Annotated in this window: 54 protein-coding genes (2 of these 54 cut by a window edge); 22 read left to right on the top strand and 32 right to left on the bottom strand. The window is 68.1% G+C overall.

All coding sequences use genetic code 11. From position 1 onward, the window contains the following. On the bottom strand, positions 1 to 116 hold the start of the coding sequence (locus KU887_RS18990) for a universal stress protein (RefSeq protein ID WP_205672041.1). 355 nt of this gene lie to the left of the window's left edge; the window shows 116 of its 471 coding nt (coding positions 1-116); the start codon lies at positions 114 to 116; its stop codon lies beyond the left edge, outside the window. A gap of 319 nt (positions 117 to 435) precedes the next feature. Between KU887_RS18990 and KU887_RS18985 the strand changes: the two genes are divergently transcribed. Then, on the top strand, positions 436 to 2,538 hold the full coding sequence (locus tag KU887_RS18985; protein WP_012493327.1) for a PAS domain-containing sensor histidine kinase: 2,103 nt from the start codon (positions 436 to 438) through the stop codon (positions 2,536 to 2,538). Then, entirely contained in the window at positions 2,535 to 3,182 is a 648-nt protein-coding gene (locus KU887_RS18980) for a response regulator transcription factor (RefSeq protein ID WP_006483707.1), read from the top strand. Before KU887_RS18985 ends, KU887_RS18980 begins: the two co-directional genes overlap by 4 nt. A 40-nt stretch (positions 3,183 to 3,222) precedes the next feature. On the opposite strand, the gene KU887_RS18975 is transcribed toward KU887_RS18980, so the two are convergent. From KU887_RS18975 to KU887_RS18945, 7 genes are all read right to left on the bottom strand, one after another. Then, positions 3,223 to 3,627: a lysozyme inhibitor LprI family protein gene (locus tag KU887_RS18975; RefSeq protein ID WP_006483706.1), complete on the bottom strand. Its 405-nt coding sequence runs from the start codon at positions 3,625 to 3,627 to the stop codon at positions 3,223 to 3,225. Between the two features lie 370 nt (positions 3,628 to 3,997). Beyond that, a complete protein-coding gene (locus KU887_RS18970; protein WP_006483709.1) occupies positions 3,998 to 4,327 on the bottom strand; it encodes a DUF4148 domain-containing protein in 330 nt (109 codons plus the stop codon). Between the two features lie 225 nt (positions 4,328 to 4,552). Next, positions 4,553 to 5,431, bottom strand: coding sequence for a PilZ domain-containing protein (locus KU887_RS18965; RefSeq protein WP_205672042.1), 879 nt, complete (start codon positions 5,429 to 5,431; stop codon positions 4,553 to 4,555). A gap of 79 nt (positions 5,432 to 5,510) precedes the next feature. Beyond that, positions 5,511 to 8,087: a penicillin-binding protein 1A gene (locus KU887_RS18960; RefSeq protein ID WP_258257173.1), complete on the bottom strand. Its 2,577-nt coding sequence runs from the start codon at positions 8,085 to 8,087 to the stop codon at positions 5,511 to 5,513. Between the two features lie 185 nt (positions 8,088 to 8,272). Then, on the bottom strand, positions 8,273 to 9,280 hold the full coding sequence (gene lhpH, locus KU887_RS18955) for a trans-3-hydroxy-L-proline dehydratase (RefSeq protein WP_006494886.1): 1,008 nt from the start codon (positions 9,278 to 9,280) through the stop codon (positions 8,273 to 8,275). Between the two features lie 68 nt (positions 9,281 to 9,348). After that, entirely contained in the window at positions 9,349 to 10,470 is a 1,122-nt protein-coding gene (locus tag KU887_RS18950) for a branched-chain amino acid ABC transporter substrate-binding protein (RefSeq protein WP_205672044.1), read from the bottom strand. 127 nt (positions 10,471 to 10,597) lie between these two features. Beyond that, on the bottom strand, positions 10,598 to 11,335 hold the full coding sequence (locus KU887_RS18945) for a FadR/GntR family transcriptional regulator (protein ID WP_124632841.1): 738 nt from the start codon (positions 11,333 to 11,335) through the stop codon (positions 10,598 to 10,600). 263 nt (positions 11,336 to 11,598) lie between these two features. On the opposite strand from KU887_RS18945, the gene lhpI reads away from it, so the two are divergent. The 3 genes from lhpI to KU887_RS18930 all read left to right on the top strand — a co-directional run bounded on the left by lhpI (position 11,599) and on the right by KU887_RS18930 (position 13,904). Then, on the top strand, positions 11,599 to 12,534 hold the full coding sequence (gene lhpI, locus KU887_RS18940) for a bifunctional Delta(1)-pyrroline-2-carboxylate/Delta(1)-piperideine-2-carboxylate reductase (protein WP_258257161.1): 936 nt from the start codon (positions 11,599 to 11,601) through the stop codon (positions 12,532 to 12,534). 169 nt (positions 12,535 to 12,703) lie between these two features. Further along, positions 12,704 to 13,108, top strand: coding sequence for a response regulator transcription factor (locus tag KU887_RS18935; protein ID WP_006481701.1), 405 nt, complete (start codon positions 12,704 to 12,706; stop codon positions 13,106 to 13,108). Between the two features lie 16 nt (positions 13,109 to 13,124). Beyond that, positions 13,125 to 13,904 carry a helix-turn-helix domain-containing protein gene (locus KU887_RS18930; protein ID WP_006481707.1) on the top strand — a complete coding sequence of 260 codons (780 nt, stop codon included), beginning with the start codon at positions 13,125 to 13,127 and terminating at the stop codon, positions 13,902 to 13,904. Between the two features lie 22 nt (positions 13,905 to 13,926). Here the strand turns inward: KU887_RS18930 and KU887_RS18925 are convergent, their stop codons facing one another. From KU887_RS18925 to KU887_RS18900, 6 genes are all read right to left on the bottom strand, one after another. Beyond that, a complete protein-coding gene (locus KU887_RS18925) occupies positions 13,927 to 14,271 on the bottom strand; it encodes a metal ABC transporter ATPase (RefSeq protein ID WP_258257160.1) in 345 nt (114 codons plus the stop codon). Positions 14,272 to 14,425: 154 nt separating this feature from the next. After that, positions 14,426 to 14,665 (bottom strand): hypothetical protein, encoded by a 240-nt coding sequence (locus tag KU887_RS18920; RefSeq protein ID WP_006479066.1) that lies wholly within the window; start codon positions 14,663 to 14,665, stop codon positions 14,426 to 14,428. 16 nt (positions 14,666 to 14,681) lie between these two features. After that, entirely contained in the window at positions 14,682 to 14,972 is a 291-nt protein-coding gene (locus tag KU887_RS18915; RefSeq protein ID WP_006481711.1) for a DUF1488 domain-containing protein, read from the bottom strand. A 111-nt stretch (positions 14,973 to 15,083) separates the two neighbouring features. Continuing rightward, the gene (locus KU887_RS18910) at positions 15,084 to 15,482 is read right to left on the bottom strand and encodes a DUF488 domain-containing protein (RefSeq protein WP_006494891.1); all 399 of its coding nucleotides are present in this window, start codon (positions 15,480 to 15,482) and stop codon (positions 15,084 to 15,086) included. Between the two features lie 157 nt (positions 15,483 to 15,639). Beyond that, positions 15,640 to 16,842 (bottom strand): amino acid aminotransferase, encoded by a 1,203-nt coding sequence (locus KU887_RS18905; RefSeq protein ID WP_060212406.1) that lies wholly within the window; start codon positions 16,840 to 16,842, stop codon positions 15,640 to 15,642. Between the two features lie 46 nt (positions 16,843 to 16,888). Further along, positions 16,889 to 18,274: an amino acid permease gene (locus KU887_RS18900; protein WP_006481698.1), complete on the bottom strand. Its 1,386-nt coding sequence runs from the start codon at positions 18,272 to 18,274 to the stop codon at positions 16,889 to 16,891. Between the two features lie 319 nt (positions 18,275 to 18,593). Between KU887_RS18900 and KU887_RS18895 the strand changes: the two genes are divergently transcribed. Next, positions 18,594 to 19,067, top strand: coding sequence for an Lrp/AsnC family transcriptional regulator (locus KU887_RS18895; protein WP_006479071.1), 474 nt, complete (start codon positions 18,594 to 18,596; stop codon positions 19,065 to 19,067). A gap of 26 nt (positions 19,068 to 19,093) precedes the next feature. Here KU887_RS18895 and KU887_RS18890 read toward each other — a convergent pair whose 3' ends face one another. Further along, a complete protein-coding gene (locus KU887_RS18890; protein ID WP_258257150.1) occupies positions 19,094 to 19,951 on the bottom strand; it encodes a DMT family transporter in 858 nt (285 codons plus the stop codon). Between the two features lie 399 nt (positions 19,952 to 20,350). Here KU887_RS18890 and KU887_RS18885 point away from each other — a divergent pair, with 399 nt between their 5' ends. Both KU887_RS18885 and KU887_RS18880 read left to right on the top strand, forming a co-directional pair. Continuing rightward, a complete protein-coding gene (locus KU887_RS18885; RefSeq protein ID WP_006481710.1) occupies positions 20,351 to 22,024 on the top strand; it encodes a phospholipase C in 1,674 nt (557 codons plus the stop codon). Between the two features lie 95 nt (positions 22,025 to 22,119). Continuing rightward, entirely contained in the window at positions 22,120 to 23,538 is a 1,419-nt protein-coding gene (locus KU887_RS18880; protein WP_258257149.1) for a cytochrome-c peroxidase, read from the top strand. 53 nt (positions 23,539 to 23,591) lie between these two features. Here the strand turns inward: KU887_RS18880 and KU887_RS18875 are convergent, their stop codons facing one another. The 5 genes from KU887_RS18875 to KU887_RS18855 form a co-directional block, all read right to left on the bottom strand. Beyond that, positions 23,592 to 24,860, bottom strand: coding sequence for a glycosyltransferase (locus KU887_RS18875; protein WP_077021075.1), 1,269 nt, complete (start codon positions 24,858 to 24,860; stop codon positions 23,592 to 23,594). 219 nt (positions 24,861 to 25,079) lie between these two features. Further along, positions 25,080 to 26,390 carry an FAD-binding oxidoreductase gene (locus KU887_RS18870; protein ID WP_012493322.1) on the bottom strand — a complete coding sequence of 437 codons (1,311 nt, stop codon included), beginning with the start codon at positions 26,388 to 26,390 and terminating at the stop codon, positions 25,080 to 25,082. Beyond that, a complete protein-coding gene (locus KU887_RS18865) occupies positions 26,387 to 27,142 on the bottom strand; it encodes an amino acid ABC transporter ATP-binding protein (RefSeq protein WP_006482849.1) in 756 nt (251 codons plus the stop codon). The genes KU887_RS18870 and KU887_RS18865 overlap by 4 nt, the downstream gene beginning before the upstream one ends. Next, positions 27,139 to 27,795: an amino acid ABC transporter permease gene (locus KU887_RS18860; protein WP_006482843.1), complete on the bottom strand. Its 657-nt coding sequence runs from the start codon at positions 27,793 to 27,795 to the stop codon at positions 27,139 to 27,141. Before KU887_RS18860 ends, KU887_RS18865 begins: the two co-directional genes overlap by 4 nt. An 88-nt stretch (positions 27,796 to 27,883) precedes the next feature. Continuing rightward, on the bottom strand, positions 27,884 to 28,660 hold the full coding sequence (locus tag KU887_RS18855; protein WP_006482855.1) for an ABC transporter substrate-binding protein: 777 nt from the start codon (positions 28,658 to 28,660) through the stop codon (positions 27,884 to 27,886). Positions 28,661 to 28,819: 159 nt separating this feature from the next. On the opposite strand from KU887_RS18855, the gene KU887_RS18850 reads away from it, so the two are divergent. Further along, the gene (locus tag KU887_RS18850) at positions 28,820 to 29,611 is read left to right on the top strand and encodes an IclR family transcriptional regulator (RefSeq protein WP_006482854.1); all 792 of its coding nucleotides are present in this window, start codon (positions 28,820 to 28,822) and stop codon (positions 29,609 to 29,611) included. 54 nt (positions 29,612 to 29,665) lie between these two features. Here KU887_RS18850 and KU887_RS18845 read toward each other — a convergent pair whose 3' ends face one another. Continuing rightward, positions 29,666 to 30,118 (bottom strand): type VI secretion system amidase immunity protein Tai4, encoded by a 453-nt coding sequence (locus tag KU887_RS18845; RefSeq protein ID WP_112751147.1) that lies wholly within the window; start codon positions 30,116 to 30,118, stop codon positions 29,666 to 29,668. Then, positions 30,115 to 30,708, bottom strand: a complete 594-nt coding sequence (locus KU887_RS18840) for a type VI secretion system amidase effector protein Tae4 (RefSeq protein WP_226245064.1) — start codon at positions 30,706 to 30,708, stop codon at positions 30,115 to 30,117. The genes KU887_RS18845 and KU887_RS18840 overlap by 4 nt, the downstream gene beginning before the upstream one ends. Positions 30,709 to 30,900: 192 nt before the next feature. On the opposite strand from KU887_RS18840, the gene KU887_RS18835 reads away from it, so the two are divergent. From KU887_RS18835 to KU887_RS18820, 4 genes are all read left to right on the top strand, one after another. Continuing rightward, positions 30,901 to 31,611, top strand: a complete 711-nt coding sequence (locus KU887_RS18835) for a GntR family transcriptional regulator (protein ID WP_258257144.1) — start codon at positions 30,901 to 30,903, stop codon at positions 31,609 to 31,611. 73 nt (positions 31,612 to 31,684) lie between these two features. Beyond that, positions 31,685 to 32,491: an SDR family oxidoreductase gene (locus KU887_RS18830; protein ID WP_006494903.1), complete on the top strand. Its 807-nt coding sequence runs from the start codon at positions 31,685 to 31,687 to the stop codon at positions 32,489 to 32,491. Between the two features lie 35 nt (positions 32,492 to 32,526). After that, positions 32,527 to 33,459 (top strand): 3-keto-5-aminohexanoate cleavage protein, encoded by a 933-nt coding sequence (locus KU887_RS18825; RefSeq protein WP_006482842.1) that lies wholly within the window; start codon positions 32,527 to 32,529, stop codon positions 33,457 to 33,459. A gap of 223 nt (positions 33,460 to 33,682) precedes the next feature. Next, entirely contained in the window at positions 33,683 to 35,011 is a 1,329-nt protein-coding gene (locus KU887_RS18820) for an MFS transporter (RefSeq protein ID WP_048985506.1), read from the top strand. Between the two features lie 64 nt (positions 35,012 to 35,075). On the opposite strand, the gene KU887_RS18815 is transcribed toward KU887_RS18820, so the two are convergent. The 4 genes from KU887_RS18815 to KU887_RS18800 form a co-directional block, all read right to left on the bottom strand. After that, positions 35,076 to 36,398 carry a TIGR00366 family protein gene (locus KU887_RS18815; RefSeq protein WP_012493319.1) on the bottom strand — a complete coding sequence of 441 codons (1,323 nt, stop codon included), beginning with the start codon at positions 36,396 to 36,398 and terminating at the stop codon, positions 35,076 to 35,078. A 218-nt stretch (positions 36,399 to 36,616) separates the two neighbouring features. Further along, complete coding sequence (locus KU887_RS18810; protein ID WP_258257143.1) at positions 36,617 to 37,942, bottom strand: chloride channel protein; 1,326 nt, start codon at positions 37,940 to 37,942, stop codon at positions 36,617 to 36,619. Between the two features lie 165 nt (positions 37,943 to 38,107). Next, positions 38,108 to 39,349 (bottom strand): cytosine deaminase, encoded by a 1,242-nt coding sequence (gene codA / locus KU887_RS18805; protein ID WP_060212400.1) that lies wholly within the window; start codon positions 39,347 to 39,349, stop codon positions 38,108 to 38,110. Further along, the gene (locus KU887_RS18800) at positions 39,346 to 39,675 is read right to left on the bottom strand and encodes a hypothetical protein (protein WP_226245063.1); all 330 of its coding nucleotides are present in this window, start codon (positions 39,673 to 39,675) and stop codon (positions 39,346 to 39,348) included. The genes codA and KU887_RS18800 overlap by 4 nt, the downstream gene beginning before the upstream one ends. A 14-nt stretch (positions 39,676 to 39,689) precedes the next feature. Between KU887_RS18800 and KU887_RS18795 the strand changes: the two genes are divergently transcribed. Both KU887_RS18795 and KU887_RS18790 read left to right on the top strand, forming a co-directional pair. Next, positions 39,690 to 40,832 (top strand): porin, encoded by a 1,143-nt coding sequence (locus KU887_RS18795; RefSeq protein ID WP_060266012.1) that lies wholly within the window; start codon positions 39,690 to 39,692, stop codon positions 40,830 to 40,832. Positions 40,833 to 41,077: 245 nt separating this feature from the next. Then, positions 41,078 to 41,380 carry a DUF4148 domain-containing protein gene (locus tag KU887_RS18790; protein ID WP_006482838.1) on the top strand — a complete coding sequence of 101 codons (303 nt, stop codon included), beginning with the start codon at positions 41,078 to 41,080 and terminating at the stop codon, positions 41,378 to 41,380. A 110-nt stretch (positions 41,381 to 41,490) separates the two neighbouring features. On the opposite strand, the gene KU887_RS18785 is transcribed toward KU887_RS18790, so the two are convergent. After that, positions 41,491 to 42,438: a LysR family transcriptional regulator gene (locus KU887_RS18785; protein WP_012493318.1), complete on the bottom strand. Its 948-nt coding sequence runs from the start codon at positions 42,436 to 42,438 to the stop codon at positions 41,491 to 41,493. A gap of 188 nt (positions 42,439 to 42,626) precedes the next feature. Here KU887_RS18785 and KU887_RS18780 point away from each other — a divergent pair, with 188 nt between their 5' ends. Both KU887_RS18780 and KU887_RS18775 read left to right on the top strand, forming a co-directional pair. Beyond that, positions 42,627 to 44,810, top strand: a complete 2,184-nt coding sequence (locus KU887_RS18780) for an FUSC family protein (protein ID WP_006494911.1) — start codon at positions 42,627 to 42,629, stop codon at positions 44,808 to 44,810. 136 nt (positions 44,811 to 44,946) lie between these two features. After that, positions 44,947 to 45,159 carry a hypothetical protein gene (locus KU887_RS18775; protein ID WP_006482828.1) on the top strand — a complete coding sequence of 71 codons (213 nt, stop codon included), beginning with the start codon at positions 44,947 to 44,949 and terminating at the stop codon, positions 45,157 to 45,159. Positions 45,160 to 45,297: 138 nt separating this feature from the next. On the opposite strand, the gene KU887_RS18770 is transcribed toward KU887_RS18775, so the two are convergent. Continuing rightward, complete coding sequence (locus KU887_RS18770; protein ID WP_006482834.1) at positions 45,298 to 46,407, bottom strand: P1 family peptidase; 1,110 nt, start codon at positions 46,405 to 46,407, stop codon at positions 45,298 to 45,300. A gap of 64 nt (positions 46,408 to 46,471) precedes the next feature. Further along, positions 46,472 to 47,878, bottom strand: a complete 1,407-nt coding sequence (locus tag KU887_RS18765; RefSeq protein ID WP_006482833.1) for an APC family permease — start codon at positions 47,876 to 47,878, stop codon at positions 46,472 to 46,474. Positions 47,879 to 48,008: 130 nt separating this feature from the next. On the opposite strand from KU887_RS18765, the gene KU887_RS18760 reads away from it, so the two are divergent. Further along, positions 48,009 to 48,809 (top strand): helix-turn-helix transcriptional regulator, encoded by an 801-nt coding sequence (locus KU887_RS18760; RefSeq protein ID WP_006482848.1) that lies wholly within the window; start codon positions 48,009 to 48,011, stop codon positions 48,807 to 48,809. Positions 48,810 to 48,833: 24 nt separating this feature from the next. On the opposite strand, the gene KU887_RS18755 is transcribed toward KU887_RS18760, so the two are convergent. Continuing rightward, complete coding sequence (locus KU887_RS18755; protein ID WP_006482852.1) at positions 48,834 to 49,211, bottom strand: nuclear transport factor 2 family protein; 378 nt, start codon at positions 49,209 to 49,211, stop codon at positions 48,834 to 48,836. A gap of 376 nt (positions 49,212 to 49,587) precedes the next feature. Between KU887_RS18755 and KU887_RS18750 the strand changes: the two genes are divergently transcribed. The 4 genes from KU887_RS18750 to KU887_RS18735 all read left to right on the top strand — a co-directional run bounded on the left by KU887_RS18750 (position 49,588) and on the right by KU887_RS18735 (position 53,296). Further along, positions 49,588 to 50,472, top strand: coding sequence for a LysR family transcriptional regulator (locus KU887_RS18750; protein WP_058903089.1), 885 nt, complete (start codon positions 49,588 to 49,590; stop codon positions 50,470 to 50,472). 173 nt (positions 50,473 to 50,645) lie between these two features. Then, positions 50,646 to 51,578, top strand: a complete 933-nt coding sequence (locus KU887_RS18745; protein ID WP_196222401.1) for an AEC family transporter — start codon at positions 50,646 to 50,648, stop codon at positions 51,576 to 51,578. A gap of 127 nt (positions 51,579 to 51,705) precedes the next feature. After that, entirely contained in the window at positions 51,706 to 52,638 is a 933-nt protein-coding gene (locus KU887_RS18740; RefSeq protein ID WP_012493316.1) for a DMT family transporter, read from the top strand. Between the two features lie 283 nt (positions 52,639 to 52,921). Continuing rightward, positions 52,922 to 53,296: a hypothetical protein gene (locus tag KU887_RS18735; protein WP_006479101.1), complete on the top strand. Its 375-nt coding sequence runs from the start codon at positions 52,922 to 52,924 to the stop codon at positions 53,294 to 53,296. Positions 53,297 to 53,424: 128 nt separating this feature from the next. Here the strand turns inward: KU887_RS18735 and KU887_RS18730 are convergent, their stop codons facing one another. Together KU887_RS18730 and KU887_RS18725 are read right to left on the bottom strand one after the other, a co-directional pair. Further along, a complete protein-coding gene (locus KU887_RS18730; RefSeq protein ID WP_006482837.1) occupies positions 53,425 to 54,942 on the bottom strand; it encodes a CoA-acylating methylmalonate-semialdehyde dehydrogenase in 1,518 nt (505 codons plus the stop codon). Between the two features lie 49 nt (positions 54,943 to 54,991). Further along, positions 54,992 to 55,637: the 3' portion of an aspartate aminotransferase family protein gene (locus KU887_RS18725; protein WP_012493315.1), read on the bottom strand. Its footprint extends 710 nt past the window's final position; only the last 646 of its 1,356 coding nucleotides appear in the window; its start codon lies off the right edge, out of view; the stop codon is at positions 54,992 to 54,994.

The raw sequence follows: 55,637 nt of genomic DNA, 5'->3' as shown, positions 1-55,637 counted from the left end.
ACGACGTACGCACAGGTCACTTCGCCGCCGGACGCCGTCGCGATCCGGATCGCCTCGTTCAGCGCGAGACGCGCGCTCGGGCCGCCGTCGAGCCCGACGAAAATCCGCTTGTACATGGTCCGTCCCTCCGACCGGGCGCGCGTCGCGCACTGCGCCGCCACGACCCGTTACCGCAAGCCGGCCCGGCGCCGGCTTGCCTGCCGAACAGTCTGCCCCACGTGCCGACGCGCGCGTTGACGCGCGTCAAGCGCGCCCCGCGCGCCCGCTGCCCCACGCCGTTTGCCGCAATTTCAACCGACCCCATTACAAAAAATGTGTAAAACGCGCACAATTTCATCTTGAAAATAGTCGTTGCACGCAGCCGGTGCGAGTTTTCCCGGTTTTGCCGCGCTGCCCGAGTGCCCCGGGTAGCCCGAATAACAGAATGGCCATCGAATGACCGCCAGTGGAACCCCGACGCGTGACGCCCGAGGGCCCACGCGCCTCCAGACCATGTTACGCCAGCCGTTCGCGGCCGGCGTCGTCGCCCTGTGCGCGGGCGCCGTGCTGTCGCTCGGCGTCGCGCTGCTGGTGCGCGAGCAGTGGCAAGGCGCCGTTCACACGCGTTTCGAACGCCGCACGTCGCACGTGACCGCGATGCTGCGCCACGAACTGCAGGCCGGTGTCGCCGTGCTCGAAGGCGCGCGCGGCGCGTTCGGCCTCGTCCCGGACATGACGCCCGGCCAATGGCGCCGGTATGCGGAGACGCTCGATCTCGACAGCGGCCGCTCGCCGGTCCGGCAGATCGGCTATGCGCCGCTGACGCCCGCGGCGCGCGCCGCGCTGGCCGGCGCGAAGCCGCTGCCGGCCGATCCGCTCGCGGCTGCGACGCTCAGCGCGCCCGTCTCGAACTCGCCGGTCGTGCGCTTCGGTGCGTCCGACGCGGCGCCGCTCACGCGCGCGCTGCGCACCGGCGATATCGCGCTCGGCGTTCACCCTGCCGACGACGACACTTCCCGCGACGCCCGTACCCTGACGCTGTTCCTGCCCGTGGCGTCTTCGCCGCTGGCGGCCGCCAAGCCCTCCGGCACGCGGGAAGGCGGCGCCGACGGGATGCTGTTCGCGGCGCTGAGCCCGCGGCGCCTGATCGAGCGCGCGCTCGATGCGGAGCGCGGAATCGACCTGTGGATGACCGCCGGCGGCGATGCGCGCGCGATCGCCAGCGTCGAGACGACGACCGACGAAGCATCGGCGTCACCCGACCTGATGCGGCGCACCGATGTGCTGAATTTCGGCGGCACCGCGCTGACGCTCGCCTATTCCGCGGACGGCCGGCCGAGCGCGACCGGCGCGCAGCGTGCGGCCGGCACCGTGCTCGCCGCCGGGCTGATCGCGTCGTTCGCGTTCGCGGCGCTCGTCCATGCGTTGCTGCGCGGGCGCGCCGACGCCGGTGCAAGCAGCCGCGGCATCCTCAACGAGGCGCGGATGATGGGCATCATCCGTTCGTCGATGGAAGCGATCATCACGATCGACGAGAAGCAGACGGTGGTGATCTTCAACCCGATGGCCGAACAGGTGTTCGGCGTGTCCGCGATGGAAGCGATCGGCGCGCCGCTGTCGCGCTTCATTCCCGAACGGTTCCGCGCCGCGCACGCGAAGCACGTCGACCAGTTCGGCGTGACGGGCGTGTCCGAGCGGCAGATGGGCCGCCAGCGCGTGCTGTTCGGGCTGCGGGCCAACGGCGAGGAATTCCCGATCGAAGCGTCGATCTCGCAGATCCGCGACGCGTCGGGCAAGCTGTATACGGTGATGCTGCGCGACATCACCGAGCGGCAACGGGCCGAGAATGCGTTGAAGCAATCGCGCGAGGAATTGCGCGAATTGTCCGCGAACCTGCAGAACGTGCGTGAGGAGGAAAAGACCCGTATCGCGCGCGAACTGCACGACGACCTCGGGCAACAGCTCACCGCATTGAAGATGGACCTGTCGGTCGTCGAGCAGCAATTGCGGATGCCCGGCCGCGCGCAACCCGATGAAGGCGTGCAGACACATCTGCAAGGCATGCGGCGGCTGATCGACGCGACGGTCGCGTCGGTGCGGCGCATCGCGGCCGACCTGCGACCGGTGATGCTCGACGATCTCGGCCTCGTGCCCGCGATCGAATGGCTCGCGAACGATTTCACGAACCGCTACGGGATCGATGTCGAGCGCCACATCGAAACCGGCGGCCTCACGTTCACCAGCGCGGGCGCGACCACGCTGTTCCGCATCGTCCAGGAAGCGCTGACGAACGTCGCGCGCCATGCGGATGCGACGCGCGTGGCGTTGCGGCTCGACATCGAGGAAGGCTTTTGCGTGCTGCGCGTCGCGGACAACGGCCGCGGCGCGGCGCCCGGCGGCCCGGCCCACGAGGACAAGTCGTTCGGCCTGATCGGCATTCGCGAACGCGCCCACATGCTGGGCGGCACCGTGACGATCGACACCGCGCTCGCGCGCGGCTTCTCGATTACCGTCGCCTTTCCGCTCGCCACCGTTCAACAGGACACGCTCATCACATGATCAAGGTGCTCATCGCCGACGACCATACGCTCGTACGCGACGGTCTGCGGCACATCCTCCAGAACGCCACCGGATTCGAGGTGGCCGGCGAAGCCTGCGACGGCCCGTCGACGATCGCGCTGGTGCGTGCGACGCCCGCGCAGGTGCTCGTGCTCGACCTGTCGATGCCCGGCCGCAACGGCGTCGAGCTGATCAAGCAGATCAAGGACGAAAAGCCCGCGCTGCGCGTGCTGGTGCTCACCATGCACGCGGAGCAGCAATACGCGGTGCGGGCGTTCCGCGCGGGCGCGTCGGGGTATCTGACGAAGGAAAGCGCGAGCGCGGAGCTGGTCGGCGCGGTCACGAAAGTGGCGTCGGGCGGTGTCTACGTGAGCCTCGCGATGGCCGAGCAGTTCGCGCAGAGCCTGAACGAGCCGGCCGAAACGCTGCCGCACCAGCGGCTGTCCGACCGCGAATTCGACGTGTTCCGGCGGATCGCCGCCGGCCAGACGCTGACCGAGATCGCGAATGCGCTGTGCGTGAGCGCGAAGACGGTCAGCACCTACAAGACCCGGATCCTGGAAAAGATGCAGATGCCGCACGAAGCGGCGCTCGTGCGCTACGCGATGCGGCACAAGCTGCTCGACGAGACGGACGACGTCTGAGCCGGCGTCGTGCAGGCCCGGTCGGGCCCGCGCGTGATCGTTACTTCGCGGGCACCGGGCACGCGAGGTCGCCTTCCTCGCAGGACAGATAGCCCTTCAGGGTGTCGGTGCGCGCTTTCGTCAGATCGTCGAGACAGGTCGATACGACCATCGGGTATGCACTGCCGTCCTCGGCATTCGCGCTCGAGAAACGGCATTCGGCGTCGCGGTACGCGATCCACGCGCGCTGCGCATTCACGAGCTTGTCGGCAAGCGGCCGCGCGTCGCGCAGGCGCGCGGTGACGGCCTGGTAAGTCCGGTTCAGTTCCCCGTCGGATTTCTTGTACGCGCGATCGGCACACGCCGTCATCGTCGCCTGATCCGTCGCGTCCGCACAATTCGCCTGCGCATGGGCGACGCTCGCCACCAGCGCCAGCGAGCCCAGCAGACCGGTCAAGACACGCATGGATGCTCCTTGTCGTTCGTTGAAGTGTGGAACCCGGCGCCCTGTTGCGCCCCGTGTGAGTGGGCCGCGCCACGCGCCGCGGCGACATCGACCGCGATGCTAGCGCACGCGCGGCGGATTGTCAGCGGGGTGCGGCGCGGCGAGTGACGTGATCATGCACGCCAAGGTATCGCGCGGATCCCGCGCCGATCGGCATCCGGCGTTTCGCTCATGCGCGCCGCAGGCTATCAGCGACCGATTCGGCCGACCGACCTCGTGCATCGGGCCGCCCGATGAAGAAGACGCAAAAAAGCCCGCACGCGATACGCGTGCAGGCTTTCTCGATACGGCTTCAATCGCGGCCGTCGAGGGCCGCGCGGCAACGGCCGGCTCAGTGGCCGAAGTACACCGACGAGCGGTCGCTCACGGCCGGCACGGCCGCACGCTGGCCCGACTGCGACGTCGCGACCGGGTTCGCACCGTAGCCGGTGGCGTCGGCTTGCGCGCCGGCATTCTGCGCGGCGGCGATCTTGGCCTGGGCGGCCTGGATGTTTTCCGGGTAGTTGATCCAGTCGTTCGGGTTGTAGCCGGCCTTTTCGAGCTGGACCAGTTCGGCGCGCACTTGCGCGCGGGTCAGCGGCTGCTGGTTCGATTGGGCGAACGAGACGACCGGTGCGGCCACCAGGGCGGCCAGTGCAACTGCCTTGATCAGCGATTTCATGATGCGTTACCTCCAGGATTGTTTTGTCAGGCGCTTCGGACTCGAGGTCGTTGCGCATGAGTAGAAGTCTAGGAGGCGCGGCTATCAGGGTAAATACTTAAATCGCAAATTCACTGTTGACCGAAACCGTACAATCGAGCGGGAATAAGTCGTTTCGTCAGACGATTATCGGCGTTCGTGCACCGAATGCCGCGATACGGCAGCCGGCACGCGCGGGTCGCGCGTTCAACGCAGGCGATCGGTATCCGCCGACGCCATCTGCCTGTCGAACAGCAGCGCCTTGAGGCGAATCAGGTCGTCGGCATCGATGTCGCCGAACGCCGCATGATGGAGCGTCAGCGCGGGCGGCGCCGGGTCGGCATGCACGGCCCGCACGGTGCCATCGAGCGCCAGCCGCTCGACGCGACCGGCGGTTTCGTACGGAAGCAGCACGCGCAACGGCTCGCCGGTCGCCGCGATCGGCCGGTCGACGGCGATCGACAGCCCGCTCAGGCTGATGTCGTGCACCACCCCGATGCCTTCCGTCCCTTCCGCTCCTCCGCTGCAGCAGGCCGCGATGCGCACCGGCACGCGCGGCTCCGCGCGCGTGCGCAGCCGGTCGACGAACCCTGGCGGCGACAGGACCATGAACGGCGCGGCGCCCGACGCCTGCACCGATTCCACCGTCGCGCCGAAACGCGATACCGCGGCCCGGCCGATCGCCACTGCTTCGACGTCGTCGCCGCGGGCGAAATCGAGCACGGTGGCGGGCTGCGGCTCGACGAACAGCGCACCCGCCGCGCCGACGCCGATCAGCCGGCAGCGCTGCAGCGCGCGCGTCGTGCCGACCCGGCGGCGGATGCCGATCGCGGCGCCCGCCGACAAGCCCATGCGCGTGGCGGGCGCGGCCGCCGTCGCGGACCCGCGCGGACCGGTGTCGGCGTCCTCGCGCCGGCGCACGGGGCGGAAATGGTCGAACAGGAAAGCGTGCTGCGCCGGGTCGCGCAGCGTCGTGCCGGCCGGCAGCAGCGCGGCGCCGTCGGCGTCGTAGAGGTCGAAGCCGAGCGGGACCTCGGCGGAAAGATCGTCGCGAGCGAGGGCGACGTAATCGCTGGAAAGCAGCATCGGAGAAGCGCGGAGCGACCGCGCGAGCTGTCGTGACAACTTGATTACGGCAGCATCGCGCGGAATCTGAACGGCTTCGTTACTGCGACGCGCCGGTCGCATCGGGCGCAGCCGGCACCGGCATCGGCGGCGGCGGCACGGCGGAAGGCGCGGCGCCGCTACCGGCGCTGCTCCCGCTCGTCGTACTGGCGCCTGCCGGCGGCTGCGCAGGCGGTTGCGACGCGCCGGACGACAGCGCCGCGGCCGATGCGGCCACTTCGGACGCCGGCACCCATTCCTCGACGATGCCGCCGGAAGCGACATCCGGCGCCGACGCAGCGGAGGCTGCCGACGCCGCGCCCTCGTCGACCTCGGCCGGGCGCTCGATACGCGGCGTCCTGACCGGCGTGGGCGCCTTCTTCGGCTCGGGCGGGAACCACGTATCGAACAGGTCGGTCGCGCGCTCGCGCAGCGACGCGAACCAGCCCGGCGACGGTTCGGTATCGAATTTCGCCTTGGTATCGACGATCCGGGCGCGCTGCGCGCGCTGGAAGAAATCGCCGACGATCGGCAGCGCGCTGTGCGCGCCCTGCCCCCAGTAATCGCTGCGCAGCGTCACGCGGCCGTCGTCGAATCCGACCCACGCGCCGGCGACGAGGCCCGGCTGCATCAGGATGAACCAGCCGTCCGCGTTGTCCTGCGTGGTGCCGGTCTTGCCGGCCACGTCGCCGCGGATGCCGAACCGCGTGCGGATGCTGCCGCCCGTGCCGCGCGTCACGACGTCGCGCATCACGTCGAGCAGCGTCTTGTCGGTTTCGGCGTCGAGCGCGCGCTCGGGCGGCGCCGGTGCATATTCGGCAAGCACCTCGCCCTGGCGATTCTCGATGCGCGTCACCATCTGCGGCTCGACGTACAGCCCGCCGTTCGCGATCGTCGCGTACGACGCGACCATTTCCTTCAGCGTGACCGGGCTCGTGCCGAGCGCGAGCGACGGCACGCGTTCGAGCGGGCTTTCGCGCACGCCCATGTCGCGCGCCAGCCGCGCGACGGCGCCCGGCCCGACCTTCTCCATCACCTGCGCGGTGATCCGGTTGCGCGACAGCGCGACCGCGTCGCGCAGCGTCATCGGCTTGCCGGTCGGCGGCACGTCGTCGTTCGGCCGCCAGATCTCGCCGCCCTTCAGCGGGATCTCGACCGGCTGGTCGACGAACGTATCTTCCGGCTTCATCCCGTTCGCGAACGCGACGCCATAGACGAACGGCTTGAACGTCGAGCCCGGCTGGCGCCGCGCCTGCGCGACGTGATCGAACGGCTCGCGGGTGAAGTCGCGACTGCCGACCCACGCGCGGATCTGCCCGTCACGCGGATCGATCGCGAGGAAGCCGGCCTGCACGTCGGTCTTGGCCTTGCACAAGGCATGCAGGAAACCGCGATCGGCCGCGAGCATCTTCATCGCGGCCGCGTCGTCCTTGCCGGCCTCCTGCGCGGCCTTGTACTCGGGCGACTCACGCATGAAGGTGCGAAACACCTCGTTGTCGGTGCCGCAGCCGTCGCGGCCGCTCCACGCGTTGTTCGCGATGCCCTGCAGCTGATTGCCCTGCAACGTGAGCGCCTGCGTCGCCATCTGCTGGAGCCGCGAGTCGATCGTCGTGCGCACGATCAGCCCGTCCGAGTAGATGTTGTAGTCGTTGCGGTCGGCCCACGCGATCAGCCATTTGCGCAACTGCTGCGCGAAATGCGGCGCCGGCCCGGGCGGCTCCTTCTGGCGCTCGAAGTCGATGCGCAGCGGCCGGCGCTGCAACTGCGCGAACTGCGCCGGCGACAGCTTGCCGTACTTGACCATCTGGCCGAGCACCGTGTTGCGCCGCTGCAGCGCGCGCTCGGGGTTCAGCACCGGGTTGTAGTAGCTGTTGCCCTTCAGCATCCCGACGAGCGTCGCGCTGTCGAGCACGTCGAGTTCGTCGGCCGACTTGTCGAAATAGGTGCGCGCGGCCATCTCGACGCCGTACGCGTTGTACAGGAACGGCACCGTGTTCAGGTAGGTCTCGAGGATCTGGTCCTTGCTGTAGACGGCCTCGATCTTCAGCGCGGTGATCGCCTCCTTCACCTTGCGCGTGAGCGTCGGCGCGCGGCCGATCTCGTCCGGATACAGATTGCGCGCGAGCTGCTGCGTGATCGTCGAGCCGCCCTGGCGGCTGCCCGAGAACGTATGCAGCGCGGCCGACGCCGTGCGCTTCCAGTCCAGCCCGTGGTGTTCGTAGAAGCGGTGATCCTCGGTCGCGATCAGCGCGTCGATCATGCGCGGCGAGATCTGCTTGAGCGGCACCCATTCGCGGTTCGACGGCTTGAATTCGGCCAGCAGCTTGCCGTCGGCGGACAGTACCTGCGCGGGCTGGTCGACGCGCGCCTTGCGGATGTCGCCGATCCCCGGCGTGAACGGAATGAGGACGATCACGTACCCCGCGAACAGCGCCGGCACGGCGGCGGCCGTGAGCAGCACGCCACGGCGCGTCGGGTGGCGGACATGGTGCCACGCGGTGGCGGCGAGAGGCTTGGCCCGCGCGACGGCGGCCGCCGCGACGGGTTGGGCGCGCGCGACCCATCTGGCACACAAGGCACGCACTGACGACACGTTTCGGCGATTCACGCGGGTGGAGCTCGGCTGAAAAGGCTGCATCGTACCAAACTCGCGCGGCCGGCCGGCCCGCGGCGGCCTTGCGCCGGCACACGCGGTGCGGTTTCGCCGCAACGCTCACGCAAAAAAGGCGCGTGCCCCGCAACCGGAGCGACGCGCCAAACCTGGTACGACAACCTGAACGCCGCGCGACGGGGACGCGGCAGCGGCGCGACCGACGCTGCGGGTCAGCGCACGAGAAACCCGTACGTGAGCGGATCGCGTTCGTCGACGATCCAGTTCGCGAACCCGCAGACATGCGCGCTGCCTTCCACTTCCGGGATCACGGCCGGGATGTCGCCGACCGTCGTTTCGCGCAGCACGCGCCCCTTGAAGACCGTGCCGACGATCGATTCGTTGACGAGCGTGTCGCCCGCCGCGAGCAGCCCCCGCAGGTACAGCTGCGCGACGCGCCCGCCGGTGCCGGAGCCGGTCGGCGAGCGGTCGACCTCGCGATCCGCGAACACGCAGCAGTTCGCCTGCGTCGAACCCGCGTGGCGCGGCGCGTTCGCGATGATCGTGCCGTAGATATGGTTGATTTCCGGGATCTCCGGATGGACGACCGGATACTTCGCGTTCGCGGCCGCCTTCACTTCCGCGCCGAAGCGAATCAGTTTCTCGACCGCCGATTCGCGCACCGGCAAGTCGAACGGCGCGCCGTCGACATAAAAATAAAACGCGCCGCCATAAGCAATGTCGCCGGTCACGGTGCCGAACGACGGCGTGTCGACCGACACGTCGCGCTGCCAGATGAACGACGGCACGTTGACGAAGCGCACCGGCCCCGCGTGCTCGCCGTCCCACTGGACGAACGCCTCGATGAACCCGCACGGCGCATCGATGCCGACCCGCGTCTCGGGCACGGTGCGCTGCACCCAGCCGAGCTCGACGGCCGCCGTCGACAGCGCGATCACGCCGTGACCGCAATGGTCGCTGTAGCCTTCGTTGTGCACGAAGATCACGCCGAAATCGGCGTTCGGCGACACCGGCTCGGTCAGATAGCCGCCGTACATGTCGGCATGGCCGCGCGGTTCGAACATCAGCGCGCGGCGGATCTCGTCGGCGTGCTCCTTGAGCCACGCGCGGCGCTGGACGATCGTGTCGCCGGGCAGGCGCGGCAGCCCGCTCGTGACGATGCGGAACGCCTCGCCGCCGGTGTGCACTTCGACGGTGGACAGGGATCGGGAAATTTTCATGGCGGATCGAATGCGTTGAAACGAAGGACGGCGGCCGGGCCGCCGTCCGGTGACGGGCGATGCGGCAATTACTTCGCGTACGGTTCCGGCAGGCCGTTGCGGATCACGTAGACGGTGGTCGGCGCGCCTTTCAGGTCGCCGTTCGCGTCGAACGAATAGGTGCCCGCGACGCCCGCGTAGTTCGACTTCGCGAGCTGCGCGCTCAGCTTCGCCTTGTCGGTGGTCGTGCCGGCCTTGACCATCGCGTCGGCGAGCAGCTTCATCCCGTCGTAGTAGTTGACGCCATAGACCTGCGTATCGGTGTGATAGGCGTCGTGGTACTTCTTCAGGAATTCGCGGCCGGCCGCCGTCTTCTCGAGCGCGACCCCGCCCTGCGCGCAGTAGACGATCGACGCGGCCTCGCCCGCGACCTTGCCCATGTCGGCCGAGCAGATGCCGTCGCCGCCGAGCAGCTTCGCGCGCAAGCCCCGTTGCTTCATCTGCTTGGCCATCGGCGCGCCCTGCGCCGCATAGCCGCCGAGGAAGATCACGTCGGGGTTGGCGGCCTTGATCTTGGTGAGAATGCCGAGGAAATCGGTGGCCGACGAGTTCGTGTATTCCTGGTCGACGATCTTGATCCCGTTCGCCTTCGCGACGTTCATGAACTGCTCGGCGACGCCCTGCCCGTACGCGGTGCGATCGTCGATCACGGCGGCGGTTTTCGCGTTCAGCGTCTTCGCGGCGAACGTGGCCATCGTGCCGCCGAGCTGCTCGTCGCTCGCGCCGATCCGGAAGATGTTCTTGAAGCCCTGCTTCGTCAGCGCCGGGTTCGACGCGACCGGCAGGATCGGCACGCCGGCAGTCGAATACACGCGCGAGGCCGGAATCGCGACGCCCGAGTTGTACGGCCCGAGCACCGCGACGACGCCCTTGTCGACGAGATTCTGCGCGACCTGCACGCCGGCCTTCGGGTCGGCCTGGTCGTCTTCGGAAACCAGTTTGAACGTGACGGCCTTGCCGGCGACCTTGATGCCGGCCTTGTTGAGCTCGTCCACCGCGAGCCGCGCGCCGTTTTCGTTGTCCTTGCCGTTGGCGGCCTGCGGGCCGGTGAGCGGCGCCGAATGGCCGATCATCACGACTTCCTGCGCGTGCGCGGAAGTCAGCGCGCCGGCGGCAACAGCCACCGAGAGCGCGGTCAAGAAGTGTCGCATGATGTCTCCTGATTGGTTTTGTGTGAAACCAATGTAGGACACACGTGGTCACATCGCAAGCAATTTCAAAATAATTGTCGGGATTTTGGTCATATTGAAGACCAGAATGGCTTCGCGCGCAGGCCGGTCACTTCGGCGCGATGTCGCGCCGCACGCGGCGGATGTGCTGTTCGACATAGAACGCAGCCGCATCGGCATCGCCGGACACGATCGCCTCGTAGATCAGCCGGTGCTCGGACACGTAGAGCCGGATCCGGCCCGCGTCGTAGATGCCGTCGTCCTTCAGCCGCTTCCACAGCGGCTGGTCCATCGTCTTCGCGACTTCGTCCGCGATCTTCACGATCAGCGCATCGCCGGTCATCAGCGCGAGCTGCCGGTGGAACAGCCGGTCGCTCTCGTTCCACAGCGCGCGCTGGTGCGGATCGTCGACGTCGGTGATGGTTTCCATCTGCGCGAGATAACGTTCGGCGCCAAGGTCGGCGCGGCCATGGGCGGCCGCGAGGCGCGCGATCGCGGGCTCCAGGATCAATCGCACGTCGAGCGTCGACGTCGGGCTGAAGTCGGCCTCGGACGCCGTGTGCGGATCGCCGCGCTGCGCGAGCACGTCGAGCGGCGCCGCGACGACGTAGGTGCCCGAATTGCGTTTCGTGCACACGAGCCCTTCGTTCTGCAGCGCGCCGAGCGCCTCGCGCACCGCCGGCCGGCCGACCTGGAACAGCGCCGCCAGCTCGCGCTCGGACGGCAGCCGCGACTCGGCCGCGTAGCGCCCCGCGCGGATCTCGTCGCGGATCTTTTCGGCTACCTGCTCGTAGATCTGCAGCGGGCGGAAACCGCCTTCGAGTGAGTCGGGACGCGCGGACATCATCGGATGGCTCCTGCCCGTTCGCGGGCGTGGATCTGGAATGGGTTCGCACTATACCGGAGCCGCGCGGGCGGCACGGCAGCGGCGCGCTTCTGGCCAGATATTAGAACCAAAATCCCCACAGCGCTTTATTTTCTGGGTTGCAGGCGCGCCAGCAAGTGGTATAGATTCGATCCACACTGCCCTGTGTCACGGTATCCGGCAGACCTGTGGCGGGCGCGGCATGCGTCCGCCGTTCACGCTCACCGACGCCCACGACGTACACGATGACCGCCTCTTCCCCGATTCCCGTTTTCGACGCGGCCGACACGGCCGCGCTGCTCGACTACCCGGCGCTGCTCGCCACGCTCAGGCAAGCGGTCGCCGAGTACGCGGCGGGCGACATCGTCAGCCCCGAACGCCTGGTCGTGCCGCTGCAAGGCGGCGGCGTGATGCTGTCGATGCCGTCGAGCGCCCACGACCTGGCGAGCCACAAGCTCGTCAACGTGTGCCCCGGCAACGGCGCGCGCGGGCTGCCGACGATCCTCGGCCAGGTCGCCGCGTACGACGCGACGACCGGAGAAATGCGCTTCGCGCTCGACGGCCCGACCGTCACCGGTCGCCGCACGGCGGCGATCACCGCGCTCGCCATCCAGGCGCTGCACGGCGCCGCGCCGCGCGACATCCTGCTGATCGGCACCGGCAAGCAGGCGGCCAATCACGCGGAAGCGCTCGCGGCCATCTTTCCGGATGCGCGGCTGCACGTGCGCGGCACGACCGCGGAGCGCGCGGCCGCCTTCTGCGCCGCTCATCGCGCCCATGCGCCGCGGCTCGCGCCGCTCGACGGCGACGCGATTCCCGAGGCGATCGACGTGGTCGTCACGCTGACCACCAGTCGCACGCCCGTCTACCGCGAAGCCGCGCGCGAAGGCCGTCTCGTGGTCGGCGTCGGCGCGTTCACCGCGGATGCCGCCGAGATCGATGCGAACACGGTGCATGGCAGCCGGCTCGTCGTCGACGATCCGGCCGGCGCGCGCCACGAAGCCGGCGACCTGATCGTCGCACGGGTCGACTGGCAGCACGTCGCATCGCTCGCCGACGTGCTGAACGGCGTCTTCGCCCGCGGCGGCCCGCTGCTGTTCAAGAGCGTCGGCTGCGCCGCGTGGGATCTGGCCGCGTGCCGCACCGCGCGCGACGCGCTGGCCGCGCGCCGCGCCGGCTGATCCGGCCGCGAAACCATTCCAGCTGCTCGCGCGGCATCGCCGCAGCCGGATCGTCCCGGCGATTTCCCGTACGCGGTGTAGGAAATGCCCTACACCGCGTCGAAGCGGCCTACACGAAGTTCCAATTCGGCCGATTTCAATTTCGGCGGCGCAACACGATACTGCCGGCATGAATGCCAGCCTGTCACCCGCCGCGCTCAGGGTGTTCCTCGTCGATCACGCCGTCGCCGTTCGCCAGCGGATCGCGCTGCTCGTCGGCGCGATCCGCGGCGTTGCCGTCGTGGGCGAAGCGGAAGACGGCCAGGACGCGTGGTCGCATATCCGCAGCAGTCGCGCGGACGTGGTGATCGTCGACGTGCGGCTCGCGGACGGCAGTGGTCTCGACCTGATCGGGATGCTGTCGAAGGCCGCACCGCGCATCGTCACGATCGTGCTGACGAACCACTCGGCGCCGGCATTCAGAGAGGCATGCGCGACGGCGGGAGCCGACTACTTCTTCGACAAGACCGTCGAATTCGACGCCGCATGCCGTGTCATCGAATCCCTGGTGCACGCTCGCGTGCGCCGCCCCTGACGAGCCGGAGCGACTCATGTCCACCGCCACCGCCTTCGCCGCCGACGTGTCCGTCGTACCCCGGCCAACGATTGCCCTGCGCCCGGTCGCGCGCGCCGACGCCGCCAAGCATCCGGCCGCACGCTGTTCGGCCTGCGCGATGCGCTCGATGTGCCTGCCGCCGCATCTGACGGCCGCCGAATACGGCCGCCTCGACGCGATCATCTGCACGACGCGACAGGTGCGCCAGGGCGACGCGCTGTTTCGCACCGACGATCCGTTCCAGAGCATCTATGCGGTGCGCGCGGGTTCGTTCAAGACGGTGATGATGCATCGCGACGGCCGCGAGCACGTGACGGGCTTCCAGATCGCCGGCGAAACGCTCGGGATGGACGGCATCGGCGGCGGCCAGCACTGCTGCGACGCGATCGCGCTGGAGGACAGCGTGGTGTGCATCATCCCGTTCGGCGCGCTCGAAGCCGCGTGCCGCGAGATGAAGCCGATGCAGCACTTCCTCTACCAGATGCTGAGCAGCGAGATCGTCCGCGAATCGAGCCAGATGCTGCTGCTCGGCACGATGTCGGCCGAGCAGCGCGTCGCGCATTTCCTGCTGAACCTGTCGTCGCGGTTCGAGGCGCGCGGCTATTCGGCGACCGAATTCAATCTGCGGATGACGCGCGAGGAAATCGGCTGCTATCTCGGGATGAAGCTCGAAACCGTCAGCCGGATGTTCTCGCGGTTCCATCGCGAAGCGCTCGTCGAGACGCGCGGCAAGCGCGTGCGCATCATCGACGCGCAAGCGCTCGCACGGGTCTGACACACGGCGCCGGCGCGCGGCATTACCGGATCGCGTCGCCGGTCGCCGCGTCGCGCAGCGCCACCGTCGCGGCGCCCGCCTGCCACGCGATCAGCGCCTGTTCGGCCTGCGCGAACGCGCGGCGCAGCGCATCGTCCACGTCGACGCACGGCGGCAGCGACCTGAGCGTCGCGTCGTGCATCACCAGGTCGAGCCGCACGTCGTACAGGCACGCGCCATCGGCCACCGTGCGCGCGTCGATCGCGAGATGGCAGCCGTCGATCAACGCGCGAAACCGTTCGAGCCGCACCAGTTGCGCGCCGGCTTCGGCCTCGACCGCTGCCGAAACCGTGAATCCGAGGCAGGCGATCTGCATGCCCACGCCCATGTCGTGTCTCCTGACGGGGCCGCCCGCTCGTCGACCGCCTTGCATGTGCCGGCCGCCTCGCGATGGAGGCGGCACGTGTTTCCCGTCGCGCGGCGCGCAGGATTCGATCGCGGCCGGCCGACGGTCTGCCCGCGCCTGGCTGGCGCGGGGCCATTCATACGTTGAAGGTCTGCGACGCCTTCATCTCGATCCACGTCATGCCGGCCCGCAGCCCTTCGATCATCGCCTCGCGCTCCGTCGGATACGCGTGGCTGTGCTCGAACGTATGATGAAACCGCGCGGCGCCGGCGCCGTGCTCGACCGACACGCGGCAGCGGAACTCGCCCGATTCGCACGGGCGCGTCTCCACCTCGACCGACCAGTCGCGTTCGTGAATGTTGCCCTGCAGTGTCATGCGCCCTCCTGCGGTATCAGTCTTCGAGCCGGAAGTGCCCGCTGTGCAGCAGCACCGGCCGGCCGCCGATTTCCTCGAGCATTCGCCGTGCCATCGCCTCGATCGCCGACCGGTGCGCGTCGAATGCGTGCAGCAGATCGCGTTCGAGCAGCGACCGCGCGCCGAAATGGTCTTCCAGCGCCTCGGCCGTGACCGCGCACTGGACGCAACGCCCGTCGACCAGCGCCGAAAACGCGACGACCAGATCGCGCGCGCAGTATTCCGGCGGCTCGGGCGGGAAAGTAATGTGCATCTGTCGGCCTGTCATCGTCGTGATGGCTCCATGACGAGAGCATAGTGGCGCGCGCGGCCGCGCGCTTGACCCACGTCAACCGGTTCGCTGCACCGCACGATCGCGGCGCGGCCGCGCGACGCCGCGTCAGCCCGCGTCGGGCTCGATCACCGCGCCGCGTTCCGCGAGCAGCTCGCGCAGCACGCTGCGGTGGCAATGGCGCTCGTCTTCGCAGTAGCAGCCGATCGACAGCGCGGTGGTCGCCGACAGCGCGGCCAGCAGGTCCAGCACCTTCGCCGGATCGCCGTGCGTCATCTCCGCGCGGAAGTGACGCTTGAACGCTTTCCATTCGGCGTCGGTTTCGGCGGCCTGCGCCTGTGCGACGAGTTCGGGGCTCGGCGACAGCGTCGGCAGCCATACATCATAGTAGTTGCGCGACGCGAATTCCGCCTTCGGCACACCGCGCGGCGGCCGCCGCACCGTGCCGATCCGCAGCCCTTCGCCGGCCGCGCGCGGCGTGCCGAGCTGGATGATCCGGATGCCCATGTCGCTCCTCTGTCGTGCATGCGATCCCGTGATCGTACCGCCGTGCCTGCCCGTGCGTCAGCCGGGCACCGCACATGATCGACGCCCAACAAAAAACCGGCTGCTCCCGTGACGGGACACAGCCGGTTGTGCATCCTGGCGCGCCGCGGCGCCGCGGTCAGACGCCGCTCTTCAGCACCTTGCCGATCGCGTCCGCGACGATGCCGACGTTCGAGTCGTTCAGCCCCGCCACGCACATCCGGCCCGAGCGCAGGATGTACACGCCGTGCACCTCGCGCAGCGCGTCGACCTGCGATTCGGTCAGGCCCGTGTACGTGAACATCCCGCGCTGCTTCACGTAGCGCGTGAGCGCTTCGCCGCTCACGTGGTCGCGCAGGCCGTCGTGGATCGACTGGCGCATCCGCGCGATGCGGCGGCACATCGCCGACAGTTCCTCTTCCCACTGCTTGCGCAGCGCCGGCGTGCCGAGCACGGCCGCGACGACCTTCGCGCCGTAGGTCTGCGGATTGCTGTAGTTCGAGCGCACGGCGCCGGCCAGCTGGCCGAGCACGCGCTCGGCCGCGGCCGCGTCTTCGCAGACGACGCTCAACCCGCCCACGCGCTCGCCATACAGCGAGAAGTTCTTCGAGAACGAGTTCGCGACGAGCGTCGGCACGCCGCGGCGGGCCAGTTCGCGCACCGCGAACGCATCCGCGTCGAGGCCCGCGCCGAAGCCCTGGTACGCCATGTCGACGAACGGCAGCAGCCCGCGCGCCTCGATCACGTCGATCAGCTTCTCCCACTGGCCTTCGTCGAGGTCGACGCCGGTCGGGTTGTGGCAGCACGCGTGCAGCAGCACGATGCTGCGCGCCGGCAGCGCGTCGATCGCCGCGAGCATCGCGTCGAACTTCAGGCCGCCCGTCGCCTCGTCGTAGTACGGATACGTGTTCACCGTGAAGCCGGCGCGCTCGAAGATGAAGCGATGGTTTTCCCAGCTCGGGTCGCTCAGCCACACTTGCGAATCCGGAAAATAGCGCTTCAGGAAATCGGCGCCGACCTTCAGCGCGCCCGAGCCGCCGAGCGTCTGCAGCGTCGCGATGCGGCCGGCCGCGCGGGCCGGGTGATCGGCACCGAACACCAGCGACTGCACGGCATCGCGATACGCGGCCAGGCCGACCATCGGCAGGTACGGCTTCGGGCCGCTGTCGCGCTGCAGCGCGGTCTCGGCTTCGCGCACCGCGCCCATCACCGGAATCCGGCCTTCGGCGTCGAAATAGATCCCGATGCTCAGGTTGACCTTCTGGTCGCGCGGATCTTTCTGGAAGTTCTCGTTGAGCGTCAGGATCGGGTCACCCGGGTACGCGTCGATGTGTTCGAACATGGCTTGAGTCGGTCTCGTTTGGAAGAATGGTCGGTCGTGGCCTGCGTCAGCGTGCGGAGACGCCATCATGCACCGCAAAGCCGGCATTCTTCTGACGGAAGCGATACCCGACCGCGAGCACCGCGAGCCATACCGGGATCAGGTACACCGACAGGCGGAGATCCGGCGTCAGGTACATCACGACGAGAATGCCGGCCATGAACGCCAGGCACAGGTAATTCGTGAAAGGATAGCCCAGACTGCGGAAGGAAGTCTCCTCCCCGGCAGCGCGCTTGGCCTGGCGGAACTTCAGGTGGATCAGGCTGATCATCGCCCAGTTGATGATCAGCGCCGACACGACGAGGCCCATCAGCACCTCGAACGCCTTGCCCGGCATGAAATAGTTGACCAGCACGCACACGCCGGTCGCGAGCGCCGATGCGCCGAGCGCCGCGAGCGGGATGCCGCGCTTGTTCACCGAGCACAGCACCTTCGGCGCGTTGCCCTGCTGCGCGAGGCCGAACAGCATCCGGCTGTTGCAGTACACGCCGCTGTTGTAGACCGACAGCGCGGCCGTCAGCACGACGACGTTCAGCACGTTCGCGACCAGGTTGCTGCTGAGCGCGTGGAAGATCAGCACGAACGGGCTGCCGCCGCTGACGACCTTCTCCCACGGATACAGCGACAGCAGCACGGCCAGCGCGCCGATGTAGAAAATCAGGATGCGGTAGATGACCTGGTTGGTCGCGCGCGGGATGCTGCGCTTCGGATCGTCGGCCTCGGCCGCGGTGATGCCGACCAGCTCGAGCCCGCCGAACGAGAACATGATCGCGGCCATCGACATCACGAGGCCCGACACGCCGTTCGGGAAGAAGCCGCCGTGCTGCCACAGGTTCCGGACGGTGGCTTCCGGCCCGGCGTGGCCGCTCGCGAGCAGCCAGCCGCCGAAGCCGATCATCCCGACGATCGCGGCGACCTTGATGATCGAGAACCAGAATTCCGTCTCGCCGTACGACTTCACGCTGGTCAGGTTGATCAGGTTGATCGCGACGAAGAACACGAGCGCCGACACCCAGGTCGGCACGCCCGGCCACCAGTACTGCACGTAGATCCCGACGGCCGACAGTTCGGCCATGCTGACGAGGATGTACAGCACCCAGTAGTTCCAGCCGGACAGGAAGCCCGTGAAGTGGCCGAAATACTTGTTCGCGAAATAGCTGAACGACCCCGCGACGGGCTCGTCGACGACCATCTCGCCGAGCTGGCGCATGATGAAGAACGCCACGACGCCGGCTACCGCGTAGCCGAGCAGCACGGACGGGCCGGCCATCTTGATCGTCTGCGCGATGCCGAGAAACAGCCCCGTGCCGAGCGCGCCGCCGAGCGCAATCAGCTGGATGTGCCGGTTCTTCAGCCCGCGCTTCAGGCCGTCGCTGTCGTTTCCAGAAACCATGTCTTCTCCACTCTGTCCGCTTCCGCCTGGAGCGGTGCGGCGCGCCTCGGTGTGCCGGGCGCTGTTTTGCTGTGCCGGCGGCCGTTCGTGGAGCCGCCGGGTTGGGGACTGCAATCTTCGCGTGCCGGCATTCGATCCGCGTCGGCGTGCCGGCCAGCCCCGCCGCCGACTCGTCGCCCGCGCCGCATTGCTGCGGCCGCACACGAAAATCCGGCGTCAGTTTAGCGTCGCGACGGCGAAATCGGGTTGCGTAACCCGCTCATGCAAACCCTACATTATGAGATAAGATTGCATCCAGGAGACAGATGAGGAAACAAAAATGCCTGAACCGGTTCTCGATCGCATCGATCGCCACTTGCTGTCGGTGTTGCAGGAGAACGGCCGCGCGTCGAACCTCGACCTGGCGAAGGCCGTCGGCCTGTCGCCCGCGCAGACCTTGCGACGCCACCGCCGGCTGGAGGAGATCGGCGCGATCCGCCGTTACGAAACCCGGCTCTGCCCCGATACGCTCGGCTTCGGCGTCACCGCGTTCGTGCACGTGACGATGGAGCGCGGACATATCCGCGATCTGTCGAAGTTCCAGAAACTCGTGTCGGATCTCGCGCAGATCCAGGAGTGTTTCTCGGTGACGGGCGACATCGACTATGTGCTGAAAGTCGTCGCGCACGATCTGAAGGGACTGTCGACGTTCCTGCTCGAAACGCTGATGCGCATTCCCGGCGTGAGCGGCGTGCATTCGAGCGTGTGCCTCGACGAGATCAAGTGTACGAGTGCGATGCCGGTGGAAAGCTGACACGCCCGGCGCACCGGGGTGATCCTTTACCCCACCGCCTCGAACACACTGATCAACAACGCCCCCGCCGCGATCACCACGCAACCGGCCGCCCGGCGCGGCGTCAGCCGCTCGCCGAGATACACGCGAGCGATCAGCGCCGCGAACACCACGCTCGTCTCCCGCAGCGCCGACACCGGCCCCATCGGCGCGCGATCCATCGCCCAGATCACGATGCCGTACGCGAGGGCCGCGAATACGCCGCCGCAGGCGGCCTTCGCGGTTTCGCCGACATCCTGCGTCAACCGCAACGGTCCCGCCCGCAGCCGGTAGTACCCGGTCATCAGCGCGCCCGTCAGCACGAACATCCACGCGGTATAGCCGACCGTGCTGCCGCTCTCGCGCACACCGATCCCGTCGACCACGCTGTACGCGGCGATCGACACGCCGGTCGCGAACGCCGTCGGCAGCACCTGCGTCATCCGGTGTCGGGCGCCGCGTCCGCGCTCCAGCCCGATCGCCATGATCCCCGCGCAGATCAGCACGAGCCCGCCTTGCGCACCGAAGTTCAGGCGCTCGCCGGCGAACGCCGCCGCGCCGAGCGTGACGAGCAGCGGCGCCGTGCCGCGCGCGACCGGGTATGCGACGGTCAGATCGCCGTGTTCGTACGCGCGGACGAGCAGCAGCGTATAGACGACGTGGATCACGGCCGACGCGACGACGCACAGCCAGCTCGTCGGCGTGATCGGCGCGGCGGCCGGCAGGAACAGCAGCGCGAACAGCCCGATCGCGATCTGCAGCACCGTGGCCGAGCGCAGCCGGTCGCCGCTGCTGCGCACCAGCGCATTCCATGACGCGTGCAGGAACGCCGCGCACAGAACGGCAAACAGAACGGGGATCGGCACGCTGAACACTCCCTGACGGTCGGAGGCCGCGCGGTGCGCGGCAGCCGTTCATCGTATGAATGCGTCACCGGATTGTCAAAAAAGCGACGCACGAGACTCCGGACGTGAGCCGGCCGCCACGCGCCCTGCCGCTCCCGCGCCGGATGCCGCCACCGCAGCGCGCCCGTGCCGGCATGTGACGTGGAGATTGCACACGGTCCGCCCCTTTCCGTTCTCTTTCGCATCGCCCTGCGTCGTAATGAAACCGATACCGGAGCGCAACCATCGCGAAATCACTCCGTCCCCATATCTTCATACGCGGCTGGTCCAATGCGCGTGCTCCCTCACGAGCTTCGCGCCGAACCGACACGGCGACGGGGCCGTTCTCCACCATCGAAGACCTTACCCTGGAGTTTCCCGATGTTCCGTCAAGCCTTGCTCGTCACTGCCTGCGCAGCCGCAGCGCTGGCGCTGTTCGCCTGCGGCGGCAGCGACGATTCCACGCCGACGCCCGCCGTGTCGTCGCAGGATGCGCTGCAGACCGCCACGCCGATCAAGCACGTCGTCGTGATCTACGGCGAAAACATCTCGTTCGACCACTACTTCGGCACCTACCCGAACGCGACGAACCCGTCGGGCGAACCGGCGTTCACCGCGAAATCCGGCACGCCGACGCCGAACGGCCTGACGGGCACGCTGCTGACCGCGAACCCGAACTTCACGAACACGGCCAACGGCACCGACGCCGCGAACCCGTTCCGCCTCGACCGCACGCAGGCCGCGACCGCCGACCAGAACCACGCGTACACGGCCGAAGAGCAGGCCGAGGACAACGGTCTGGCGGACCTGTTCCCGAAGTACACGGGCAAGGGCTCGTCCGGCGGCGCCGGCGCGTTCGGCACGAAGGGCCAGGTGATGGGCTACTTCGACGGCAACACGGTGACCGCGCTGTGGAACTACGCGCAGCGCTTCGCGATGAGCGACAACACGTTCACGACGTCGTACGGCCCGTCGACGCCGGGCGCGCTGAACGTCGTGTCGGGGCAGACCAACGGGATGCAGATCGTCAAGACGTCGAAGCAGCCGTCGACGCTCGCCGCCAGCTCGTACTACATCAATGACGGCCAGGGCGGCTTCACGATGATCAACGACGTCGACCCGGGCTTCGACGTGTGTTCCAGCCCGACCGACCAGGCCATGATGACCGGCAAGAACATCGGCGACCTGCTGAACGGCGCGAACATCACGTGGGGCGGCTTCATGGGCGGCTTCAACCTGTCGACGACCAACGGCAACGGCACGACGGGCTGCGCGCGCAGCACGGTCGCCACCGCCGTGAACGCCGCGACGGCCGACTACATCCCGCACCACAACTGGTTCCAGTACTACGCGTCGACCGCGAACCCGCAGCACACGCGCCCGAGCTCGATCGCGGCGATCGGTTCGAGCGTCGAGACCGACGGCAAGACTCCCGAACCGGCGAACCACCAGTACGACACGGACGACTTCTTCGCCGCCGTGAAGGCCGGCAACTTCCCGTCGGTCAGCTACCTGAAGGCGCCGGCCGCGCAGGACGGCCACGCGGGCTATTCGGATCCGCTCGACGAGCAGGCGTTCGTGACCAAGGTCGTCAACTTCCTGCAGCAGCAGCCGGACTGGCAGAACACCGCGGTGATCGTCACCTATGACGACTCGGACGGCTGGTACGACCACGTGTACACGGCGCCGACGCGCGCATCGTCGGACCCGGTCGATCAGCTCAACGGCGCCGGCAAGTGCGGCACGGGCGGCACCACCGGCGTGAACGGCGCGACCGTGAACGGCCGCTGCGGCCCGGGCGTGCGCATCCCGCTGGTCGTGATCTCGCCGTATGCGAAGCAGAACTACGTCGATCACACGATGCTCGACCAGTCGTCCGTCGTGCGCTTCATCGAGGACAACTGGCTCGGCGGCCAGCGTATCGGCGGCGGTTCGTTCGATGCGACGGCGGGCGACCTGCGCAACCTGTTCGACTTCACGTCGAAGCCGAACACGACGCCGCTGTATCTCGACCCGACGCTCGGCACCGTATTGAGCGCCGCACCGTCGATCTGACCGTGCCGGCATGGCCGCAAGGCCGGCGCGTCACGCGCCGGCCGTTTCCGTTTCAACGCGCCGCTTCGCGCGACGCCCGATTTTCGACCGACAGCATGACAGCTCGCCCCGCATTTCCGTCTCCCGATGCCACCGGCACGCCCGCGCCGCGCCCCCCTTCCCGCCTGCTGCGCCGCGCGGCGTTCGTGCTCGGCGCGGCCGTGATCGGCTATGGCGCGTTCGCGATCGCGTTTCCCGCGCAGGTGCCGGCGGCGATCGGCACCGTGGTCGCCGACTGGACCGGCGCGAACCCGCATCCGGTCGTGCTGCAGCGGCCCGCCGCGCAGCCGCTGTCGGCGGTCGCGCAGCTCGGGCGCGCGCTGTTCCACGATCCGTCGCTGTCGGCGTCGGGCAAGCAGTCGTGCGCGTCGTGTCACAGCCCCGATCACGCGTACGGCCCGCCGAATGCGCTCGACGTGCAGCCGGGCGGCCTCGCGATGACGCAGCAGGGCTATCGTCCACCGCCGTCGCTGATGTACCTGTACCGCCAGCCGAATTTCAGCATCGGCCCCGACGCCGGCGAAAACGACGCCGCGCCGAGCGTCGCGCAGCAGGCCGCGGCGGCGGCCGGCGTCGTCAAGGCGCAGAAGGTGGCCGGCACGTCGGCCGCGCCGCAGCTCGTGCCGCAGGGCGGGATGTTCTGGGACGGCCGCGCCGATACGCTGCAGCAACAGGCGTTCGGCCCGCTGCTGAATCCGGTCGAAATGGCGAACGCGAGCGTCGACGACGTCGCGCACAAGCTCGCGCAATCGTCGCATCGTGCGCAACTGGAGCAGTTATTCGGCGCGCGCGTGTTCGACCGCCCGCAGCTCGCGGTATCGGAAGCGATGTTCGCGATCGCGCGCTATCAGGTCGAGGATCCGTCGTTCCATCCGTACGACAGCAAGTACGATCGCTGGCTCGAGGGCCGCGCCCGCCTGACGCAGGCCGAACTGCGCGGGCTGCGCCTGTTCAACGATCCGGACAAGGCGAATTGCGCGGGCTGCCATTTGTCGAAACCCGGCAAGGACGGGCTGCCGCCGATGTTTACCGATTACCAGTACGAGGCGCTGGGCGCGCCGCGCAATCGGGCGCTCGCGCAGAACCGCAATCCGGCGTTCTACGATCTCGGCGTGTGCGGGCCGTTCCGCGACGACCTGAAGGACCAGACGCAGTATTGCGGAATGTTTCTGACGCCGACGCTGCGCAACGCGGCGACGCGCCACGTGTTCTTCCACAACGGCGTGTTCCACACGCTCGATCAGGTGATGGCGTTCTACAACGAACGCAGCATCTCGCCGCAGAAGTTCTACTCGCGCGGCGCGGACGGCAAGGTCGACGAATACGACGACATTCCGCCGAAATATCGCGCGAACGTGGACGTGACCGACGCGCCGTTCGATCGCAAGCCCGGCGACAAGCCCGCGATGACCGCGCAGGACATCAAGGACATCGAGGCGTTCCTGAATACGCTTACCGACCCGCCTGCGCGGTAAACGACACGCGCCCCGCCGAAGCGGGGCGCGTCACGCCGCCAGGACATCGGCCGTCAGCCGGCGCGCTGCATGCCCTCGCCCGATGGCGCCCGACACCGGCTTGCGCGTTTCACGCGAATCGCCTCGATGCACGCATCGAGCCGCCGGTTGCTTTCCGCAATGCCGAAGCGTGCCGCCCGCTCGAACGCCCGGGCGGCCAGGTCGGCACGCAGTCGGTCGTCGGTCAGCAATTGCGCCATCGCGCGGGCCAACGCATCGACATTCCCGACTTCCACCAGCAATCCCGCGCGGCCGTGGTCGAGAATCTCGCGCGGCCCGGTCGGGCAATCCGTCGATACGATTGCCTTGCCGAGGGCGAGTGCCTCGATCAGCACCATCGGCATCCCTTCGTTCTTCGAACTCAGCACCATGATCGACGCGCCCGCCATCAGCGGATGCGGGTTGTCCATCTGCCCCATGAAATGCACTCGCGCGCCGATGCCGAGCTCGTGGGCGAGACGCATGAGCTCGTCGCGATGGGCGCCGTCGCCGGCAAGCACGAGATGCTCCGCCAAATCGCGCTGCGCGACGAGTTGCGCATACGCGCGCAGCAACGTGCGGTGATCTTTCTGGAGTTCATCGAGCCGGGCGACGGAGACGATGTAAGGCACATCGCTTGGCAACGGGGGACGCGCGGCAGTCGCGTTCTCGCGAATGGCGTCGATGTCGATCGCGTTGGGCAGGACGGTGACTTGCTGCAGCCGGTCGCCGAACATCCGGTCGGCTTCGTCGCCCATCTGCGGGTTCAATGCGGCAATACTGTCGTAGCGGCTGTACTGCTCGAGCAGGCGGCGCATGCGCCGGCCGCGGCCGCCGAGCCGGGCGACGAAGCTGAAGTGGTTGACGCCGATCCAGGCCACCCCGAAGCGGCCGGCAAGGCGCCGCAGCGACAAGTCGTAGTCGACGATGACGTCTACGTCGCGCGCCAGTTCGGCGACACGCCGCCCGATGTACGGACGCACCGCGAGCGCGCCGTGAAGGTCACGAGCAATCCGGCCCACTTTGTCGAGCTTGCGTGCGTGGCGGCGGTCCTGGAAATAGCGAAGCCACTGCGGACGCACCAGGATTTCAATGGGAATGTCATCCGGAATCAGGGCGCGAAAGCGCTGCGTCAGCATCGGCGACGCGTACGTGACCGACAATGTGGCCCTGAAACGCTTGCGATCGAGGATGCGCAGCCACTGGATCAGAGACGATTCGATCCCGCCGTTCCCGAAATCGGTTACGTGAAACAACACGCGAACACGCGTGTCCGCACTTTCGGTATACCCCGCGTCGGCCATGATTTCTATTATGTTGTCTATTGTTGGACTATGCACCTGATTTGGGCGCGGCCTTTTATAACATAGGGTATTCCAATAGCCAAGCAAGGACGGGGCGCGGTCGATTTTTCCCTATTGCCGGAATCAGGTAGGGGCGACAGTCGCCGATTGCGAAGCCATCCGCCGGCATCTCGCGCAAACGTCGGAGCACGCGATGCGCGGTTCAACCGCCCACCTGCGTCAGGACAGGCTGTCGAGCAACCGATACCAGGCGACCCCGGCCGCGATATAGAAGCGCTGCAGCCCGTGCAACGGAATCGGCCGGATCGGCGACACGCGGAACGGCAGCGGCAATTGCGCATCGCCCGACAGATGCGCGGCCAGATGCTTGCCGAGCGTCGTCGCCATCGCGATGCCGCGGCCGTTGTAGCCGAGCGCGATCGTCACGCCCGGTGCGGGCTCGTGCACGTGCGGCAGAAAATCCGCGGTGATCGCGACGCGCCCGGCCCAGCGGTATTCGAACCGGACGCCCTTCAGTTGCGGATACAACAGCGTCGTCGCGCGTTCCAGATGGCGCCAGTCGCCCGGCGCGCGCGGTTCGGCGAACGGGCCGCGGCCGCCCATCAGCAGTCGCCCGGCCGCATCGCGGCGAAAGTACAGCAGCAGGCGCCGCGCATCGGATGCGACCTCGCCGCCGGCGAGGATGTCGCGACCGAGTTCCGGCGCGAGCGGTTGCGTCGCGACGATGAAACTGTTCGCGGCGATCACCGACTGGCGCAAGCCGGGCCATAGCCCATCCGTGTAGCCGTTGGTCGCGATCACGACGCGCGCGGCCGACAGCGTCGCGCCGCCGGACGTCGCGACCTGCCAGCGGCCGTCGGCACGCGTCAGTCCGACGGCGCGGGTCAAGCCGTGCACGACCGCACCGCTCGCCTGTGCGGCGCGCACGAGGCCGCGCGTATAGCTGAGCGGCTGCACGCTGCCCGCGCGGCGATCGATCCAGCCACCCGCATACGCGGGCGTGCCGAGCCGTCGCGCGACGTCGTCGCGGCCGAGCACCTCGACCGGCGCGCCGCGCGCGGCCCACTGCTGCGCGCGGCGGGCGACCGTGTCGAGCATCGCGGCGGTCGGCGCGGGCTGGATCCAGCCCTGGCGACGCGCATCGCAGTCGATCGCGTGCCGCGCGATCAGGTCGAACACGGTATCGGCCGCGCCGCCGACGATACCGGCAAGCTGCTCGCCGGCCGCGTCGCCGAACCGGCGAACGAGTTCGTCGGGGTCGTATTTCAGCCCGGGAATGACCTGCCCGCCGTTACGGCCGGACGCGCCCCAGCCCGGCTGCGCGCCGTCGATCACGCGGACGTTCACGCCGCGTTCGGCCAGGTGAAGTGCGGTCGACAGGCCCGTGAAGCCGGCGCCGACGATCGCCACGTCGCACGATACGGACGCGTCGAGCGCAGGCGTATCGGGTGCCGGCGCGGCGGTCGCCGCCCACAGCGAATCCGGCCACGGCGAGTCGGGCCATCCGGGTGCCGCGTTCGTTGCGCTCATGTTCGATCCGGGTTGTCGGCGCCGTCCGACGCCAGCAGGCGACGCAGGAATTCCTGCGTGCGGGGATGAGTCGGCTGCGTGAGCACGTCGCGCGCCGGTCCGCTTTCGCAGATCGTGCCGTCGTGCAGGAAGCACACGCGATCGGCCACCTCGCGCGCGAACGCCATTTCGTGCGTGACGACCACCATGGTCATCCCGTCGCGGGCGAGCCCGCGCATCACGCCGAGCACTTCGCCGACGAGTTCGGGGTCGAGCGCCGACGTCGGCTCGTCGAACAGGATCGCCTGCGGCTCCATCGCGAGCGCGCGGGCGATCGCGACGCGCTGCTGCTGCCCGCCCGACAGCTCGGACGGATACGCATTCATCCGGTGCGCGAGGCCGACCTTGTCGAGCAGCGCGCGGGCCTGCTCGCGCGCCTGCGCGACCGGCACGCGCCGCACGTGCACCGGCCCTTCCATCACGTTCTCGAGCGCCGTGCGGTGGGCAAACAGGTTGAAGCGCTGGAACACCATGCCGACCCGCATCCGCAGCTCGTGAATCCGCTTCGAATGCGCGTCGACCTTCACGCCGTCGATCGTGATCGACCCTTCGTCGTAGGTCTCGAAGCCGTTGATACAGCGCAGCACGGTCGACTTGCCGGAACCGGACGGCCCGATCAGGCACACGACTTCACCCGGCTGCACGTCGAGGCTCACGCCCTTCAGCACCGCGTGCTGCTGAAACCGTTTATGGATGGAATCGATCCGGATCATGCGCCCCTCCTCAGTGCGAGCCGCTTGCCGAGCCGGTTCACGCCGAACATCAGCGGCAGGCCGAGCGCGAGATACAGCAGCGCGACGAGCGTATACACGCTCATGTTCTGGAACGTCGACGACGCGATCAGCTGGCCGGCGCGCGTGATTTCCGCGACCGTGATCGTCGACGCGACCGACGAATCCTTCAGCAGCATCACGAGCGTGTTGCCGTACGGCGGCAGCGCGATGCGAAACGCCTGCGGCAGCACCACGCGCCGCATGATCATCGGGCCGCGCATGCCGATGGCGTGCGCGGCTTCGATCTGGCCGCGGTCGATCGCCTCGATGCCGGCGCGGAAGTTCTCGGCCTGGTACGCCGAATACGCGATGCCGAGCCCGAGCACGCCGGCCTGGAACGCCGACAGTTGGACGCCGAGATCGGGCAGCACGAAGTACATGTAGAACAGCTGCACGATGATCGGCAGCCCGCGGATCACGTTGACGATCGTGCTGCCGGCGGTCGATACCGCCCGATTGCGCGACACCTTCAGCAGCGCGAGGATCAGCCCGAGCACCGAGCTGAGCACGAACGCGCATGCGGTGATCTCGATCGTGACCACCGCGCCCTTCAGCAGGATCGGCAGAAAATCGATCGCATTCTGGAAAAACATGAGGTCTCCTATGCGACGTCGGGACGGCGCGCCGCGGTGGATGCCCGCGACGCGCGGGCGATGCCGGTCGGGAATCGCGCGCCGGCGCTCAGCTCATGTGCCACTTCTGCAGGATCTGCTGCAGCGTGCCGTCGCCCTTCATCTTGCGGATCGCGCCGTTGAGCTGTTCGAGCGTCGCGGTGTCGCCCTTGCGCACGATGAAGCAGACCTGCCCCTTCACCACGCTCTGGTATTCGGGCACGAGCCGCACCTGGCGATTGACGCCGTGCTCGATCTGGTACGCGACGATCGGCTGGTCGGCGAAGCCGGCCTTGATGCGCCCGAGCGCGACGTCGCGCATGATGTCGGCGATCGAATCGTAGGTCCGCACTTCCTTGAAGATGCCCTTCTTGTTGAGCGCGTCGACGAACGCCGTGCCGACCTGCGCGCCGACCACCTGCCCCTTGAAATCGTCCATCGACGTATAGCGGCCGGGGTCGTCGGCCTTCACGATCAGGCCTTCGCCGAACGTGTAGACGGTGTCGGAGAAATCGACGACCTGCTGGCGCGCCGGCGTCTTCAGCATCGCGGCCGAGATGATGTCGATCTTCTGCGTGGTGAGCGACGGGATCAGCGCGGAGAACACGGTCTGCTGCACGTCGACGCGAAACCCGGCCGACTTCCCGGCCGCGGTGATCGCATCGACCATCATCCCCTGGATCGAATTGCTCTTGACGTCGAGAAACGTGAACGGCACGCCGGTTGCGGTCGCGCCGACCTTCAGCGTCGGCTCGGCCGCAACGACGCCCGCCGAGGCCGTGGAGAGTGCGATACAGGTGGCGAAACCGGCGGCCAGTGCGCCGAACCGCTTGATGAACGGAACCATGGTGTCTCCTTCTCGAATAATCCGGGCGCCGGCCGGTCACTGATCGACACTGCGACGATGGCTCGATCTTAAAACGAATCAAAAATATCGTAAAAAGATTTTTCAGTATCGATATGCGATACGCTATGATGCGATATCGAATCGATCCCGCCTCATGCCATGGAAACGTCGCCCGATCAGTCAAACGACCTGCTGTTCAACCAGTCGCTCGAAAAAGGGCTCAACGTGCTGCGCGCGTTCAGCGCGAAGCGGCGCACGATGACGCTGGCGGAAGTGGCCGACGCGGCCGGGATGACGAAAAGCTCGGCGCAGCGGATGGTCTATACGCTCGAGAAGCTCGGCTACATCCGCAAGCATCCGGTCACGCGGCGCTACCAGTTGACGCCGCACGTGATGCGGATCGGCTTCAACTATCTCGCGGCCGATACGCTGATCGACGTCGCGAATCCGTTCCTGTCCGAGCTCACGAACCTGACCGGCGAAACCACCAACCTCACCGAGCCGGACGAGGACGAAATGGTGTACGTCGCGCGTTTCGTGTCGACCAAGTTCGTGCCGATCCACATGCCGATCGGCAGCCGTATCCCGATGTACTGCACCGGCAGCGGGCGCGCGTTCCTGAGCGCGTTGCCGCCGGCCGACGCGCGTGCACGGCTCGACGACATGGTGCGCACGCCGCATACGCCGCGCACGGTCACGGCGCTCGACGAACTCGTCGCGTTGCTCGACAGTGCGCGGCGCGAAGGCTACGCGACCAACCAGGAAGAACTGTTCATCGGCGACATGTCGATCGCCGCGCCCGTGCTCGGCAGCCAGGGGCAGCCGGTCGCGGCCGTGCACGTGGTCGCGCCGACGAGCCGCTGGACGTTCGACGATGCGCGCCGCAAGCTCGCGCCGGCGGTGATCGACTGCGCGCGCGGGATCAGCAATTCGATTCGGACGCTCGAATAGCGTCGACGAAATGGCATGCGGCGCACCGTTGCATTGCGTAGCGGCGCTTGATCGCTACCGCGGCTTCGGCGAATGCTCGGTTCGATAGGTACGGTTCGGACGCGATACGAGCTGCTTCGCTGCAGCGTCCAGTTCCTTGCCGTGATACAGATCGACGCACTTCAGGAAGTCGAACTTCACATCCGCGACTTCCGATTCGACAACCGGACTCCGATAGTCGCGAGCCAGATACTTCGCGACCAGCGCGTGAATGACGTCCGGCGCACGTTCCATGTCGTAGTAGGTCCAGTCGCGCAAAGCGCTGATGCTGCTGCCGATGTCCTTGCTCGCGCCGGGCGCCTGCTTGTATGCGGTAGCCAGGCACTCCGCGAGCACCATGTCCTTGAAGTTCTGGAGGTAAGTTCGTGAGCCGGCCTCGGGCGAAGTTTGTGCGACGTCCTTCGCCACGGCCATCGTCGGTTGAAACGCGATGCACGCCAACGCGGCAGCGATCCGGACTCCCCTCATGACAGGCTCCAAAAATTTGCGCGATCGGTACGATACCGCGCGCCCGGTTCGTTGAAGTAACAATGGTCGTAACACGTCCGCCCATTGAACAGCGTGGCGTGGCCCTGTGCATCGCTCCACCCCGACACCTCGAACAGGATGACGCCCTGCCGACCCGCAAGCAGCCCTCCGTTCGACGGCGGGTATTTGACGCCCTCAGCCTTCCCCCAGCGTTGCTCGAGAAAACGAATCAAGTCCCGGACACGAAAAAAATATTGCCGATTGTCTCTGCCCGAGACCGTTTGCTCGGGGATTCTCGGTATCACCATACCGGCTTCACCCAGGATATAACTCATCCTCACCGCGCAAGTATTGCTCCATCGCTCTGTCGGATTCGGATTGTTGACGTTCTTCTCGACGTATCCACCTATCACTTTCGCAACGCGCTCACCGGAATTTGCCGGGTCGTAGATTCGCTGAGATGCCGCCCATGCAACGGCAAATGATGGACGTTTCACTTTGGCTCCTTGTTGTTGAGATGAATTCGACTCGAGGGCAAACGCATCGAAAACTCGCGACGGCTCATGTGCTCCGGGAACCTTCGAATCCATCGAATCAGGGCGTCATGATGCGTGATTTGAAAGTTTTTTGTAATGACGCCAGCTTCCCGGACGCCGCCCCTCTTCTATTGCCCTCCTCGTTTTCCCCAATCCCGTTCGCCTTGACTCCGCTCCTCCGATCGTCAAAACTTCGCATATCGTCAGTGTGATCACAGATCGCAGATCAAACCTAGGAGAGCCGCCTTGCCGCCTCGTATCGCCCCGCCTGCATTGAAGGTCATCGAACAGGAAACGATGGCCGACAAGGTCTACCAGCAACTGCGCGAAGCGCTGATGAGCGGCCGCTTCGCGCCTGGCCAGGCGCTGAGCCTGCGCAGCGTGGCCGAGGCGGTCGGCTCGTCGACGATGCCGGTGCGTGCCGCGCTCACGCGGCTGCGCGCCGAACGCGCACTGGTCGACGGCCCGAATCGGGCGCTCGTCGTCCCGCCGATGACGCTCGACATGCTCGACGAACTGCGCGACGTGCGGATCGCCCTCGAAGGCTGCATCGCCGAGCGCGCGTGCGCACGGATGACCGACGCGCAGATCGCGGCCGTACGCAAGACCTGCGAGACGATGCAGGCACACGCCGAGGCCGGCCGCTCGCGCGCCTACCTGCAAAGCAATTTTGCGTTCCACAGCGCGATCTATGCGCACGGCGCCAGCGAAAGCACGCTCGCGATCGTCGAGAACCTGTGGATGCGCGTCGGCCCGTTCCTCAACATGGTCGCGCTCGACATCCCGCACATGCGGCGCTCGATGGATGCGCACCGCGCGATCGTCGATGCGCTCGAACGGCGCGATGGCGCGGGCGTGCGGGCCGGCATCGCGCTCGACATCGGCGGCGCCGCGCACGACCTCGCCGAGACGCTGCGGGCCGAACAGATACCGCGGACCGTGAACGCGAAGCCGTAGCGACCGCCTGCCACGGCCGCCCGATACCCAAGCGGCCGTCATCCCACAACATCAACGATGGAGACAACCCGGCATGACAGCTTCCGACCTGCTGAAACCCTATGACGGCCTGCGCGTCCTCGTGACCGGCGGCGCATCGGGCATCGGTCTCGAAATCGCCGACGCGTTCGCCGAATGCGGCGCGCGCGTGCACGTGTGCGACGCATCGCAAGCCGCGATCGCGGCGCTCGCCGACCGGCCGCCGCGTGCCGCGGCCGGCGCGATCAGCGCGACGCTGGCCGACGTATCCGACCCGGCCGCCGTCGAGCGCGTGTTCGCCGACGTGTCGACCACGCTCGGCGGCCTCGACGTGCTGGTCAACAACGCGGGGATCGCCGGCCCGACCGGCGGCATCGACGAAATCGACCCCGTGCAATGGGAGCAGACCGTCGCGATCAACCTGAACGCGCAATTCCAGTTCGCGCGCCGCGCGGTGCCGCTGCTGCGCGAGTCGAAACACGGCGGCGCGATCATCGCGCTGTCGTCGGTCGCCGGCCGGCTCGGCTACGCGTTCCGCACGCCGTATGCGGCCACCAAATGGGCGGTGGTCGGTCTCGTGAAAAGCCTCGCGATCGAACTCGGGCCGCTCGGCATCCGCGTGAACGCGATCCAGCCCGGCATCGTGCGCGGCCCGCGGATGCGCCGCGTGATCGAGGCGCGCGCGCAGCAGCTCGGCATCGGCTACGACGAAATGGAGCAGCGCTATCTCGAGAAGATCTCGCTGCGGCGCATGACCGATCCGGCCGAGATCGCCGCGACCGCGCTGTTCCTGTGCTCGCCGGGCGGGCACGGAATCACCGGGCAGGCGATCTCCGTCTGCGGCAACGTCGAAGTGCTCTGACGCCTCCTGCATCGTTCATCGAAAGGAATCCATCCGTGGCAAACGCTCGCAAAGTCATCATCACCTGTGCGCCGACCGGCGCGATCCATACGCCGTCGATGTCGCCGTACCTGCCCGTCACGCCGCACGAAATCGAGACGGCCGCGGTCGCGGCCGCGCAGGCCGGCGCGGCGATCCTGCATCTGCACGCACGCAACCCGTCGGACGGCAAACCGACGCAGGATCCGGCCGTGTTCGCCGAATTCCTGCCGCGCATCAAGGCACAGACCGACGCCGTGATCAACCTCACGTCCGGCGGCAGCCCGCACATGACGGTCGACGAACGGCTGCAGCCCGCGCTGCATTTCCAGCCCGAGGTCGCGTCGCTGAACATGGGCTCGATGAACTTCGGGCTGTACCCGATGCTCGAGCGCTTCCGCGAGCTGAAGCATCCGTGGGAGCGCGAACATCTCGAGAAAAGCCGCGATCTCGTCTTCAAGAACACGTTCGCCGACATCGAGACGATCCTCACGCGCTGCGGCGCGAACGGCACGCGGTTCGAATTCGAGTGCTACGACATCTCGCACCTGTACAACCTCGCGCACTTCGTCGATCGCGGGCTCGCGAAACCGCCGTTCTTCGTGCAGAGCGTGTTCGGCCTGCTCGGCGGGATCGGCGCGCATCCGGAGGACCTGATGCACATGCGCCGGACGGCCGACCGCCTGTTCGGCAGCGATTACGTATGGTCGATCCTCGGCGCCGGGCGCAACCAGATTCCGCTCGCGACGATCGGCGCCGCGCAAGGCGCGAACGTGCGCGTCGGGCTCGAGGATTCGCTGTGGATCGCGCCCGGCAAGCTCGCGGAATCGAGTGCCGCGCAGGTCCTGAAAATGCGTCAGGTGCTCGAAGGCCTGTCGCTCGAGATCGCGACGCCGGCCGAGGCGCGCGCGATGCTCGCGCTCAAGGGCGGCGACGCGGTGAATTTCTGATCGCCGGGTCGCCACCCCAACACCAGAATCCGCAAGCGCAGTGACAAGGCGCCGGCCCGAGCCGGCCGGCGCCAGGACGCCCTTCATCGCCCCGCTCCGTTCGAGCGCCGCCGGCGCGGCTCCGTCGTCTGCCCATCCGCTGCCCGCACCGCAGCGGCATTTGCCGAACGCGGCGCGCCGTGCTTGCCGTGCGCGCCGGTTCGCCCTTACCGGAGTCGTCCGCATGTCCACTCATCACGCTCAGGCCCTGTCGTCCGCCGCCGGCGACGCGAACGCGTCGCTGAACCGGCTGCTGTTCCGCAAACTCATGCCGCTGCTGATCGCCGCGTATGTGATCAGCTTTCTCGACCGCACCAACATCGCGTTCGCCAAACACTCGATGGGCGTCGATCTCGGCATCTCATCGGCCGCGTACGGACTCGGCGCGGGGCTGTTTTTCCTGACCTACGCGCTCTTCGAGATCCCGAGCAACCTGATCATGCATCGCGTCGGTGCACGCTTCTGGATCACGCGGATCATGATCACGTGGGGCGCGCTGTCGGTCGCGATGGCGTTCGTCAGCGGCGAAACGTCGTTCTACGTGATGCGCCTGCTGCTCGGCGTGGCCGAAGCCGGCCTGTTTCCCGGCGTGATGCTGTATTTGACGTACTGGTTCGGCCGCGAGGAACGTGCGCGCGCCACCGGCTATTTCCTGCTCGGCGTGTGCATCGCCAACATCGTCGGCGGACCGCTGGCCGGCGCGCTGATCGAGCTCGACGGCACGCTCGGCTTCCACGGCTGGCAATGGCTGTTCGTCGTCGAAGGCATTCCGGCGATCCTGCTCGCGTTCGTCGTATGGATGCGATTGCCGGACCGGCCGAGCGCCGCGCCGTGGCTCGCTCCGGAAACCGGCCGCGCGCTCGAGCGCAAGCTGGCCGCCGAACAGGACGCGGGCGTCGCCGCGCACGGCGGCCATGCGTTCGGCGCCGCGCTGCGCGATCCGCAGATCTGGCTCGCGATCTTCGTGTACTTCTGCCACCAGTTGACCATCTACACGGTGATCTTTTTCCTGCCGGGCATCATCGGTGCGTCGGGGCGCCTCTCGCCGTTCGCGGTCGGGTTGCTGACTTCGCTGCCGTGGCTCGCCGCCGCGCTCGGGGCCGGCACGCTGCCGCGCTTCGCCCGTGAATCGCGTCATTCGCGCCGCATGCTGTGCGCGGGGCTGGTGGTCATGGCGGCCGGGATGGTCGGCGCCGCGCATGCGTCGCCGTTGGCGGGGCTGCTCTGCGTGTGCGTGGCGGCGTCGATGTTCTTCGTCGTCCAGTCGATCGTGTTCACGTTTCCGGCGTCGCGGCTGGCGGGCAGCGCGCTGGCCGGCGGGCTCGGGCTCGTGAATACGTGCGGGTTGCTCGGCGGCTTCGTCGGGCCGACCGTCGTCGGCGCGATCGAACAGGCGACCGGCAATGCAAAGAACGGGTTGACGCTGCTGGCGGCCGCGCTCGTGATCGCAGCGTTCGCGAGCCTCGCATTGCGGCACGGGCACGAGCGCACCGACGTGCGGTCGCGCGGCTGAAGGCAGGCTGAAAAAATCCAGCGGACAGGATGCGGGCCTCGTGCCCGCCTCTCGCCTCACTTCGTCAGAACAGATACATCCCGGCGACGAACACCACGCCCGAGAACAGCAGGGTCGTCACGCAGTACCCCATGATGTCGCGTACGCCGAGCCCCGCGATCGCCAGTGCGGGCAGCGCCCAGAACGGCTGCGCCATGTTGGTCCACGCCTCGCCGTACGCGATCGCCATGGCCGCCTTGCCGAGATCGGCGCCGAGCGCCTGCGCGGCCGGCATCACGAACGGCCCCTGCACGACCCAGTGGCCGCCGCCCGACGGCACCGCGAAATTGATCACGGCCGAGCTCAGGAATGCGAGCAGCGGGAACGTGTGCACGTTCGCGATATCGACGAACCACTTCGTGATCACGCCCGCGAGCCCCGAGTGATCCATCAACGCCTGGATGCCGGCGTAGAACGGAAACTGGATCATGATCCCGGACGCGCCGCGCGCCGCGCCGGCCACCGCGCGTGCATAGGCCATCGGCGTCCGGTGCAGCAGGATGCCGGCCGCAAGGAACGCGAGGTTCACCGTGTCGATGTCGAGCGCGAAGCCCTTCTGCGCGAAACGCAGCACGAGGAACGCCGCGCACAGCGCCGCGACGAGCATCGACAGCACGCGGCTCTCCTCCATCCGCTCCGCGAACGTCGCGTCGGGCCCGAGCTTGCGCTCGACGCTCGGCGGCTCGGCGAGCAGCGCCGGATCGACGCTGACGACGTCGCCCGGCTTCGGCATCATCATTCGCGCGAGAAACGGCAGCATCACGATCAGCCCGATCGTGACGAACGCGTTGTAGCCGGTGAAGATCGTGTCGGACACCGGAATCAGGCCGATGGTCTTTTCCATCGGATTGCCTTTCGTCGCCGCGACGAGCGGGATCGAACCCGACAGCCCGCCGTGCCAGCTCAGGAAGCCCATGTAGGCGGACGCGACGAGCAGCCGGTAGTCGCTGCCGGCCACGCGGCGCGCGACTTCGCGCGCCAGCATCGCGCCGAGCACGAGCCCGAAGCCCCAGTTGATCGCACAGGCCAGCGCGCCGACGAACGCGACGAGCATCACGCCCTGGCCGGGCGTGCGCGCGGTGCTCGCGAGCGCGACGAGCAGGCGCCGCACGGGCGGCGAACTCGCCAGCGCGTGGCCGGTGACGAGGATCATGACCATCTGCATCGAGAACGCGAGCAGGTTCCAGAAGCCCGAACCCCACATCGTCGTGAGTTGCACGGGTGTGTTCGGCGTGAGGCCGAACGCGAGCGCGAACGTGACGATCGTCAGCAGGATCGCGAAAATCAACGGGTCGGGCAACACGCGGTGGACCACCTGCGTGAAGAAGCGGGAAATGCGCTGGATCAACTTGAGCTCCTCGTTTCCTGATAGGGACATCCGCGCGTATCGTTGTTGGTTGAGGCGCGGAAACGCGCGGATTCTTGCACAGAACCGGCGGACGCGCTTCGGCGCGCAAAATCACGATCGCGTCGTGTCAGGACAGGGAAACGGGGAAAAACGGAGAAAGGCGGCACGATCCGCGCCGCCTTCGAGGGTAATGGCCGCCGCGCGTCAACGCACCGTCGTCACTTCACTGGCTCGCTCAGCGTCGCCACGTCCGTCACCCGCCGCTCGGCGAGCCGCTGCGCGAACCGATACGCGACGAGCGATCCCGCTACCGCCAGCAGCATCGGCACGAGGCTGTCGTGATTCGCACGCGTGAATTCGAGCAGCAGCACGACGGCCGTGACCGGCATCTGCATCGATGCGGCGAGAAACGCGGTCGCGCCGATCAACGCGCATCCGCCGAGCGATGCGCCGGGCCACACGGCGCTCCACAGCCCGCCGAGCACGATCCCGAGCAGCGCACCGTTCGCGAGACCCGGCGTCAGCAGCCCGCCTTCCGCGCCGGCCCGCAGGCTGCCGGCCTCGATCAGCACCTTCAGCACGAGCAGCGCCGCCGCGAGGCCGATCGTCAGCGTGCCGTCGAAACCCAGCGACGCCGGGCCCTTGCCGTTGCCGAGCAATTGCGGAAACCGCATCGACAGCACGCCGATCACCGCGAAGTTGAGCAGCGCGAACACCGGCAGCCGCCAGTCCTTCGGCGCGTCCGCCCGCGCGCGGGTGGTAAGTCGCACGAACCCGTACGCGGCGAAGCCGAACAGCGGCCCGCAGACGACCGACCATGCGACGAGCGGCGTGCTCAGCACGAACGCCGGCACCGTGTACTGGTGTTCGTTGCCGAGACCGAGCCACGCGACGATCGCCGCGATCGCGGACGTCACGACCGCCACGACCAGCGCACGCAGTTCGAACGTGCCGAGCAGCACCTCGAGCACGAAGATCGCGCCGCCGAGCGGCACGTTGTAGACGGCCGCGAGCCCCGCGCCGGCGCCGCATGCGACCATCAGCCGGCAGTCGTCGGGCGTGAGTCCCGCCGCATGGGCAAGCCGCCCGGCGAGCAGCGAACCGATCTCGCGCGGCGCGACTTCGCGGCCGAGCGGCGAGCCGAGCGCGACGGTGACGATCTGCAGCAGCGCGTGAACCGTCGTGCTGACGAACGGCATCCGCGGATCGGCCGCGCGCACCGCGCGGCGGATGCTGACGAGCGGTCGGCCATACCGGTAAAGCGCCCACCAGCCGCCGCCAGCGACGATCCCGCAGACGACCAGGACCGCCAACCGGCGCAGCGGCTCGGCGCCGGTCACGCCATTGAGGAAGCTCTCGGCGCCGATCACGTGCGCGACGCTGTAGCCGTACGCGACGTGCTGGATCGCATGCAACAGCAACGCGAGCAGCATGCCGCCGAGCCCCGCGCCGATACCGGTCAGGACCGTGACGACGGCCACGCGCGCGAACGGGCTGGCGGTCGGCGAAGATGCCGCGGGAGCGGACGGAAGATCGAGGCGCATAAGGTCGGCGAACGGGAGATCGAAAAGACGGCATGCAACCCGCACGCCGTCGTCAGCACCGCATCGTAGGCCTGCCCCCCTTATGAGGCAAACGTATTTTTCGAATCGACTCATGCATTTCATGAATGCACGGCGTCCGGCGGGCCGTAATGGCCCGCCTCCTCGTCAATCCGGATACGTGATCCGCTCCGGTTCGCGCCGCATGATGACCTGCCCGTGGCGCATCGACAGCGTGGCCTTCGCCTGCCGGCGCACGGCTTCGTAGTCGCTGTCCGCATCCAGCACGACGAGATTCGCCGGACGTCCGACCGCGATGCCGTACCCGTCGCCGAGGTGTAGCGCCGTCGCGCTGTGGTCGGTCACGAAGTCGAGGCAGCGCTGCAGGTCCTGGTAGCCCATCATGTGGCAGATATGGAGGCCCGCGTCGAGCACACGCAGGATGTTGCCGTTGCCGAGCGGATACCACGGGTCCTTGATCGAATCCTGCCCGAAGCACACGTTGAGGCCGGCACGGTCGAGTTCCGCGACGCGCGTGACGCCGCGCCGCTTCGGAAACGTGTCGAAGCGCCCCTGCAGATGGATGCTCTCGGTCGGGCACGAGATGAAGTTCAGCCCTGCCCGTTTCAGCAGCCGGAACAGCTTCGAGCAGTACGCGTTGTCGTACGAGCCCATCGCGGTCGTATGGCTCGCGGTCACGCGTGCCCCCATGCCGCGCACGCGTGCCTCTTCCGCAAGCACTTCGAGAAAGCGCGAATGCGGATCGTCGGTCTCGTCGCAGTGCACGTCGACGAGGCAGCCCGTGCGCTCCGCGAGGTCCATCAGGAAGCGGATCGAGCTGACGCCCTGCTCCCGCGTGTTCTCGAAATGCGGAATCCCGCCAACGACGTCCGCGCCGAGTTCGATCGCCCGCTCCATCAGCGCGCGGCCGCCGTCGAACGATTCGATGCCCTCCTGCGGGAACGCGACGATCTGCAGATCGATCAGCCCGCGCGCCTCGTCCTTCACTTCCAGCATCGCCTTCAGCGCGGCGAGCGTCGGATCGGTCACGTCGACGTGCGTGCGTACGTGCTGGATCCCGTGGTCGCGCAGCATGCCGATCGCCGCATGCGCGCGCGTTTTGGTGTCCTCGTGCGTGATCGTCGCCTTGCGCTCGGCCCAGCGCTCGATGCCCTCGAACAGCGTGCCGCTCATGTTCCACGCGGGCTCGCCGGCCGTCAGCACGGCATCAAGGTGGATATGCGGTTCGACGAGCGGCGGAATCGCGAGACGGCCGCCGCCGTCGATATGGTCGGGGTTCGTCGACGCGATCGGCGCGGTTTGCGCGTCGATGCGCGCGATCTTGCCGGCATCGATGCCGATCGTGAACAGGCCGTCGCGGCCGCGCAGGCGTACGTTGAACAGGTTCATGGGGAGGCCTCTTGTCGTGCATGCGTGAACACGGCCGCGCGATCTGCGTCGACGACCGTGCGGTCCGGGCAATCAGTATGGAGGAAAAGCGGCGACGCGCGCACCTGCCGCGCATGTTGCATCGACACGACAGCCGGGCTGCGCGGGACGGCAGCCGCATGCCGGCCGTCACGCAGGAACGGCCGGCCCGACGCGCGCGCGACGCCGCGTGTCAGTTTTGTGAAGGACTCTTGCCGGATCAGGAACAGTGCGCTCGCGGCCCCAAGGCCCTTGCGCGTGCGGCGCATTCCTATACTTGCGCCGAACTTTGGTTTCCAGTCCCACACGCAGGAGCTTCCCGATGAAAAAAAACCTGATCGCCGGCGCGTGCGCCGCCACCCTGTTCGCGCCGCTCGCCCACGCGCAAAGCTCGGTCACGCTGTACGGCCTGATCGACGCCGGCATCGCCTATACCAACAACGTGAACGGTGTGTCGCAGTGGCGCATGGCGACCGGCACGATCAACGGCAGCCGCTTCGGCCTGCGCGGCACCGAGGATCTCGGCGGCGGCCTGAAGGCGCTGTTCGTGCTCGAGAACGGCTTCAACGTGAACAACGGCGGGCTCGGCCAGGACGGCAAGCTGTTCGGCCGCCACGCGTATGTCGGCCTGAGCCGCGCCGGCTACGGCACGCTGACGCTCGGCCGCCAGTACGACACGATGGTCGACTTCGTCGCGCCGCTGTCCGCGACGGCCGGCGATCTCGGCGATGCGGGCTTCGCGCATCCGTTCGACAACGACAACCTGAACCACTCGCTGCGCATCAACAACGCGGTCAAGTACACGAGCGACACGATCGCGGGCTTCAAGGTCGGCGCGCTGTACGCGTTCTCCAACTCGGCGAATTTCAGCGCCAACCGCGCGTACAGCGTGGCCGCGAGCTACACGAACGGCCCGCTGAAGCTGGCCGGCGCCTACCTGCAGATGAAAGGCACGAAGGGCTCGACGAGCGCGAGCCCCGGCGCGACCGATTCGGCCGAGGCGAAGAGCCTGAACCAGGGCGGCTGGTCGATCGGCTCGGACCGCATGCGCACCTACGGCGGCGGCGTCAGCTACGTATTCGGGCCGGCGACCGTCGGCTTCGTCTACACGCGCTCGCAGTACGACAACACCGGCTCGTTCGGCTCCAGCGGCCAGATCGCGTTCAACAACTACGACGTGAACGTGCGCTATGCGGTCACGCCGGCCGTCAGCCTCGGCGCCGCCTATGTGTACACGGACGCCAGCGTGTCGAATCCCGACAGCAAGCACGGCACCGATCCGAAGTGGCATCAGGTCGACCTGCAGGCCGTGTACAAGCTGTCGCGCCGCACCGACCTGTACGCGGAAGCGATGTTCCAGCATGCGTCCGGCCGCGGCTACCAGGCGTTCATCAACACGTCGGGCGGCGCATCGAGCACGGCGAACCAGGTCGTCGGCACGATCGGCATGCGCACGCGCTTCTGACCGGCAGCGCGCAACGTCGCCCGCCTGTACCGAGCCCGTGTGCACGGCGCCCGTGTGCACCGCGCCCGTGTTTGCTCACGGGTCCGGTCGCGGCGGGCGACAGCGCCAATGTTGTTGCTTCTGGAACGCAGCCCTCCTGGAATCGGGGTGTTTGCGCATCGGCCCGCTGCGTAGACTGACGTCGAAGGTCGGAGCCGCGCGTCGCGCGTCGATCCGGCCACCCACCCCGTATTCAGGAGAACCTCGTGAAATCGCTCGTCGTTACCGCCGCCGCTGCCATCCTGCTTGCCGCACCGGCCCTGTCGTTCGCCCAGCAGGCGAAGTCGCCCGTCACGCGCGCGCAGGTGCTGCAGGAACTGATCGATCTCGAGTCAGTCGGCTACAACCCCGCGCGCGGTGAAGTCGGCAACTATCCGGAGGACATCCTGGCGGCGCAGGAACGACTGCAGGCGAAGCGTCTCGCCGAGCGGAAAGCGGCGCAGGCCGCCTACGGCCCGGCCGGGGCGCCTGCAACCGAATCGGGCGCGGCGGCCAAGCCCGCGCTGTGATGACGTGCGTCGCTCGCATCGAGCATGCATGGCGAGCGACGCGTAGTGGATGTTTGCAGGAAACAACCCGCCGCGCGCCGATGCGCGCGCGGGGTTCAGGCGGCCTGCGCTCAGGCGGCCTGCGGTTCGCGGTCGATCGCGTTCAGCATCTCGACGTCGCGCGCAATCATTCCCGGCACTTGCGCACGCAACATCTCGACCCAGGTCCGCACCTTCGCATCGACGAAACGGCGCGACGGGTACAGCGCATACACGTTCATCTTCTGCAGGATATGCGCGGGCAGCACACGGACCAGCGTGCCGTCGCGCAGCGCGTCGATCGCCGAATACAGCGGCAGCATGCCGATCCCGATGCCGTCGCGGATCGCGAGCGCGAGCGATTCGGCGGTATTGGTCTGCACCGGCCCGGCGACGTGGATCTGCTCGACGCCTTCGGGCCCTTCGAGCACCCATTCGTGCGTCGGAAACGCCGGCGTGCACAGCGTCAGGCACGCGTGCGCGGCGAGATCCTGCGGGCGGGCCGGCACGCCGTGCCGTTTCACGTAGTCGGGTGACGCACACAGAATGCTGAAGGTCGACCCGAGCAGGTGCGACACGAGTTCCGAATCGGGCAGCGACGACGCGGTGACGACGGCCATGTCGCTCGTGCCGTCGAACAGGTCGGGCATGCGCTGCGACAGCGACAGCTCGATCGACACGTCCGGGTACTGCGTGTGATAGCGCGTCAGCGCGGGCATCACGTAGTGGTGACCGACGCTCGCGAAGCTGTGCATGCGCAGCACGCCGGCCGGGCGCTCGTGCGCGCAGCTCGCTTCTTCTTCCGCGCGGTCGACGTCGGCGAGGATCTGGCGGCAGCGCCGCAGATAGCTTTCGCCGGCCGACGTCAGCGCGAGACGGCGGGTCGAGCGATTCATCAGACGGGTGCGCAGGCGCGCCTCCAGCTCCGACACCGCGCGCGACATCGCGCCGGTCGTCGAATTCAGCGATTGCGCGGCGGCGGTGAAGCTGCCCGTCTCGACGACGCGCGAAAACACCCGCATGTTTTGTAGGGTATCCATTCCTGTGAGCAACCTGTAGCGGAGCCGCCATTTTCCTCCACTGGATGCGACAGATTGTTACTTCGGCTGCAACTATCGTTTCCCCGCAACTGCGTTAATGCGCGGGCGCCGCGCTCCTACAATCGGCGCCTCACCAGTCGAACGGGCCGTTCGGACGCGCCGCGGCACCGCGCCGGCCCCCTCTTTTCATGAAGCCACAACCTGCGATCGAGCGATCTTCCATCGAACCGGCACGATGGAGGCCATGGCTCGATCCGCTCGGCAACGCGGCGCGCGACTGGGCCGCGACCGACGGGCTGATCTGGCTGCATCTCGCGAAAACGGTGCTCGCGGCGCTGCTGGCGATGGGCATCGCGATGCGTCTCGAGATGTCGCAGCCGCGCACCGCGATGACGACCGTGTTCGTGCTGATGCAGCCGCTATCGGGCATGGTGTTCGCGAAGAGCTTCTATCGCGTGCTCGGCACGGCGGCCGGCCTCGTCGGCGCGCTCGCGCTCGGCGGGCTGTTCGCGCAGCAGCCGGAGCTGTACATGGCCGGCATCACGCTGTGGATCGGCGGCTGCATCGCCCTCGCGGTGCGCAACCGCCACTTCCGCTGGTACGGCTTCGTGCTCGCCGGCTACACGGCCGCGCTGATCGGCCTGCCGGCCGTGATGACGCCGCAGACGCTGTTCCAGTCCGCGCTCACGCGCGCCGCGGAAGTCGCACTCGGCATCGCGTGCTCGGGCGCGGTCAGCGCGCTGATCCTGCCGTTGAGTTCCGCGAAGGCGCTGATGCGCTCGTTGAGCGCGCGCCACGCGACGTTCGCGGCGTTCACGGCCGGCGCGCTGGCGGGCGACGTCGCGCGCGGCGATTTCGAACGGCGCTTCGCCGATTTCGTCGACGACATCGTCGGCTTCGAAGCCAACCGCGCGTTCGCGTCGTTCGAGGACCCGCACATTCGCGCGCGCAGCCGCCGGCTCGCGCGGCTGAACAGCGAGTTCATGAACGCATGCACGCGGCTGCATGCGCTGCACCAGCTCGTCAAACGGCTGCGCGCGAATCATTCGGACGCGGTGCTCGACGCGCTGGCGCCGCACGTCGACGCGCTCGCACAGCGCTTCGCCGCGTTGCGCGACGAACGCCAGCACGGCATCGCACCGGCCACCGGCGCGCTGCTCGAACTGCGCCGCTTCCATGGTGCGTTGCCGAAGGCCGCGCGCGCGTCGCGACGGGCCATCGAGGACCATGCGGCCGGCGGCCTGCTCGACTTCGATACCGCGATCGAGCTGCTGTACCGGTTCATCGGCGAATATCTCGGCTACGTCGATACCTACGCGTCGCTCGATCAGGACGACCACGCATTCGAGCGCTCGGTCACGCATTACGCGGTGAAGACCAATGCGTTCTTCGTCGGCTTCGCCTTCCTGCGCACGGTGGTCGCCGTCGGTGCGATGAGCGCATTCTGGATCGCGTCCGAATGGCCGAGCGGCTCGCTCGCGGTGATCGCCACCGCGATCGCATGCGCGCTCAGCTCGACCTCGCCGCGCGCGCCGAAATTCGTCGCGCAGATGAGCGTCGGCGCGGCGTTCGCGACCGCGGTCGGCTACCTGTTCCTGTGCTACGTCTATCCGAACATCGACGGCTTTCCGCTGCTGTGCGCGGCGCTCGCGCCGGTGCTCGGCCTCGGCGCGTTCCTCGCGATGCGGCCGGGCCTGTCCGGCTACGGGATCGGCTTCGCGGTGTTTTTCTGCCTGCTCGCGGGCCCCGACAACGCGATCGCGTATACGCCGGAAGTGCTGATCAACAACGGGCTGGCGATCGTCGTCGCGATGCTCGCGTGCTCGCTCGTGTTCGCCGTCGTGTTCCCGACCCACATGCCCTGGCTCACCGGCCGGATCGCGCACGACTTGCGCCGCCAGGTGACGCTCGCATGCGAAGGCGCGCCGGACGGCCTCGCGCAGCGCTTCCAGTCGAGCACGCACGACCTGATGGCGCAACTGCGGACGCTGCTGGTACGCCGCACGCGGCAGCATCGCGATGCGATGCGCTGGATGCTGTCGACGCTCGAGGTCGGCCATGCGGTGATCGACCTGCGCGACGAACTGCACGCGTTCTGCGCGTCCAAACCGCCGCAGACGCTGCGCTGGACCGGTTCGATCGACGCGGTGCTGAACGAACTGCCACGCTTCTTCGACGATCCGACGCCCGGCCACCATGCACGCACGCTGAAATCCGTGAATCTCGCGATCCGCGCGGCGCAGCACACGCTGCAGGCGTGGTACGCGGTGCCCGACGCGCGTCGCAGCATGCAGCGGATCGTCGGCTGCCTGCACTTCATGCGCAGCGCGCTGCTCGACAAGGACGCGCCGTTCAACCGGCACCGCCATTGAAGGCCGATGCGCGCGCAACGGGATCGTTGTTCCGGATGGAAATAAGCTCTACAGCCGCGGTGATTAATCTTTAAGCAGTGCGAGCCTATAGTTTCCTCACTGCCAGCGAGACTGGCACTCACCCAGGAGAACTCAAATGAAGCCGCTGCACCTCGCCCTCGTTGCCCTGTCGCTCACCGCTGCTGTCGCCCACGCACAGCCGGCGCCGGCAGACGTCGCACCGCAACAGGCGAACCGCGCCGAGGCGATCAAGGCCGCCGGCCGCGTCGATCGTGCGCAATCGAAGCAGGAAGACCCGAATGCCTGCGTCGGCCCCGTCAGCTTCTGCAACATCTATTTCGGCAGCTGAGCATGGCGCCGCGTCGTCACGGCCAGGCCCGTATCGCCCGCACCGCGCGCATGACCTGCGCGGGCGGACGGCGGTCCGGCCGATCGCCGCATCGCCGTTCCGCCCCGCGCCGCTTCGATTGAAGCGGCGCTTGCCGTTTCAGGCGCCGCGCCCCGGCCGCCAACCCACTTCGCGCAACGCATCCAGCAAGCGCGCCGGCCCGAGCCCCTCGACCCGCGCCCCGCGCGACGCGACGTCGCCGCCCGCGACCAGCGCATTCACGATCGCCTCCTCCACTGCTTCGGCCGCCGCGACGAACAGCGCGGAAATATGGTCGTTGTTGACCATTTGCACGCCGGTGGTCGGCGTACCCTTGCTGCCGTAGTTCGCGGCCGGCAAGCCGTCGTTGCCGGTGGCGAACGCGAGGAAGATGTCGCCGCTCGAATCCTCGGTGCCGCCGCCGACGCGGGCGAGCCCGACGCTCGCGCGCTGCGCGAGACGCGTGCATTGATGCGGCAGCAACGGTGCGTCGGTCGCGATCGTGACGACGATCGAACCCATGCCGGCCTCGCCTTTCGCGTCCGCGTCGCGGAACGGCGAATGCACGTGCCGCAGCACTTCGCCGACCGGGTAGCCGGCCACGCGCAGCATCTCGCGTACGCCGTAGTTCGCCTGCACGAGCGCGCCGACGGTCCAGCCGCCCGCCTCGTCCGCCAGCACGCGCGATGCGGTGCCGATGCCGCCCTTGAACTCGTGGCAGATCATGCCGGTGCCGCCGCCCACGCCGCCTTCGGCGACCGGCCCCGATTGCGCGGCGGCCAGCGCGCGCTGCACGTGCGCGGCGTTCACGTGCTGCCCCCAGATGTCGTTCAGCAGTCCGTCGTAGGTTTCCATCACGACCGGCATGCACCAGTACACGCGGCCGGCCGCCGCTTCGCGTTCGTTCGCGACCAGCGCGTCGCGTACCGCACCGACGCTGTGCGTGTTCGTATAGGCGATCGGCGTCGTCAGCAGGCCCGCTTCGCGGATCCATTCGAGCCCGGTCGCGTCGCCGTTGCCGTTCAGCACGTGCACGCCCGCGAAGCACGGCGAATCGTGCACGGCGCCCGCGCGCGGCTCGATCACGGTGACGCCGGTGCGGATCGACGCGTCGCCGTTCTCGACGTTCAGCGTGCAATGTCCGACCCGCACGCCCGGTACGTCCGTGATCGCGTTGAAGCGGCCCGGCGTGCCGAGTCCGATGCGGATGCCGAGATCCCTCGTGCGCATGATGCAATTCCTCCCGTCTTTCAATGGTTCGGTATATCGGTGCTGCAAGGTGTCGATCCGGTGCTCAGAGCGCGCGGAACGCTTCGCTGTGGCGCGCCCAGGCCACGTACATCACGAGTGCCGCGACCAGCAGCCCCGCGATGATGATCAGGTCGGTCGGCTTCGTCGCGGTGGCCAACGTCGTGACCAGCGTATACGCGGCGCCCGCCACCGCGACGAGCGGCGTCACGGGCCACAGCGGCATCCGGTAGTGATGTTCGACGTCGCGGCGCACGAACCGGCTCGCGAGCGCGGCCAGCCCGACGACGAGGTAGATCAGCAGCAACAGGTCGACCGTGAACGCGGTGAGCTCGTCGAGGCTCGACACGAACACGAGCCCGGCCGACGGTATCGCGAGCGCGATCGTCGCCAGCCACGGCGATTCGAGGCGCGGATGGATCGCCGAGAACGCGCGGTTGCAGGTGCGCGACCAGAGCGCATGCCGGCCGCTGCTGTACAGCAGGCGACCCATCGTGATCACGATCGCGATGATCGCGTTGAACACCGACAGGAAGATCCCGCCGCTGACCACCCGCGACACGGCCGGATTGCTCAGCGAGCGCACGACATAGCCGATCGGATCGGCACTCTTCGTCAGTTCCGTCAGCGACGGCGCACCCAGCACGATCGCGGTGAGCGGAACCAGTTCGACGACGAGGATCACGAGCAGCGAATAGATCACCGCCTTCGCGACGTTGCGGTTGCCGCCGCGCAGGTCTTCCGCGAGATACGCGGCCGAGCCGAAGCCGTTGTAGCAGAAGATCGCGGTGCCGATCGCGGGCACGATGGCCGCGAGCGTCGCCGGCACGAGCGCATTGCCGCTCGCGACGACCGGTGCGATCAGCACTTCGGCGCCGCGATGCGGCGACCCGAAGCCGAGCCCCGCGATCAGCATCAGCACGCCGATTTCGACGACCAGGAACGCGCCGGTGATCCAGGCGTTCGTCTTGATGTTCAGCATGCCGAGCAGATAGCTGAGCAGCACGATCGTCAGCGCGACCGACTGGTTGCTGAAGTGCGTGCCGAGCGCGTTGTTCAGGTATGGCGCGGCGCCGCTCGCGAGCACGGCGGGGATGAACACGCTGACCGACAGCACCGTAATGAAGGTCAGGTAGCCGGGCAGCGTGCCGAACACGCGCTTGGCCATCACGTATTCGCCGCCCGCACTGCGATGCGCGGCGCTGAGTTCCGCATAGCAGAGCGCGAACGCGAGCGCGAGCACGCCGCCGAGCACGAACGACAGCACGGCGCCGCTGCCGGCCTGCTGGATCGCGAACGGCGCGATCACGAAGATCGAGCTGGCCGGTGTCACGCCCGATACGGTGATCATCACTGCGTCGCGCACGCTGAGCGTCTGCGACAGCGCGCGCGGCGCGTCTTCCATTGCGGGCGCCGCTTGCACGCTGCCCGTCGATTCCGACATCATCGCCATTTCGTTCTCCTGCGCCTATGCTGCTCTTTTTTGACAACCCATACTCGGGCCCGATTGATTGCGTGGCAGTCTAGGAAGCCAATTTCAGGACCGCTATTCCCCCTTCGTGTTACGCCCTTCCGGTGGTGGTATGGATCGTCTCTTTTCGGAAATCGCAATGCACCAGGCGCTTGGCCGCGCAATCGATCATCTCGGCCAGCCGCGCTTCTGGCGGTTCCTGGTGCTGCTGCTCAATGAAATGGTGCCGTTCGACAACGCGCTCGCGACCGCGGTCGGCAGCGACGGCGTGCCGCTCGTGCTCGACGAATACGACACCGGCGGCACCGACAGCGCGTCGCCCGTGCCGCTCTACCTGAACGGCGTCTATCTGCTCGATCCGTTCCTGCAGGCCGCGCACGACGGGCTCGCCGACGGTTGCTACCGGCTCGAGGAAGTCGCGCCCGACCTGTTCCGGCAGAGCGAGTATTTCCTCAGCTATTTCCGCGACGCGGTCGGCGACGACGAGATCCAGATTCTCGTGCGGCCGAATGCCGACACGCTGCTGTCGCTGTCGCTCGGTGCGTCGACGCGCTTCGACGTCGAGCCGCTCGGCAAGCTGACGGCCGCGATGCCGTGGGTGCTCGCGGCGATCCGGCAGCACTGGCGGCTGGTGGGCGACGCCGCGCGCGTGATGCCCGACGCCGATCTCGGCGCACGTGTCGAGCAGGCGCTCGCGCGCTTCGGCGCGGGCGTGCTGACCGACCGCGAGATGTCGATCGCACGCATGGTGCTGCGCGGCAATTCGTCGAAGGCGATCGCCGAGCGGCTCGCGATTTCACCGGAAACGGTGAAGGTGCATCGACGGCATGTGTATGCAAAGCTCGGAATTTCGTCGCAACCGGAGCTGTTTTCACGGTTCATCCAGGCGCTGGGCGAGGACGCGGCGGGATGAGTGCGCCGATGCACGCGACTGCCTTCACCCGCCCGCCTCGATGAATCCGCCATCGGGTGCCTGGTGCGGCACGTACCAGCCGAAATACACCTCGGCCTCGACGATCCGGCCGTCGCGTACGCGCAATCGCTCGGCGTTGCGAAACCGCCGTCCGGCGGTCGTGACGGCTTCGTATACGACGAACACGTATTCGCCATGCACCGCCACGTCGACGAACTCGAAGCCTGCGAGCATCGCGCTGTTCGGCCAGCAGCGCGCCAGATACGCGTCGCGGTCGAGCCGGTTGTCGAGCGGGCTCGTGAAATGGAAGTCCGGCGCGATCAGCGCTTCGATCGCGTCGCGGTTCTTGTCGACATACGCGCGATAGCTCGCACGCGCGACTTCACCGGGATCGTCTGGCATCGTCGTTACCTCCGCGAAGGATCGGGGTGACCGCAACGGCTCGCGCCGCCCCGGCGCATCGATGAAACGGACACGGGCGGCACGCACGGCCACGGCCGCTCGCGCGTGCGCGGACCGGCGTGCATGTCCGGCGCGACGGCATGCATGAGAAAGCACGCACCGGCCGATCCGCCGGTCCCGCACCGCGCCTGTCGGCGCAGGCCGGGGTGCGCGTCGGTTGCCCGTTTCCGCACGCACGGGCATGATGTCCGCCAGCGTGCCGGCGCCAGCCGTCCGCTTCGGCGGCCGTCGATACCGACCGGCATGCCGCCACTGCGCTACCCGGCATCGTCGAGCAATCCGCGTGCCGGCCCCGTTCGCCCATCTCACCGAGCCCATGTCACTCCGCGCCTTCAGAACGCTCGTCGCCATCGCCCGCTACCGGACCTTCGCGCGCGCCGGCGAAGCCATCGGCCTCACCCAATCGGCGGTGAGCCTGCAGATCAAGACGCTCGAAAGCGAATACAACGTGCAGTTGTTCGACCGTTCGCGCCGGCAGCCGGTGCTCACCGAAGCCGGCAACATCCTGCTCGCGCAGGCCGAGCAGGTGCTCGCGATGGTCGACCGGATTCCCGATGCGCTCAGCGACGAGAAGAAGCTGGTCGGCCGGCTGCGGATCGGCGCGATCCAGACCGCGTTGTCCGGCCCGCTGCCCGACGCGCTGCTCGCGCTGCGTGCCGCGCATCCGTCGTTGCGCGTGCACGTGTCGGCCGGCATGTCGGTGGAACTCGCGAACCGCGTCGCGGCCGGCGAGCTCGACGCGGCGATCACGACGCGCCCGGTGCGCCCGCATCCGGCGGAACTGACGTGGACCACGCTGTACGAGGATCGGTTCTGGCTGCTCGCGCCGCCCGGTCATGCGGAACGCGACGCGGGCGCGCTGCTCGATGCGCTGCCGTTCATTCGCTTCGACGCGCAGGCGTGGGCCGGCCGGATGATCGCCGCCGAGCTGCGCCGCATCGGCGTGCGGGTGCGCGAGGAGATGGTGCTGGACAGCGCGGAAACGATCGCGCGCATGGTGGCGCGCGGGCTCGGTGCGGCGATCGTCGCGCTCCCCGACGCAACGCTTGCGCGTCTGCCGCCGGTCACGCGCTTGCCGTTCGGCCGGCCGCAGATGGGCCGCGCGGTCGTCCTGCTCGAACACCAGTCGCGTCCGGCCGAACGTTTCGCCCGCGCGCTGGCCGCCGAAGTGACCGCGTCATCGATGAGAATTTCTCATTGAACACCCGATAATTCACCATTATTCCTGTTGCTTGCGCGTGTTAACTTGGCGGCATCGTCACTCTTTCGATTGCATGTCGCCATGTCGTCCGCCGGATGGATTCCCGCGTCGTTCCGCTGCGTTGCCTGCCGGCCGCGCCGGCGCTCCGGCACGACCCGCATGAAGGCGCGCCGATGATCGGCCCGATCCTGCTCGCGCTCGCGCCGGTCGCGCTGCTGGTCGCGTTCGGCCATGGCCTGCGGCGCACCGGCTTCATCGCCGCAGCGTTCTGGCCGCACGCCGAGCGGCTCTGCTACTACGTGCTGCTGCCCGCGCTGTTCGCGGACGGCCTCGCGAATGCGCGGCTGCAATCGTTGCCCGTTTTACCGCTCGCGGCGGCGCTGGTCGGTTCGACCGCATTCGCCGCGGCGCTTCTTCTGCTGGTCCGCCGGTTCGTGCGGGTCGACGGCGCCGGCTTCACGTCGGTGTTCCAGGGCGCCGTGCGTTTCAACAACTATGTCGGCACCGCGCTCGCCGCCGGGCTGTTCGGTGCGAAGGGCATTGCACTCGCGGCCGTCTGCGTCGCGGCGATCGTGCCGACCGTCAACCTGATGTGCGTGCTGGTCTTCGCGCGCTACGGCGACACGCGGCTCGGCGCGGCGGCGCTCGTGCGTCAGATCCTGTCGAATCCGCTCGTCGTCGCCTGCGCGCTCGGGATGGCGATGCAGGCCGGCGGCGTGGCGTTTCCGGCCGCCGTCGAGCCGGCCGTGCGGGCGCTCGGCGCCGCGTCGATGCCGCTCGGCCTGCTGTGCGTGGGCGCGGCGCTGACATTCGATGCGGCCCGCGCATGGTGGCAGCCGGTGTGCGTCGCATCGGCGTTCAAATTCGTGGCGATGCCGCTCATCACGCTTGCGGCCGGCCGGCTGTTCGGGCTCGGCGATGCGGCGCTGACCGTCGCGCTGCTGTTCCAGGCGCTGCCGACCTCGTCGGCGTCGTACATCATGGCGCGCCAGCTCGGCGGCGACGCGCCGCTGATGGCCGGCATCACCGCGTTCCAGACGATCGCCGCCGCGCTCGCGATGCCGGCCGTGCTCACCGCGCTCGCGTCGGCGCCCGCGTTTCGCTGACGACGCCCGCCCAGCCCCCTTCCCTGAATCGGCCCGCAGGCCGGCCATCGCGCGGTTCGGCATCGTTTAGCCGCGCGCGGCCACGCACGCCTCGCGGCACACGCTTCCTTTCGAGATTGCACGCCACATGAATGCTCCCGCCCCGCCCGCCAGCGTCGTCGCCCCCCGGCCGCACGCGGCCATCTACGTGAAGCTCACGCTCGTCGCGCTGTTCTGGGGCGGCACGTTCATCGCAGGCCGGATCCTCGCCGCGACGATGTCCGCGACCTCGGCGGCCACCGGACGCTTCGCGATCGCCGCGCTGCTGCTGGTCGTGCTGACCTGGCAGGTCGAAGGCGGGCTGCCGACACTCAGCGGACGCCAGATCGTGACGACGTTCGGCCTCGGCGCGACCGGCATCTTCCTGTACAACGTGTGTTTTTTCGCGGCGCTCGCGCGGATGCCGGCCGGGCGCACCGCGCTGTTCGTCGCACTGAATCCGGTCGCCACCGCCGTGCTGCTGTCGGTCGTCGTGCGCGAACGCCTGTCGCTGTCGCGCTGGGCCGGCATCGCGGTCGCGCTGTGCGGCGCGCTGGTCGTGATCAGCCGCGGCGATTGGCTGCGCGTGCTGACCGATCTCGGCAATACGTTCGGCGCCGGCGAACGCTTCATGCTGTGCGCGGTGCTGAGCTGGGCCGCCTACACCGTGATCGGCCGGCGCGCGCTCGACGGGCTGTCGCCGCTCGCGGCCACCACGTACGCGGCGCTCTGGGGCCTCGCGCTGCTGCTCGTCACGCACCTGTTCGACGCGACGGCGACTGGCGGCACGCCGCTGACGTGGCAGGCCGTCGCATCGATGCTCTATCTCGGCGCCGTCGGCACGGTGATCGCGTTCGTCTGGTATTCGCAGGGCATCCGCCTCCTCGGGCCGGCCCGCGCGGCCGTGTTCACCAACCTGGTGCCGGTGTTCGGCGTGCTGCTGTCGGTCGTGCTGCTCGGCGAGCCGCTGTCGCCGTCGATGCTGGCCGGCGGCGCACTCGTGATCGCGGGCGTCGCACTGACCAATCGCGCGAACCGCTGATGCGTCGGCGTGCGCCGCGTTCGGGGACGGATGCCGAATACCGGATGCAGGCGCCCGCCATGCCGTTGCGTGCTGCATACGTCGGGCCGATACGCCCCCCGATCTTCTCGCAGCCCCGCCAAAAACCGCCTATCGTGAATGAAGCGCCCCCGTTTGCCGCCGTTCGACCGTGCGTCGCCCGCCGCGGCAACGGCCTTGCGTTCCGGCGCCATTCACCGCGGTCGTCGCGCACGCTCGCCCGTGCACGCGATCGCGCCCGCCCACCGACTACCAGGAGGCACACATGAAAGCTGCGCTGCTCGTCAGCTCCGTCCTGCTCGCCATGGCGTCCGCCTCGGCCTCGGCCCAAGGTTCGATCACGAAAGTCGAGAACGGCGCGCTCGTCGCCGCCAACGGCATGACCGTCTACGCATTCGACAAGGACAAGCCCAACGCCGGCACCAGCGCCTGTACAGGCCCATGCGAAACCCTGTGGCCACCCTACAAGGCCAGCGCGACCGACGTACCGGTCGGGCCCTACACGATCGTCAAGCGCGACGACGGCAGCCCGCAATGGGCGTACAAGGGCAAGCCGCTGTACTTCTTCTCGAAGGACATGAAACAGGGCGAGCGCAACGGCGACAACTTCAAGAACGTGTGGCACGTGGTCGCGCCGTAAGCCTTCTTTCGCCGCCTTCCGCGCATTTCGCGAGGACGTAAAAAAGCCCGCCCCCGATCGTCGATCGGGGCGGGCTCCGGCCGCTTCGCACGTCGCACCGGCCGCATGCAGCCGGTGCGCGCGTGGGCTCAGCGGCTCGACGGGAAGCTGAACACCGTCCCCTCGCGCACGCCGGCCGACGGCCAGCGTTGCGTGATCGTCTTGCGCTTCGTGTAGAACCGCACGGCGTCCGGACCATAGGCATGCAGGTCGCCGAACAGCGAACGCTTCCAGCCGCCGAACGAGTGGTATGCGACCGGCACCGGCAGCGGCACGTTGATGCCGACCATGCCGATCTGGATGTTGTCGCCGAAATAGCGCGCAGCCTCGCCGTCGCGCGTGAACAGGCACGTGCCGTTGCCGTACTCGTGCGCATCGATCAGCGCCATCGCCTCGTCGAGCGACTTCAGGCGGATCACGCCGAGCACCGGCCCGAAGATCTCGTGCTGGTAGATCGGCATGCCGGGCTTCACGTTGTCGAACAGGCACGGGCCGAGGTAGTAGCCGCCGTCATGGCCGTCGACCTTCACGCCGCGACCGTCGACGACGAGCGTCGCGCCGGCTGCCACGCCCGCTTCGACGAAACCCGTCACCTTCTCGAAATGCTGCTTCGTGACGAGCGGGCCCATGTCGACGCCCGCGCCGCTGCCCGGGCCGACCTTCATCTTCTCGATCTCGGCCTTCAACCCCGCGACGACCTTGTCGCCCGTTTCGTCGCCGATCGCGACGACGAGCGGAATCGCCATGCAGCGCTCGCCGCACGAGCCGTACGCGGCGCCCATCAGCGCGTTCACCGCATTGCCGATGTCCGCATCCGGCATCACGACCGCGAAGTTCTTCGCGCCGCCGAGCGCCTGCACGCGCTTGCCGTGCGCGCAGCCGGTCGAGTAGATGTATTCGGCGATCGGCGTCGAGCCGACGAAGCTCACGGCCTTCACGCGCGGATCGGTCAGGATCGTGTCGACCGCTTCCTTGTCGCCATTCACGACGTTCAGCACGCCCGGCGGCAGGCCGGCCTCGAGCGCGAGCTCGGCCATGCGCAGCGTGGACGACGGCGTACGCTCGGACGGCTTCAGCACGAACGTGTTGCCGCAGGCGACGGCCATCGGCCACATCCACAGCGGCACCATCACCGGGAAGTTGAACGGCGTGATGCCGGCCGCGACGCCCAGCGCCTGGAACTCGCTCCACGAATCGATCGCGGGGCCGACGTTCTTGCTGTGCTCGCCTTTCAGCAACTCGGGCACGTAGGTCGCGTATTCGACGTTCTCGATCCCGCGCTGCAGTTCGCCCATCGCATCGGCGAGCACCTTGCCGTGCTCGGCCGTGATCAGCGCGCACAGCTCGTCGGCGTGTTCCTCGAGCAGCGTCTTGAAGCGGCTCATCACGCGGGCACGCTTCAGCGGCGGCGTGTTGCGCCACGCCGGGAACGCGGCCTGCGCGGACGCGATCGCGGCTTCGACGGTCAGCTTGTCGGCGAGCGCGACGCTCTTGTGCGATTCGCCGGTGGCCGGGTCGAACACCGGCTGGACGCGGCTGCCGCCGTCGACGCGCTTGCCGTCGATCAGGTGGCCGACGGTGGAAGTCACATTGCTGTCGTGTTTCATGTTTCGGGCTCTTTCGTGAATTCGGTTATCGCTGCGGGCAAGCGGTGGCTCAGTCCACTTCGTTCAGTGCGTCGGACAGCGCGTTGACCAGGTTGTCGATCTCGCGCTTCTCGGCGATGAACGGCGGCGCGAGCTGGATCGTGTCGCCGCCGTAACGCACGTAGAAGCCCTTCGCCCAGCAGCGCATCGCGATCTCGTACGGGCGCCGTGCCGGCTCGCCCGGCAGCGCGGCGATCGTCAGGCCAGCCGCCAGCCCGTAGTTGCGGATGTCCGCGATGTGGCGCTGGCCCTTCAGCCCGTGCACGGCCGCCTCGAAATGCGGCGCGAGATCGCGCACGCGGGCCACCGCGTCTTCCTTCACCAGCAGGTCGAGCGCCGCGACGCCGGCCGCGCACGCGACCGGATGCGCCGAATACGTGTAGCCGTGCGGGAACTCGAGCATGTACTCGGGGCCGCCCGCGGCCATGAACGTGTCGTAGATTTCCTTCGTCGCGATCACGCCGCCGAGCGGCTGCACGCCGTTCGTCACCTGCTTCGCGAAGTTCATGATGTCCGGCACCACGCCGAATGCGTCGGCGCCCGTCATCGCGCCGGCGCGGCCGAAGCCCGTGATGACCTCGTCGAAGATCAGCAGGATGTCGTGCGCGGTACAGATGTCGCGCAGGCGCTTCAGATAGCCCTTCGGCGGCACGACC

Source organism: Burkholderia sp. EMB26 (assembly GCF_024730645.1).
Lineage (GTDB): Bacteria > Pseudomonadota > Gammaproteobacteria > Burkholderiales > Burkholderiaceae > Burkholderia > Burkholderia cenocepacia.
The sequence above is the reverse complement of the archived record's forward strand: the minus strand, read 5'-3'. Positions and strand labels throughout refer to the sequence as shown.

Excerpts from the sequence above, each read along its gene's own strand:
- KU887_RS18985 (WP_012493327.1), top strand. The coding sequence starts at position 436 with ATGACCGCCAGTGGAACCCCGACGCGTGACGCCCGAGGGCCCACGCGC.
- KU887_RS18980 (WP_006483707.1), top strand. The coding sequence starts at position 2,535 with ATGATCAAGGTGCTCATCGCCGACGACCATACGCTCGTACGCGACGGT.
- KU887_RS18975 (WP_006483706.1), bottom strand. The coding sequence starts at position 3,627 with ATGCGTGTCTTGACCGGTCTGCTGGGCTCGCTGGCGCTGGTGGCGAGC.
- KU887_RS18970 (WP_006483709.1), bottom strand. The coding sequence starts at position 4,327 with ATGAAATCGCTGATCAAGGCAGTTGCACTGGCCGCCCTGGTGGCCGCA.
- KU887_RS18965 (WP_205672042.1), bottom strand. The coding sequence starts at position 5,431 with ATGCTGCTTTCCAGCGATTACGTCGCCCTCGCTCGCGACGATCTTTCC.
- KU887_RS18960 (WP_258257173.1), bottom strand. The coding sequence starts at position 8,087 with ATGCAGCCTTTTCAGCCGAGCTCCACCCGCGTGAATCGCCGAAACGTG.
- lhpH (WP_006494886.1), bottom strand. The coding sequence starts at position 9,280 with ATGAAAATTTCCCGATCCCTGTCCACCGTCGAAGTGCACACCGGCGGC.
- KU887_RS18950 (WP_205672044.1), bottom strand. The coding sequence starts at position 10,470 with ATGCGACACTTCTTGACCGCGCTCTCGGTGGCTGTTGCCGCCGGCGCG.
- KU887_RS18945 (WP_124632841.1), bottom strand. The coding sequence starts at position 11,335 with ATGATGTCCGCGCGTCCCGACTCACTCGAAGGCGGTTTCCGCCCGCTG.
- lhpI (WP_258257161.1), top strand. The coding sequence starts at position 11,599 with ATGACCGCCTCTTCCCCGATTCCCGTTTTCGACGCGGCCGACACGGCC.
- KU887_RS18935 (WP_006481701.1), top strand. The coding sequence starts at position 12,704 with ATGAATGCCAGCCTGTCACCCGCCGCGCTCAGGGTGTTCCTCGTCGAT.
- KU887_RS18930 (WP_006481707.1), top strand. The coding sequence starts at position 13,125 with ATGTCCACCGCCACCGCCTTCGCCGCCGACGTGTCCGTCGTACCCCGG.
- KU887_RS18925 (WP_258257160.1), bottom strand. The coding sequence starts at position 14,271 with ATGGGCGTGGGCATGCAGATCGCCTGCCTCGGATTCACGGTTTCGGCA.
- KU887_RS18920 (WP_006479066.1), bottom strand. The coding sequence starts at position 14,665 with ATGACACTGCAGGGCAACATTCACGAACGCGACTGGTCGGTCGAGGTG.
- KU887_RS18915 (WP_006481711.1), bottom strand. The coding sequence starts at position 14,972 with ATGACAGGCCGACAGATGCACATTACTTTCCCGCCCGAGCCGCCGGAA.
- KU887_RS18910 (WP_006494891.1), bottom strand. The coding sequence starts at position 15,482 with ATGGGCATCCGGATCATCCAGCTCGGCACGCCGCGCGCGGCCGGCGAA.
- KU887_RS18905 (WP_060212406.1), bottom strand. The coding sequence starts at position 16,842 with ATGTTCGAACACATCGACGCGTACCCGGGTGACCCGATCCTGACGCTC.
- KU887_RS18900 (WP_006481698.1), bottom strand. The coding sequence starts at position 18,274 with ATGGTTTCTGGAAACGACAGCGACGGCCTGAAGCGCGGGCTGAAGAAC.
- KU887_RS18895 (WP_006479071.1), top strand. The coding sequence starts at position 18,594 with ATGCCTGAACCGGTTCTCGATCGCATCGATCGCCACTTGCTGTCGGTG.
- KU887_RS18885 (WP_006481710.1), top strand. The coding sequence starts at position 20,351 with ATGTTCCGTCAAGCCTTGCTCGTCACTGCCTGCGCAGCCGCAGCGCTG.
- KU887_RS18880 (WP_258257149.1), top strand. The coding sequence starts at position 22,120 with ATGACAGCTCGCCCCGCATTTCCGTCTCCCGATGCCACCGGCACGCCC.
- KU887_RS18875 (WP_077021075.1), bottom strand. The coding sequence starts at position 24,860 with ATGGCCGACGCGGGGTATACCGAAAGTGCGGACACGCGTGTTCGCGTG.
- KU887_RS18870 (WP_012493322.1), bottom strand. The coding sequence starts at position 26,390 with ATGAGCGCAACGAACGCGGCACCCGGATGGCCCGACTCGCCGTGGCCG.
- KU887_RS18865 (WP_006482849.1), bottom strand. The coding sequence starts at position 27,142 with ATGATCCGGATCGATTCCATCCATAAACGGTTTCAGCAGCACGCGGTG.
- KU887_RS18860 (WP_006482843.1), bottom strand. The coding sequence starts at position 27,795 with ATGTTTTTCCAGAATGCGATCGATTTTCTGCCGATCCTGCTGAAGGGC.
- KU887_RS18855 (WP_006482855.1), bottom strand. The coding sequence starts at position 28,660 with ATGGTTCCGTTCATCAAGCGGTTCGGCGCACTGGCCGCCGGTTTCGCC.
- KU887_RS18850 (WP_006482854.1), top strand. The coding sequence starts at position 28,820 with ATGGAAACGTCGCCCGATCAGTCAAACGACCTGCTGTTCAACCAGTCG.
- KU887_RS18845 (WP_112751147.1), bottom strand. The coding sequence starts at position 30,118 with ATGAGGGGAGTCCGGATCGCTGCCGCGTTGGCGTGCATCGCGTTTCAA.
- KU887_RS18840 (WP_226245064.1), bottom strand. The coding sequence starts at position 30,708 with ATGGATTCGAAGGTTCCCGGAGCACATGAGCCGTCGCGAGTTTTCGAT.
- KU887_RS18830 (WP_006494903.1), top strand. The coding sequence starts at position 31,685 with ATGACAGCTTCCGACCTGCTGAAACCCTATGACGGCCTGCGCGTCCTC.
- KU887_RS18820 (WP_048985506.1), top strand. The coding sequence starts at position 33,683 with ATGTCCACTCATCACGCTCAGGCCCTGTCGTCCGCCGCCGGCGACGCG.
- KU887_RS18810 (WP_258257143.1), bottom strand. The coding sequence starts at position 37,942 with ATGCGCCTCGATCTTCCGTCCGCTCCCGCGGCATCTTCGCCGACCGCC.
- codA (WP_060212400.1), bottom strand. The coding sequence starts at position 39,349 with ATGAACCTGTTCAACGTACGCCTGCGCGGCCGCGACGGCCTGTTCACG.
- KU887_RS18795 (WP_060266012.1), top strand. The coding sequence starts at position 39,690 with ATGAAAAAAAACCTGATCGCCGGCGCGTGCGCCGCCACCCTGTTCGCG.
- KU887_RS18785 (WP_012493318.1), bottom strand. The coding sequence starts at position 42,438 with ATGGATACCCTACAAAACATGCGGGTGTTTTCGCGCGTCGTCGAGACG.
- KU887_RS18780 (WP_006494911.1), top strand. The coding sequence starts at position 42,627 with ATGAAGCCACAACCTGCGATCGAGCGATCTTCCATCGAACCGGCACGA.
- KU887_RS18775 (WP_006482828.1), top strand. The coding sequence starts at position 44,947 with ATGAAGCCGCTGCACCTCGCCCTCGTTGCCCTGTCGCTCACCGCTGCT.
- KU887_RS18770 (WP_006482834.1), bottom strand. The coding sequence starts at position 46,407 with ATGCGCACGAGGGATCTCGGCATCCGCATCGGACTCGGCACGCCGGGC.
- KU887_RS18765 (WP_006482833.1), bottom strand. The coding sequence starts at position 47,878 with ATGGCGATGATGTCGGAATCGACGGGCAGCGTGCAAGCGGCGCCCGCA.
- KU887_RS18760 (WP_006482848.1), top strand. The coding sequence starts at position 48,009 with ATGGATCGTCTCTTTTCGGAAATCGCAATGCACCAGGCGCTTGGCCGC.
- KU887_RS18755 (WP_006482852.1), bottom strand. The coding sequence starts at position 49,211 with ATGCCAGACGATCCCGGTGAAGTCGCGCGTGCGAGCTATCGCGCGTAT.
- KU887_RS18750 (WP_058903089.1), top strand. The coding sequence starts at position 49,588 with ATGTCACTCCGCGCCTTCAGAACGCTCGTCGCCATCGCCCGCTACCGG.
- KU887_RS18745 (WP_196222401.1), top strand. The coding sequence starts at position 50,646 with ATGATCGGCCCGATCCTGCTCGCGCTCGCGCCGGTCGCGCTGCTGGTC.
- KU887_RS18740 (WP_012493316.1), top strand. The coding sequence starts at position 51,706 with ATGAATGCTCCCGCCCCGCCCGCCAGCGTCGTCGCCCCCCGGCCGCAC.
- KU887_RS18735 (WP_006479101.1), top strand. The coding sequence starts at position 52,922 with ATGAAAGCTGCGCTGCTCGTCAGCTCCGTCCTGCTCGCCATGGCGTCC.
- KU887_RS18730 (WP_006482837.1), bottom strand. The coding sequence starts at position 54,942 with ATGAAACACGACAGCAATGTGACTTCCACCGTCGGCCACCTGATCGAC.